This is a genomic window from Erwinia sp. MYb416 (assembly GCF_037479575.1).
Classification (GTDB): Bacteria; Pseudomonadota; Gammaproteobacteria; order Enterobacterales; family Enterobacteriaceae; genus Erwinia; species Erwinia rhapontici.
The window spans coordinates 115,343-168,440 of the sequence record NZ_JBBGYT010000442.1 but is presented as its reverse complement, the minus strand read 5'-3'; the positions used below and the strand labels follow the sequence as shown (position 1 = coordinate 168,440).

At 52.2% G+C, this 53,098-nt stretch carries 48 protein-coding genes and 2 tRNA genes (1 of these 50 only partly in view); 26 read left to right on the top strand and 24 right to left on the bottom strand.

Annotation, left to right across the window (positions count from 1 at the left end):
• Nucleotides 1–21: 21 nt before the first annotated feature.
• On the top strand, nucleotides 22–741 hold the full coding sequence (gene fadR, locus WH277_RS26960) for a fatty acid metabolism transcriptional regulator FadR (RefSeq protein WP_133841847.1): 720 nt from the start codon (nucleotides 22–24) through the stop codon (nucleotides 739–741).
• Nucleotides 742–845: 104 nt separating this feature from the next.
• Here fadR and WH277_RS26955 read toward each other — a convergent pair whose 3' ends face one another.
• A complete protein-coding gene (locus WH277_RS26955) occupies nucleotides 846–2,384 on the bottom strand; it encodes a SpoVR family protein (protein WP_133841848.1) in 1,539 nt (512 codons plus the stop codon).
• A 509-nt stretch (nucleotides 2,385–2,893) separates the two neighbouring features.
• Between WH277_RS26955 and WH277_RS26950 the strand changes: the two genes are divergently transcribed.
• Nucleotides 2,894–4,195, top strand: coding sequence for a D-amino acid dehydrogenase (locus WH277_RS26950; RefSeq protein ID WP_339507390.1), 1,302 nt, complete (start codon nucleotides 2,894–2,896; stop codon nucleotides 4,193–4,195).
• Nucleotides 4,196–4,224: 29 nt separating this feature from the next.
• Entirely contained in the window at nucleotides 4,225–5,295 is a 1,071-nt protein-coding gene (gene dadX, locus WH277_RS26945) for a catabolic alanine racemase DadX (protein WP_133841850.1), read from the top strand.
• A 2-nt stretch (nucleotides 5,296–5,297) separates the two neighbouring features.
• On the opposite strand, the gene WH277_RS26940 is transcribed toward dadX, so the two are convergent.
• The 5 genes from WH277_RS26940 to yeaG all read right to left on the bottom strand — a co-directional run bounded on the left by WH277_RS26940 (nucleotide 5,298) and on the right by yeaG (nucleotide 13,860).
• Nucleotides 5,298–6,488 carry a multidrug effflux MFS transporter gene (locus WH277_RS26940; RefSeq protein ID WP_159336545.1) on the bottom strand — a complete coding sequence of 397 codons (1,191 nt, stop codon included), beginning with the start codon at nucleotides 6,486–6,488 and terminating at the stop codon, nucleotides 5,298–5,300.
• A gap of 151 nt (nucleotides 6,489–6,639) precedes the next feature.
• Nucleotides 6,640–8,109, bottom strand: a complete 1,470-nt coding sequence (gene wbaP / locus WH277_RS26935; RefSeq protein WP_133841852.1) for an undecaprenyl-phosphate galactose phosphotransferase WbaP — start codon at nucleotides 8,107–8,109, stop codon at nucleotides 6,640–6,642.
• A 428-nt stretch (nucleotides 8,110–8,537) separates the two neighbouring features.
• Entirely contained in the window at nucleotides 8,538–10,265 is a 1,728-nt protein-coding gene (locus WH277_RS26930; RefSeq protein ID WP_339507389.1) for a potassium/proton antiporter, read from the bottom strand.
• 309 nt (nucleotides 10,266–10,574) lie between these two features.
• Nucleotides 10,575–11,855 (bottom strand): YeaH/YhbH family protein, encoded by a 1,281-nt coding sequence (locus WH277_RS26925; RefSeq protein WP_133841854.1) that lies wholly within the window; start codon nucleotides 11,853–11,855, stop codon nucleotides 10,575–10,577.
• A 70-nt stretch (nucleotides 11,856–11,925) separates the two neighbouring features.
• Nucleotides 11,926–13,860, bottom strand: a complete 1,935-nt coding sequence (gene yeaG, locus WH277_RS26920) for a protein kinase YeaG (protein WP_133841855.1) — start codon at nucleotides 13,858–13,860, stop codon at nucleotides 11,926–11,928.
• Nucleotides 13,861–14,292: 432 nt separating this feature from the next.
• On the opposite strand from yeaG, the gene WH277_RS26915 reads away from it, so the two are divergent.
• Both WH277_RS26915 and WH277_RS26910 read left to right on the top strand, forming a co-directional pair.
• Nucleotides 14,293–15,042, top strand: coding sequence for a MipA/OmpV family protein (locus WH277_RS26915; RefSeq protein WP_133841856.1), 750 nt, complete (start codon nucleotides 14,293–14,295; stop codon nucleotides 15,040–15,042).
• 82 nt (nucleotides 15,043–15,124) lie between these two features.
• Entirely contained in the window at nucleotides 15,125–15,976 is an 852-nt protein-coding gene (locus tag WH277_RS26910) for an aldo/keto reductase (protein ID WP_133841857.1), read from the top strand.
• Between the two features lie 53 nt (nucleotides 15,977–16,029).
• On the opposite strand, the gene WH277_RS26905 is transcribed toward WH277_RS26910, so the two are convergent.
• Both WH277_RS26905 and gapA read right to left on the bottom strand, forming a co-directional pair.
• The gene (locus tag WH277_RS26905; RefSeq protein WP_133841858.1) at nucleotides 16,030–16,908 is read right to left on the bottom strand and encodes a D-hexose-6-phosphate mutarotase; all 879 of its coding nucleotides are present in this window, start codon (nucleotides 16,906–16,908) and stop codon (nucleotides 16,030–16,032) included.
• Between the two features lie 70 nt (nucleotides 16,909–16,978).
• Complete coding sequence (gene gapA / locus WH277_RS26900) at nucleotides 16,979–17,974, bottom strand: glyceraldehyde-3-phosphate dehydrogenase (RefSeq protein ID WP_166653688.1); 996 nt, start codon at nucleotides 17,972–17,974, stop codon at nucleotides 16,979–16,981.
• A gap of 341 nt (nucleotides 17,975–18,315) precedes the next feature.
• Here gapA and msrB point away from each other — a divergent pair, with 341 nt between their 5' ends.
• Together msrB and WH277_RS26890 are read left to right on the top strand one after the other, a co-directional pair.
• Complete coding sequence (gene msrB / locus WH277_RS26895) at nucleotides 18,316–18,726, top strand: peptide-methionine (R)-S-oxide reductase MsrB (protein WP_159336546.1); 411 nt, start codon at nucleotides 18,316–18,318, stop codon at nucleotides 18,724–18,726.
• Between the two features lie 8 nt (nucleotides 18,727–18,734).
• Nucleotides 18,735–19,013: a YeaC family protein gene (locus tag WH277_RS26890; RefSeq protein WP_133841861.1), complete on the top strand. Its 279-nt coding sequence runs from the start codon at nucleotides 18,735–18,737 to the stop codon at nucleotides 19,011–19,013.
• A gap of 76 nt (nucleotides 19,014–19,089) precedes the next feature.
• Here the strand turns inward: WH277_RS26890 and pncA are convergent, their stop codons facing one another.
• From pncA to sppA, 3 genes are all read right to left on the bottom strand, one after another.
• On the bottom strand, nucleotides 19,090–19,704 hold the full coding sequence (pncA, locus tag WH277_RS26885; RefSeq protein ID WP_133841862.1) for a bifunctional nicotinamidase/pyrazinamidase: 615 nt from the start codon (nucleotides 19,702–19,704) through the stop codon (nucleotides 19,090–19,092).
• 16 nt (nucleotides 19,705–19,720) lie between these two features.
• Complete coding sequence (gene ansA, locus WH277_RS26880; RefSeq protein ID WP_133841863.1) at nucleotides 19,721–20,734, bottom strand: asparaginase; 1,014 nt, start codon at nucleotides 20,732–20,734, stop codon at nucleotides 19,721–19,723.
• A 102-nt stretch (nucleotides 20,735–20,836) separates the two neighbouring features.
• Nucleotides 20,837–22,693: a signal peptide peptidase SppA gene (gene sppA, locus WH277_RS26875; RefSeq protein ID WP_339507388.1), complete on the bottom strand. Its 1,857-nt coding sequence runs from the start codon at nucleotides 22,691–22,693 to the stop codon at nucleotides 20,837–20,839.
• A gap of 193 nt (nucleotides 22,694–22,886) precedes the next feature.
• On the opposite strand from sppA, the gene WH277_RS26870 reads away from it, so the two are divergent.
• The 4 genes from WH277_RS26870 to WH277_RS26855 are packed head-to-tail and all read left to right on the top strand — an operon-like array spanning nucleotide 22,887 to nucleotide 26,752.
• A complete protein-coding gene (locus tag WH277_RS26870) occupies nucleotides 22,887–23,438 on the top strand; it encodes an NAD(P)H nitroreductase (RefSeq protein WP_133841865.1) in 552 nt (183 codons plus the stop codon).
• Between the two features lie 9 nt (nucleotides 23,439–23,447).
• Nucleotides 23,448–24,494: a selenide, water dikinase SelD gene (gene selD / locus WH277_RS26865; protein WP_339507387.1), complete on the top strand. Its 1,047-nt coding sequence runs from the start codon at nucleotides 23,448–23,450 to the stop codon at nucleotides 24,492–24,494.
• Between the two features lie 18 nt (nucleotides 24,495–24,512).
• Nucleotides 24,513–26,435, top strand: a complete 1,923-nt coding sequence (locus WH277_RS26860) for a DNA topoisomerase III (protein ID WP_339507386.1) — start codon at nucleotides 24,513–24,515, stop codon at nucleotides 26,433–26,435.
• Nucleotides 26,435–26,752 carry a YnjH family protein gene (locus WH277_RS26855; protein ID WP_133842143.1) on the top strand — a complete coding sequence of 106 codons (318 nt, stop codon included), beginning with the start codon at nucleotides 26,435–26,437 and terminating at the stop codon, nucleotides 26,750–26,752. Before WH277_RS26860 ends, WH277_RS26855 begins: the two co-directional genes overlap by 1 nt.
• 67 nt (nucleotides 26,753–26,819) lie before the next feature.
• On the opposite strand, the gene xthA is transcribed toward WH277_RS26855, so the two are convergent.
• The 5 genes from xthA to WH277_RS26830 form a co-directional block, all read right to left on the bottom strand.
• Nucleotides 26,820–27,623 carry an exodeoxyribonuclease III gene (gene xthA, locus WH277_RS26850; RefSeq protein ID WP_339507385.1) on the bottom strand — a complete coding sequence of 268 codons (804 nt, stop codon included), beginning with the start codon at nucleotides 27,621–27,623 and terminating at the stop codon, nucleotides 26,820–26,822.
• Nucleotides 27,624–27,757: 134 nt separating this feature from the next.
• Nucleotides 27,758–27,842, bottom strand: a tRNA-Tyr gene (locus WH277_RS26845).
• A gap of 71 nt (nucleotides 27,843–27,913) precedes the next feature.
• Nucleotides 27,914–27,998 (bottom strand) — tRNA-Tyr (locus WH277_RS26840).
• A gap of 144 nt (nucleotides 27,999–28,142) precedes the next feature.
• Nucleotides 28,143–28,991: a formyltetrahydrofolate deformylase gene (gene purU / locus WH277_RS26835; protein ID WP_133841868.1), complete on the bottom strand. Its 849-nt coding sequence runs from the start codon at nucleotides 28,989–28,991 to the stop codon at nucleotides 28,143–28,145.
• A 39-nt stretch (nucleotides 28,992–29,030) separates the two neighbouring features.
• Nucleotides 29,031–29,492: a YchJ family protein gene (locus WH277_RS26830; protein WP_133841869.1), complete on the bottom strand. Its 462-nt coding sequence runs from the start codon at nucleotides 29,490–29,492 to the stop codon at nucleotides 29,031–29,033.
• Between the two features lie 106 nt (nucleotides 29,493–29,598).
• Between WH277_RS26830 and rssA the strand changes: the two genes are divergently transcribed.
• From rssA to WH277_RS26805, 5 genes are all read left to right on the top strand, one after another.
• Nucleotides 29,599–30,507 (top strand): patatin-like phospholipase RssA, encoded by a 909-nt coding sequence (gene rssA, locus WH277_RS26825; protein WP_159336549.1) that lies wholly within the window; start codon nucleotides 29,599–29,601, stop codon nucleotides 30,505–30,507.
• 95 nt (nucleotides 30,508–30,602) lie between these two features.
• Nucleotides 30,603–31,616, top strand: a complete 1,014-nt coding sequence (rssB, locus tag WH277_RS26820) for a two-component system response regulator RssB (RefSeq protein WP_339507384.1) — start codon at nucleotides 30,603–30,605, stop codon at nucleotides 31,614–31,616.
• A gap of 194 nt (nucleotides 31,617–31,810) precedes the next feature.
• Entirely contained in the window at nucleotides 31,811–32,719 is a 909-nt protein-coding gene (galU, locus tag WH277_RS26815; RefSeq protein ID WP_133841872.1) for a UTP--glucose-1-phosphate uridylyltransferase GalU, read from the top strand.
• Between the two features lie 26 nt (nucleotides 32,720–32,745).
• On the top strand, nucleotides 32,746–34,086 hold the full coding sequence (locus WH277_RS26810; RefSeq protein ID WP_133841873.1) for a UDP-glucose dehydrogenase family protein: 1,341 nt from the start codon (nucleotides 32,746–32,748) through the stop codon (nucleotides 34,084–34,086).
• Nucleotides 34,087–34,101: 15 nt separating this feature from the next.
• Nucleotides 34,102–35,109, top strand: coding sequence for an NAD-dependent epimerase (locus WH277_RS26805; protein WP_133841874.1), 1,008 nt, complete (start codon nucleotides 34,102–34,104; stop codon nucleotides 35,107–35,109).
• 135 nt (nucleotides 35,110–35,244) lie between these two features.
• Here the strand turns inward: WH277_RS26805 and hns are convergent, their stop codons facing one another.
• Nucleotides 35,245–35,652, bottom strand: a complete 408-nt coding sequence (gene hns, locus WH277_RS26800; RefSeq protein WP_133842144.1) for a histone-like nucleoid-structuring protein H-NS — start codon at nucleotides 35,650–35,652, stop codon at nucleotides 35,245–35,247.
• A gap of 361 nt (nucleotides 35,653–36,013) precedes the next feature.
• On the opposite strand from hns, the gene tdk reads away from it, so the two are divergent.
• On the top strand, nucleotides 36,014–36,640 hold the full coding sequence (tdk, locus tag WH277_RS26795) for a thymidine kinase (protein ID WP_133842145.1): 627 nt from the start codon (nucleotides 36,014–36,016) through the stop codon (nucleotides 36,638–36,640).
• A gap of 129 nt (nucleotides 36,641–36,769) precedes the next feature.
• On the opposite strand, the gene adhE is transcribed toward tdk, so the two are convergent.
• On the bottom strand, nucleotides 36,770–39,460 hold the full coding sequence (gene adhE, locus WH277_RS26790) for a bifunctional acetaldehyde-CoA/alcohol dehydrogenase (protein ID WP_339507383.1): 2,691 nt from the start codon (nucleotides 39,458–39,460) through the stop codon (nucleotides 36,770–36,772).
• A 474-nt stretch (nucleotides 39,461–39,934) separates the two neighbouring features.
• On the opposite strand from adhE, the gene WH277_RS26785 reads away from it, so the two are divergent.
• The 7 genes from WH277_RS26785 to WH277_RS26755 all read left to right on the top strand — a co-directional run bounded on the left by WH277_RS26785 (nucleotide 39,935) and on the right by WH277_RS26755 (nucleotide 47,958).
• Nucleotides 39,935–40,582 (top strand): YchE family NAAT transporter, encoded by a 648-nt coding sequence (locus WH277_RS26785; RefSeq protein ID WP_133841876.1) that lies wholly within the window; start codon nucleotides 39,935–39,937, stop codon nucleotides 40,580–40,582.
• A 786-nt stretch (nucleotides 40,583–41,368) separates the two neighbouring features.
• Nucleotides 41,369–43,006, top strand: coding sequence for an oligopeptide ABC transporter substrate-binding protein OppA (gene oppA, locus WH277_RS26780; RefSeq protein WP_133841877.1), 1,638 nt, complete (start codon nucleotides 41,369–41,371; stop codon nucleotides 43,004–43,006).
• 83 nt (nucleotides 43,007–43,089) lie between these two features.
• Entirely contained in the window at nucleotides 43,090–44,010 is a 921-nt protein-coding gene (gene oppB / locus WH277_RS26775; RefSeq protein ID WP_062743122.1) for an oligopeptide ABC transporter permease OppB, read from the top strand.
• A 14-nt stretch (nucleotides 44,011–44,024) separates the two neighbouring features.
• Nucleotides 44,025–44,933 (top strand): oligopeptide ABC transporter permease OppC, encoded by a 909-nt coding sequence (gene oppC, locus WH277_RS26770; protein WP_133841878.1) that lies wholly within the window; start codon nucleotides 44,025–44,027, stop codon nucleotides 44,931–44,933.
• A gap of 11 nt (nucleotides 44,934–44,944) precedes the next feature.
• A complete protein-coding gene (locus WH277_RS26765; protein ID WP_133841879.1) occupies nucleotides 44,945–45,961 on the top strand; it encodes an ABC transporter ATP-binding protein in 1,017 nt (338 codons plus the stop codon).
• Nucleotides 45,958–46,959, top strand: a complete 1,002-nt coding sequence (gene oppF, locus WH277_RS26760; protein WP_133841880.1) for a murein tripeptide/oligopeptide ABC transporter ATP binding protein OppF — start codon at nucleotides 45,958–45,960, stop codon at nucleotides 46,957–46,959. The genes WH277_RS26765 and oppF overlap by 4 nt, the downstream gene beginning before the upstream one ends.
• Nucleotides 46,960–47,100: 141 nt before the next feature.
• A complete protein-coding gene (locus tag WH277_RS26755; protein ID WP_339507382.1) occupies nucleotides 47,101–47,958 on the top strand; it encodes an ion transporter in 858 nt (285 codons plus the stop codon).
• A 25-nt stretch (nucleotides 47,959–47,983) separates the two neighbouring features.
• Here the strand turns inward: WH277_RS26755 and WH277_RS26750 are convergent, their stop codons facing one another.
• Together WH277_RS26750 and cls are read right to left on the bottom strand one after the other, a co-directional pair.
• Nucleotides 47,984–48,307 carry an HI1450 family dsDNA-mimic protein gene (locus WH277_RS26750; protein WP_048915935.1) on the bottom strand — a complete coding sequence of 108 codons (324 nt, stop codon included), beginning with the start codon at nucleotides 48,305–48,307 and terminating at the stop codon, nucleotides 47,984–47,986.
• 46 nt (nucleotides 48,308–48,353) lie between these two features.
• Nucleotides 48,354–49,814 (bottom strand): cardiolipin synthase, encoded by a 1,461-nt coding sequence (gene cls, locus WH277_RS26745; protein ID WP_339507381.1) that lies wholly within the window; start codon nucleotides 49,812–49,814, stop codon nucleotides 48,354–48,356.
• 171 nt (nucleotides 49,815–49,985) lie between these two features.
• Between cls and WH277_RS26740 the strand changes: the two genes are divergently transcribed.
• Nucleotides 49,986–50,159, top strand: a complete 174-nt coding sequence (locus WH277_RS26740; protein ID WP_133841883.1) for a YciY family protein — start codon at nucleotides 49,986–49,988, stop codon at nucleotides 50,157–50,159.
• 43 nt (nucleotides 50,160–50,202) lie between these two features.
• Here WH277_RS26740 and WH277_RS26735 read toward each other — a convergent pair whose 3' ends face one another.
• The gene (locus tag WH277_RS26735; protein ID WP_133841884.1) at nucleotides 50,203–50,499 is read right to left on the bottom strand and encodes a YciI family protein; all 297 of its coding nucleotides are present in this window, start codon (nucleotides 50,497–50,499) and stop codon (nucleotides 50,203–50,205) included.
• Nucleotides 50,500–50,701: 202 nt separating this feature from the next.
• Between WH277_RS26735 and tonB the strand changes: the two genes are divergently transcribed.
• A complete protein-coding gene (gene tonB / locus WH277_RS26730; RefSeq protein WP_202879929.1) occupies nucleotides 50,702–51,421 on the top strand; it encodes a TonB system transport protein TonB in 720 nt (239 codons plus the stop codon).
• Nucleotides 51,422–51,682: 261 nt separating this feature from the next.
• On the opposite strand, the gene yciA is transcribed toward tonB, so the two are convergent.
• The 3 genes from yciA to WH277_RS26715 form a co-directional block, all read right to left on the bottom strand.
• A complete protein-coding gene (gene yciA / locus WH277_RS26725) occupies nucleotides 51,683–52,111 on the bottom strand; it encodes an acyl-CoA thioester hydrolase YciA (protein ID WP_133841885.1) in 429 nt (142 codons plus the stop codon).
• A gap of 73 nt (nucleotides 52,112–52,184) precedes the next feature.
• Nucleotides 52,185–52,724, bottom strand: a complete 540-nt coding sequence (locus WH277_RS26720) for a septation protein A (RefSeq protein WP_159336551.1) — start codon at nucleotides 52,722–52,724, stop codon at nucleotides 52,185–52,187.
• A 74-nt stretch (nucleotides 52,725–52,798) separates the two neighbouring features.
• A protein-coding gene (locus WH277_RS26715) for a YciC family protein (RefSeq protein ID WP_133841887.1) crosses the window boundary here: on the bottom strand, nucleotides 52,799–53,098 show its final stretch. 438 nt of this gene lie beyond the right edge of the window; 300 of the gene's 738 nt are visible here — the last part of the coding sequence; its start codon lies off the right edge, out of view; its stop codon occupies nucleotides 52,799–52,801.

Here is a 53,098-nt window from a genome sequence, read left to right as displayed (position 1 = left end):
ACGCAACGGAAGAAGAACGCTATGGTTATTAAGGCGCAGAGCCCTGCGGGTTTCGCGGAAGAGTACATCATTGAAAGTATCTGGAATAACCGTTTCCCACCAGGTTCAATTCTGCCTGCTGAACGCGAACTCTCCGAACTGATAGGTGTCACCCGAACCACACTACGAGAAGTCTTACAGCGCCTGGCGCGCGATGGCTGGCTGACCATTCAGCACGGCAAACCGACCAAAGTGAATAATTTCTGGGAAACCTCCGGATTAAGTATTCTGGAAACACTGGCCCGTCTCGATCATGACAGCGTACCGCAGTTAGTGGATAACCTGCTGTCAGTTCGCACCAATATTTCGTCTATCTTTATTCGTCGTGCTATCCGTACTTACCCGGATAAAGCGCGTGAAGTGCTGGAAACCGCAAGTCACGTGGACGACCAGGCAGAAGCCTATACCAATCTCGATTACAGCATCTTCCGTGGGCTGGCGTTCGCCTCGGGTAACCCTATTTACGGTTTGATCATCAATGGATTGAAAGGGCTGTATACGCGCGTTGGGCGTCACTATTTCTCCAACCCGGAAGCGCGACGTCTGGCACAGGCTTTCTATCAGCAACTGCTGAATATCCTTCATACCCAGCAATATGACCTGATTGTAGACAGCGTGCGCGACTATGGTCGTCGCAGCGGGGAAATCTGGCATGCCATGCAGACCAGTATGCCAACCGATCTGCCGCCTGCTCGCCGTTAAGTCGATAAAAAGGGCTGACCTCTTTATGCGGTCAGCCCTAAGAAACAGAAAAAGAGGGCGACCCATTGGGGGGGCGCCCTCTTCACATTGAGGCTGACCTCAGATCAGATAGTGGTGCCCGGGCGGGGCGGGCAGCGTTCGAGGATCTCCACTGTGCCATCATCGTTCTGTTGTTCCAGATTGATGTCAAAGCCCCACAGACGATGTACATGCTTCAACACTTCCCGACGACTCTTATCCAGCGGTGCGCGGTTATGCGGAACATAGCGTAAGGTCAGCGATCGGTCCCCACGCAGATCCACGTCATAAACCTGTATATTCGGTTCGAGATTGCTCAAATTATATTGAGCGGAGAGCTGCTGACGGATCGCCCGGTAGCCCGCTTCATCATGAATGGCCGCAATTTCGAGGAAATTATTGCGATCGTCATCCATCACCGTGAACAGGCGGAAATCGCGCATGATCTTCGGTGAAAGGAACTGGCTGATAAAACTCTCGTCCTTAAACTCCTTCATCGCAAAGTGTAGAGTATCCAGCCAGTTAGAACCGGCAATATCCGGGAACCAGTGACGATCTTCTTCCGTTGGCTCCTCGCAGATGCGCTTAATATCCTGGAACATCGCAAAGCCAAGCGCATACGGGTTGATACCGTTATACCACTGGCTGTTGTAAGGGGGTTGGAAGACCACATTGGTGTGGCTATGCAGGAACTCCAGCATAAAGCGCTCAGAAACTTTCCCTTCGTCATACAGGTGATTAAGAATGGTGTAGTGCCAGAACGTAGCCCATCCCTCATTCATCACCTGAGTCTGTTTTTGCGGGTAGAAATACTGGCTGACCTTTCTGACAATGCGCAGACATTCACGCTGCCAGGGTTCCAGCAGCGGCGCATTCTTCTCCATAAAGTACAGCAGGTTTTCCTGTGGTTCGGATGGGTAGCGCGTGTTGGCGAATTGCGCTTCCTCGCGCTCACGCCGTGGCAAGGTGCGCCACAGCATGTTCACCTGGCTTTGCAGGTACTCTTCACGGCTCTGTTGCCGCGCTTTCTCTTCCTGCAAGGAGATTTTTTGCGGACGTTTGTAGCGGTCAACGCCATAATTCATCAGCGCATGGCAGGAGTCGAGCAGCCGTTCCACGTTTTCCACTCCGTAGCGCTCCTCACACTGCGTAATGTAGTTACGGGCGAAGATCAGGTAGTCGACGATGGAGCTGGCATCCGTCCAACTGCGGAACAGATAGTTATTCTTGAAGAAGGAGTTGTGACCATAACAGGCATGCGCCATCACCAGCGCCTGCATCGTCATGGTATTTTCTTCCATCAGATAGGCAATACACGGATTGGAGTTGATGACGATTTCATAGGCCAGACCTTGCTGGCCGTGCTTATAGCGCTGTTCTGTCTCGATAAATTTCTTACCGAATGACCAGTGTGCATAGTTGATTGGCATCCCGACACTGGAATAAGCATCCATCATCTGTTCGGAGGTGATGACCTCAATCTGATGCGGGTAGGTATCCAGTCGGTAGGATTTAGCGACGCGGTCGATCTCCTTGAGATACACATCAAGCAGGTCGAAGGTCCAGTCTGGTCCATCATCGAGTCGTTTGCTGTCCTTAATCGGATCGTCAAAGATCGTGGTCATAGCGCACCCCTTTTTATAAAACCGGATTACCTTACGGCAGAATGTCCGTTTTCATCTCGGCTCACCCGCACAAATGAGGCGCTGATAAGCCTGGAATTAAAGCCAATATCTCAATGATAGTTCACTGTCTCGTATCCCTCTCGTTAAAACAATTGAAATCTTCGATACAAAATCCAGTGCTGTTTAAAAAAAGATTTTTACGTAACAATAAATTCATAAAAACATGCATTTTGCAGGATAATATCCTGTTTATAGTATTAAGTTATGACAGGGTGGGATTGTTCTGGTGTTTGCGCATATATGCTGTGATTAAATTATTATCTGCTACTTAATTTATTAAACCAGAGGTTTTGACTGAATTAAGCTGGGCATCTTGTTTTTATTTACCTGGAGGGTAAAAAAGATGTGAAATATGTCAGCGTAATGTGAGTGTTATCACTGGTGTTTTCATCCATGTTGATGTCGAATGTCCAGTGCATAATTCTATAATGTGTCTCTATGAGGTGGGTATGCGAGTTGTCATTCTGGGTAGTGGCGTGGTGGGTGTGGCAAGTGCGTGGTATCTGGCGCAGGCCGGACATGAGGTGACGGTAATCGATCGTCAGCCCGCAGTAGCACTGGAAACCAGTGCGGCGAATGCAGGGCAGATATCACCCGGATATGCCGCCCCCTGGGCGGCACCGGGTGTGCCGTTTAAAGCCGTAAAATGGATGTTCCAGCGCCATGCTCCACTCGCGATCCGCCTTGATGGCAGCCGCTTCCAGTTGGAATGGATGTGGCAGATGTTGCGTAACTGCGATATGCGCCATTACCAGCAGAATAAAAGCCGCATGGTGCGAATTGCGGAATACAGCCGTGACTGCCTCAAAGCATTGCGCCAGGAAACGGGCATTGCCTATGAAGGGCGTCAGGGAGGAACATTGCAGTTATTCCGCACCGCGCAGCAGTTTGACAGTGCAGCGAAGGATATCGCGGTCCTGAAAGAAGCCGGAGTCCCCTACGAGCTGCTGGAGGCCACGCAGCTGTTGCAAGCAGAACCGGCACTGGCGGCAACCCAGCACAAGTTGACGGGCGGTTTACGCTTGCCCAATGATGAAACCGGTGATTGCCAGTTGTTTACCCAGCGTCTGGCGGCGATGGCGGCAGACCCGGGAGTCACCTTCCGTTTCAATACCTCTGTCGATGCTCTGGTACAGGATGGTAATCGCATCAGCGGCGTCAAATGTGGCGGCGAGATGGTGACTGCGGATGCTTATGTGGTGGCATTCGGGTCATTCTCGACGGCGCTGTTAGAGGATATTGTTAAGGTGCCTGTTTACCCCCTAAAAGGGTATTCACTGACGATACCGATCAAAGATGCGGCTGCGGCACCGATTTCAACGGTGCTGGATGAAACCTATAAAGTGGCGATCACCCGTTTTGACGATCGTATTCGTGTGGGGGGAATGGCAGAAATTGTCGGATTTAACACCAAACTGTTACCGGCACGCCGTCGCACGCTGGAAATGGTTGTCGGCGATCTCTTCCCGCAAGGTGGGTATATTGAGCAGTCGGTTTTCTGGAGTGGTTTACGCCCAATGACACCCGACGGCACGCCAATTGTAGGTCGTACCCCGTTGAAAAACCTGTTCCTTAATACCGGACATGGTACTCTTGGCTGGACAATGGCCTGTGGTTCAGGGCAGCTTCTTGCGGATATTATTAGCGGTGTGACACCCGCGATTTCCGCTGACGATCTGTCTGTCATGCGCTATCTGCCAGGTTTTATTCCGGCGCCGGCTCGCTCACTGCACAGTGCCAATGTTCGCTAACTCATCGTATTTTTTTACAAGGAGAGAGTATGTCTCGTCCTATTCTCGCAACGATTAATCTCGCTGCGCTGAGGCAAAATCTGGCAGTAGCGCGCCAGGCGGCGGGTGGTTCGCGCCTGTGGTCAGTCGTGAAGGCGAATGCCTACGGACACGGTATTGCGCGAGTCTGGCAGAGTCTGGTGGAAACGGATGGTTTCGCCTTGCTCAACCTGGAAGAGGCTATTCTGTTACGCGAACAGGGCTGGAAAAAACCGATCCTGCTGCTGGAGGGCTTCTTCCATCAGGATGAACTGGCGATTATTGACCAGTATCGCCTGACCACCAGCGTTCACAGTAACTGGCAAATTCAGGCGCTGGCAAAAGCCAGGCTTTCGGCGCCACTGGATATTTATCTCAAAATGAACAGCGGTATGAACCGACTGGGCTTCCAGCCCGATCAGGTGCATAACGCGTGGCAAAAATTACGTTCCCTGGATAACGTTGGTGAAATGACGCTGATGGCCCACTTTGCTGACGCTGAAACCAGTGAAGGTATTGCCGGACCCTTGCAGCGCATTGAGCAGGCGGCTGAAGGGCTGAATTGTGCGCGTTCGCTGGCGAACTCCGCGGCTACGTTGTGGCATCCGCAAACGCATCATGACTGGGTACGCCCCGGTATTATCCTGTATGGCGCATCCCCCAGCGGCCAGTGGCAGGACATTGCCAGCAGTGGTTTGCAACCCGTGATGACATTGACCAGCGAAGTGATCGGCATTCAGCAGCTGACGGCGGGTTCTGCTGTGGGATACGGCGGCCAGTACCGTGCATCAGGTGAACAGCGTATCGGAGTGGTCGCTTGCGGCTATGCTGATGGTTATCCCCGTCATGCGCCGACCGGAACGCCGATTTTGGTTGATGGTGTGATGACGCAGACGGTCGGGCGGGTTTCAATGGATATGATCACTGTCGATTTAACCCCGTGCCCTCAGGCGGGCATAGGCAGCCAGGTTGAGCTGTGGGGCAACAACGTCAAAATTGATGATGTGGCCGCCGCCGCCGGCACCGTTGGCTATGAGCTGATGTGCGCGCTCGCCCCCCGGGTGCCGGTGATCGTTGAATAATCTTAGAGCGAGGTCAGCGTACCGCGCACATTTTTACTGATACGCCAGGCGGTCAGTGCCAGCAGCGCACCGGCCGCCATCATCAGTGCCAGCGCGGATTTCTCCGCAATCGGTAGCGCCATCACTAACAGACCCGCCGACGATCCTCCCGCCATCTGAATAAAACCTGCCAGTGCAGAGGCGACACCGGCCTGCTGCTGATAAGGCTCCAGGGCGTAGCTGGTTGCAGGTCCCACGGTGAAGGCCAGTCCGGCAACGGAGATAGCAACGGGCAGCATATACAGCGCCCAGTGTGTCTGCATGGCCGCCGGGAACAGCATCACACCGCCCATTAACGTTATCGCACCAATTGTCATCGCCAGTGCGCCAATTGCCAGACAAATCGGGCGACCCAGTTTTCGGATCATCTTATTCACCAGCACGCTGACCAGCATAATCCAGAAGCCGTTAGCACCAAACGCGATGGAGAATTGCAGTGCGCTGAGTTTGCCTTCGGTCATCAAAACCTGCGGAGCCAGAGAAACATAGGTCAGCACCATACCCAGTGCGCCCGCGTTGGCAAAAGCAAAGGCGAGGAAACGCGGCTGACGCAGAATTTGCCAGTACTGACGCACGGGTAAACCTTTCACCTTTTGCGTATCAGCAGGGCGGGTTTCCGGCAGGAACAGCATCACCAGTACGGCAATAAACAGCGCATAACCGGTCAGGAACCAAAAGTTCGCCCGCCAGCCAAATGCATCGGCCAGGAAGCCACCCAGCATCGGTGCCAGGGCCGGGACGATATTTAACGCGCCGTTTAAGAATCCATAAGCACGCGCCGCTTCTTCACCATTAAGACGGTCGCGTACGCCGCTGAACGCCACGACGGCGGTACAGCACACGGCACAGCCCTGAATGACACGGGCGCTGAGGAACTGCGGCCAGCCGGTGGCGGTGGCGGCCAGGATGCTTCCGGTGACATACAGCAGAAGACCAATCAGCGCGATGGGTTTACGGCCCAGATTATCCACCAGCGGTCCGGCGATAATTTGCCCCAGGCCCATCACCAGTAAAAACAAAGGGATCGTTGTCTGGATGGCAGAAACGGGCGTATTCAGACCGAGAGCAATATCGGGCAGCGTGGGCAAATAGAGGTCAATGCCTAACGGTGCAAGCAGCACCAGGCTGAGTAACAGTAGCGTAAATTTTTGCATAGCAGGTGTGGCGTCCAGATTAAAGCAAGCCGGACAGGGTAGAGATAACAGAGGGAAAAGAAAAGGAGAAAGTGATAAAAGCGCTCGGGGATGTGGCCATCGTCATGGCCGGATGCAGGCAATGACGATGGCTGGCACTGTTCAGCTCAGGTTAGTACGCGCCGTCGCGGCGCAGTACCACACCGGCTGTTTTGAACAGAATGGCGATATCGGTCCACAACGCCCAGTTTTTGACATACCAGGAGTCGAAGTAAACACGGGTGTCATAGTCGATATCGTTACGACCGCTCACCTGCCACAGTCCTGTCATACCCGGTTTAGCCATCAGGTAGTAATCCACGTCACCGGCATAACGCTCCAGTTCTGCTTCAATCACCGGACGTGGGCCCACCAGACTCATCTCACCACGAATGACGTTCCACAGCTGCGGCAGTTCATCCAGGCTGGTCTTACGCAGAAATGAGCCAATTTTGGTGACACGGGGATCGTTCTTCAGTTTAAAGTCTTTGTCCCACTCGGCGCGTGCTTCTTCACTGGTGGCCAACAGGGTTTCCAACACTTCCTTCGAGTTCATCACCATCGAACGGAATTTCAGGCATTTAAACTTCTTCCCATCCTGACCAACACGCTCGTGACCGTAGATCGGGCTGCCGCCATCACGGCTGACCATCCAGCAGATCAAACCAAATGCCGGAGCAAGGAACAGCAACAGCAGTGAGGCCACCACAACGTCAAAGGTGCGCTTGAGGAAGCGTGAAGAGCGCTTCGCCAGATTATTGCTGACGCGCAGCAGCATCACTTCATGGCTAAAGATAAAGGACATATCCGTACCGTACAGCGGCACGCCACGTAGCGTTGGCACCACGGAGACTGAGCGGCACTTTTTCTTCGACAGCAGTTTCAGCCATTTATCGCGAATGGCGCGCTGGTCGTTCTCCATCGCTACAATAAACTGGGTGTTATCGAGGTCGACAGTCTCCCAGACAATATCTTTGTGTGTGATCACCGGGATGCCATTGAAACTATCAGCGCCGTTCTTTTCACCGCTCGGGGCAACGAAGGCTTTCACGTCGTAGCCCAGCAGCTCTTCGCTTTGCAGCGCGGCATAGGCTTCACGGGCATTTTTACCGGAACCAATGATGATGGTGTGTTTCTGCCACTGTCCCGCTTTCAGGATGGCATTCTTAACGCATGAGCGCAGGAGAGGCACCAGAATCAAGGCATACAGCCAGGTGAAACTCCAGAGCATGCGGGAGAAATCCCATTTGGAAAACGCAATCAGTGCCAGGTCTAACAGTGAAAAGATCACCAGCGTTTTAATAATGTCTTTTAATTCAAACCAGAAGGGTTTGCGGTAGGTATAGTGGCGCAGGCGCATCCAGAACCATGCGGTACATAATACTGACATAATGAATTGCGCGATAAAGCGGACTTCAACTTCTTGCGGCGGGATAAAAATATCCAGATTACCCCAAATACCCTGCAGCGTCGCTGCGGATAAAAACAGTGCCAGATTGATGGAGAGTAAATCTGAGAAACTTAACGCAACTTTCGCAATAATGTTTTTTCGTGTGCCGCTGAATGTCCGGCGACTTTCATTCAGTACCAGAGTACTTGCCATAATGCCTGCTCTCTTATCATGAGAAATCAATGACCTGACGAGGATAAAGCACGCGTCCAGGAGTCTCTTTAGTAAACCTTCTGGGTTTATCAGACTGACGTCGGTGTTGCCATTATCGTAACTGTGTTCAGGGCAGCGGAGCGGTGGGAGATGAGATAACCACGCTATATCCGTCACATAATGAAGTGATAAGTATGCAGGAGTTATTTGAGTTAGTTAATACGGGATAATCCTAAAAGAAGATGAAAAATCAAACAGGGGATTAATCTTAAGCTCTGGTGCTAAATGAAAGATATAAATAAAAAATATGACAATACGATAAACAAAAAATCACTATTTGATGAATCTGAAACCGCCAGGGTTAAATATGACGGTTTCAGACAAATCTTGTGGAGTGGGATTCCAGTTCTGAATGAAATCAGGAAAGATTATTCCCTTTCTTCCTGAACCCTGACGCCGATTTTGACGATCTCGTTAGCCTCTTTCTCAGCCACGGTCCAGACCATGTTTTTCCATTCCACCTGGTCACCGACCACGGGTGCGCCGCCAATCATCCCCAGCACCAGCTGTCCCAGCGTTTGCTGAGTATCAGAGTCCTCATCCAGTTCAATACCGTAAATCTCGGAGACATCGTGCAAGCGCGCATCGGCTTGCAAAATGAAGTCACCAAAGAAGCGTTGATCCAGCGACACCGGCGGGGACTGGCTGAACAGCTTGCCGAGTGCGGGCAGGTCACGCTCACGGCCAATGACGCACAGCACATCATTCTCTCTCAGGCGGGTGCTGCCGGACGGGTGTAACAGCAGGTTATCGCGGAACAACGCGGCAATACGTGTTTCTCGCGGCATTCTGAGGTCACGCAGCGCGGCACCTACACACCATTTGTCGGCACTGAGCTGATAAACAAACTGCTCCCAGGGATTCTCCGGGTGAATATCCAGACCGATGCGGGAAATAGGCGAAGCCATCGGCGGAACGACAACCCTGGCTTTGCGCGCTGCCCAACCCAGTGATGTGCCCTGAACCATCAGTGACACCAACACCACAAAGAAGGCAATGTTGAAGAACAGGGAGGCATGTGGCAGCCCGGCCATCATCGGGAAGACGGCAAGAATAATCGGCACGGCACCTCTGAGCCCGACCCAGCTAATAAAAATCCTTTCGCGAATATTGAAACCGCGAAACGGCAACAGCCCAATCATTATCGACAGCGGGCGTGCGACCAGAATCAGGCAGAGTGATAACAACGTGGCCGGAATAGCGATGTGCCAGAGATCGGTGGGATTGACCAGCAGGCCGAGCACAAGGAACATGCCGATCTGACTTAGCCACGCCATGCCGTCAAAGGTTTGCAAAATGCCATGACGGTTGCGAATAGGGCGGTTACCGAGCACAAAGCCGCACAGGTAGACGGCGAGGATGCCACTGCCTTCCAGAACGGTGGTGAGGGCGAAGACCAGAATGCCTCCGCTGACGGCAAGCAGTGGATAGAGACCGCTGGCCAGAGAGACACGGTTAATCAATTGCAGTAAGGCCCAGCCGCCGCCGAGCCCAAGCACAATGCCCAGTCCAAACTGCTGCACCAGGTGCACCACAAACATCCAGCTTAATCCGCTCTGGCCCTGCTGAATCATCTCAATCAGGGTGATGGTCAGGAATACGGCCATGGGGTCGTTACTGCCGGACTCAATTTCCAGCGTGGCGCTGACGCGCTCATTCAGGCCTTTACCGCCCAGCAGTGAAAACACCGCAGCGGCATCGGTGGAACCGATAATGGCCCCCACCAGAAAACCGTTCATCAGGTTGAGATCAAACAGCCAGGCTGCGGCAAGACCTGTCAGTCCCGCGGTGATCAGTACGCCCACCGTTGCCAGCGACAGCGCCGGACCGAGCGCCACTTTAAACGAACTGGCCTGGGTGCGCATACCGCCATCCAGCAGGATCACTGCCAGTGCCAGGTTACTGATCAGATAGGCCGCGGGGTAGTTGTCAAAGGCGATCCCCCCAATACCGTCCACACCCGCCAGCATACCGAGCGCCAGGAAGATAACCAGAATCGGGATACCCAGTTTCGATGAAAAAGAGCTGAGTAAAATGCTCGACGCAACCAGCACAGAACCAATAATGAACAAACTATAAATCGCGCTGGCTTCCAATGGGCATCTCTCCTGTGATGAGTAAAAAACCACTTCACGGTGTGAAGGGTACAAAATCTGTACGCAATTCATTTACGGACAGAAGAAAAGGTCAGTCAGAATAAAATATCGCAAAACAGCCAGAAGTAAATGCCGCTGAGTGCGACCAAAATGGGCTTTATTTGACGCATTAGCGATGCAGACTCGAAAAAAAGGCGTGAAAGCCAGATAAAAGCCTGGCAGGAGGGCAGTATGACACGGGTTAAAAGCGGGGAATGGACTATATACAAAATTTCTCAGCCGACGGCAGACGTCGGCTGAGGACAGACATCAGTAATTCTCTTCTGCCTGTTTGTGGAACAGAGCACGGAACACCGGATAGATATCTTCCGGTTCACGGATGTGCTGTATGGCAAAGTTATCGAAGGTCGATTGCAGATGTTCATATTCACGCCACAAGGTCTGGTGAGCGCGCCGGGTGATTTCGATATAGCTGTAGTAACGCACCACGGGCAGAATATTTTTTGCCAGGATTTCGTGACACAGCGGTGAGTCGTCGGCCCAGTTATCGCCATCGGAAGCCTGTGCGGCATAGATATTCCACTGGGTCGGGTCGTAACGTTCTTTCACGACTTCATCCATCAGTTTTAGTGCGCTGGACACGATCGTCCCACCTGTTTCCTGTGAGTAGAAAAATTCCTGCTCATCGACTTCTTTTGCCTGAGTGTGATGACGTATATACACCACATCGACGTTTTTATAGGTCCTGCTGAGGAACAGATACAGCAGAATATAAAAACGTTTAGCCATATCTTTAGTGGCCTGGTCCATTGAACCCGACACGTCCATCAGACAGAACATCACGGCCTGGCTGGATGGCTCCGGGCGTTTTTCGAAGTTTTTATAGCGCAGGTCAAAGGTATCAATAAAGGGCACGCGTTTGATGCGGGCACGCAGCTCTTCAATTTCTTTCCGCAGCCGGTCTTCTTCCAGCAACTGAGCCGGCTCACTGTTTTCAACCAGCAACAGCGATTCTTCCAGTTCGGCCAGCAGACGCCGTTTCCCCGCCGTCATGGCGGTACGCCGCGCCAGCGAATTTTGTAATGAGCGCACCACGCTGATATTGGCCGGTACACCGTTAGCGGTATAGCCCGCACGGTGGGTTTTATACTCATTGAGCTGACGATGCTGATTCTTTTTCAGATTCGGCAATGCGAGATCTTCAAACAGCAAATCGAGATATTCATCTTTCGAGATATTGAAGACAAACTCATCCTGGCCTTCACCATCCTTTCCGGCATTACCCTGACCACTGCCGCTCCCTCCGCCACCGCCCTGTGGGCGCTCCACGCGGTCATTCTGGACGAAGTGGTCATTACCTGGATGAACGCGATGGCGCTGGCCGCCGCGTCCCTGATGAAAACTCGGTTCGTTAATATCTTCAATTGGAATAGAGACGGATTCACCGCTCTCAACGTCGGTAACCGAACGCTTATTAATGGCCTCGGAGATCGACTGTTTGATTTGCGATTTATAGCGGCGCAAAAAGCGCTGACGATTGACCGCGCTTTTGTTTTTACCGTTAAGACGCCGATCGATAAAATAGGCCATAGCTCCCCCAAACAGTGTTGCCATTCGGGTCAGGGCATCAGCCCTGACCCGAATGGATGCGACTTCCGAATCAGGACGATTTTCTTACGCGCAAATACCATTCGCACAGCAGGCGAACCTGTTTGCGGGTATAGCCTTTTTCCATCATACGGTCGACAAAATCGTCGTGTTTTTTCTGTTCGTCGGTGGATGTTTTAGCGTTAAACGAAATGACCGGGAGCAGCTCTTCGGTGTTCGAGAACATTTTCTTCTCGATCACGGTGCGCAGCTTCTCATAGCTGGTCCAGTTCGGATTACGGCCATTATTATGAGCACGGGCGCGCAGAACAAAGTTGACGATCTCATTACGGAAGTCTTTCGGGTTACTGATCCCGGCCGGCTTCTCAATTTTTTCCAGCTCTGCGTTCAGGGACTCACGGTCAAACAACTGCCCGGTATCCGGATCACGATACTCCTGATCCTGAATCCAGAAGTCAGCGTAGGTCACATAGCGGTCGAAGATGTTCTGACCATATTCAGAGTAAGATTCCAGGTACGCCGTCTGAATTTCTTTACCAATAAACTCGGCATATTTCGGGATCAGGTAGCCTTTCAGGTGTTCAAGGTATTTCTCAGCCTGTTCCTGCGGGAACTGCTCACGATCGATCTGCTGTTCCAGTACATAGAACAGGTGCACCGGGTTAGCTGCGACCTCAGCATGGTCGAAGTTGAACACACGGGAGAGAATTTTGAAGGCGAAGCGGGTAGATAACCCGTTCATCCCTTCGTCCACACCTGCGTAATCGCGGTATTCCTGGTAGGATTTCGACTTAGGATCGGTATCCTTCAGGCTTTCACCGTCGTAGACGCGCATTTTCGAATAGGTACTGGAGTTTTCCGGCTCTTTCAGGCGCGACAGAATCGAGAAGCGAGCCAGTGTTTCCAGCGTACCCGGCGCGCAAGGTGCGTGGGTCAGTTCACTGTTAACCAGCAGCTTGTCGTAGATTTTGATCTCTTCCGACACGCGCAGGCAGTAAGGCACTTTGACAATGTAAACACGGTCAAGGAACGCCTCGTTATTCTTGTTGTTACGGAATGTCACCCACTCAGATTCGTTGGAGTGCGCGAGGATTATCCCGTTAAACGGCAGGGCAGAGATCCCTTCAGTCCCGTTATAGTTCCCTTCCTGGGTGGCCGTCAGCAGCGGATGCAGCACCTTGATAGGCGCTTTAAACATTTCAACGAACTCCATAATCCCCTGGTTCGCCCGGCATAACGCTCCGGAATAACCATAAGCATCAGGATCGTTTTGCGCGTGGTTTTCCAGTTTACGGATATCCACTTTACCCACCAGCGCCGAAATATCCTGGTTGTTTTCATCGCCAGGTTCGGTTTTGGCAATCGCGACCTGTTCAAGAATCGACGGCCAGACCTTCACGACCTTGAAGCGGGTGATATCACCACCGAAATCGTGCAGGCGTTTGGCGGCCCACGGCGACATGATGGTGCCAAGGTAACGACGTGGAACGCCGTATTCTTTTTCAAGAATGTTGGCATCTTCCTGCGGATTAAACAGGCACAGCGGATGGTCATTCACCGGGCTGCGTTCGCCATCTGCCGTGAGCACATAGATGGGCACACGCTGCATCAGTGATTTCAGACGTTCGGCCAGAGAGGATTTCCCGCCACCGACCGGGCCCAGCAGATACAGGATCTGTTTTTTCTCTTCCAGGCCCTGTGCCGCATGTTTCAGGTAGGAAACGATTTGCTCAATCGCATCCTCCATACCATAAAACTCTTCGAATGCAGGATAGCGCGCAACAACACGATTAGAGAACAGGCGGGAAAGGCGTGGCTCCAGCGCGGTATCCACCATTACTGGCTCACCAATAGCCATTAACAGTCGTTCCGCCGCATTGGCGTATGCACTGCGATCTTGCCGGCAAACCGTAAGAAATTCCTGCAGTGTGAACTCTTCGTCCTTGGCAGCTTCATAGCGCTGACGGTAGTGATCGAATATATTCATGGCGATGCCCGTCCTTTCGTTTTTAGCACAGGTACCAGGAGCCTAAGTTTGGTCAGCCCCTGAAGGAACTTACAGTGAGTACAGCAACCCTTATGCCAACCTGACTTTTTTTATCGGGAAACACAAAAATGCTGGTCACTCTGCTCGTTGGAATTTAGCGTCTTATAAATAAGCGTAGATCGCATTTAGGAAATTTCCTGATTCGCTTGGCATTTTCAATGAAATTTCAATAACAAAGTTATAAACCAGCTATACCATCCCCTTAGTGGATGCGGGCTGACGGGTTTTTGTAAACCTCAACAACTGGCATCTGCAACCGCATTCTTTCGGGTTATTGATTATATGTGCTACTAATAATGTAAATGTATGACTCAAAACGACCATAATGTTTAGACTGATGACCGATTGTTATATTAATGGACTGAATAAATTGTGAACCAATTCAAACTTACAGCGCTTACTGCACTTTTACCTGTCTGTTTTGCTGCGCCTCTCGCACAAGCCAATCCGTTAACGTTGGGCGCGTCGCTGCTCTATAGCCAGAGCCCTTATAAAAGCGGTCAGGACCGTTACTATCCGGTTCCCATCATCAATTATGAGGGCGACAGCTTCTATATCCGTAGCCTTCAGGCCGGGTATTTCCTGTGGAAAGACCAGCAGGACCAGCTGTCTCTGACCGTCCTGGGTTCGCCGCAGAACTATGATCCGGATGATGTCGATGACGGGGATATGAAATCGCTGAATAAGCGCCATATGACCCTGATGGGTGGCCTGGCGTATCGTCACTCAGCCGACTGGGGCATCGTGCGCACCACGCTGGTGGGTGACATGCTGGACAACAGTAACGGCATTATCTGGGACCTGACCTACCTGTATCGCTTTGAATTCGGCCAGTTTAACCTGACACCGGGTATCGGCGCGTTATGGAACAGCTCAAACCAGAACGGGTATTATTATGGTATCTCGTCAGCGGAATCCCGCCGCAGCGGGCTGGATCGTTACGATCCGGACAGCAGCTGGAGCCCGTACGTTGAGTTGACCGCAGGCTGGGCCATCAGTCAGAACTGGAATGCCACCCTTTCAGGTCGTTACAGCCGTCTTGCTGATGAAATTAAAGACAGCCCGATGGTGGATAGAGATTCACAGATGTTGTTGTGGACCGGGGTAAGCTATACCTTCTGATGCCATCACTCTGCACTAAAAAAGGGCGCTCTGCGCCCTTTTTTATCATGGTGGCGCCCTAAAAAAGTGCATGGAGAGAAAGATGAACCGAGTCGTCACGTTTGCCGATGGCACCGAGCTGCCTGCGATAGGTCAGGGTACATGGTTTATGGGGGAAGACGCTGCTCAACATCATCAGGAGGTCGCTGCTTTGCAAGCCGGGCTGGAGCGGGGTCTGAAGCTGATCGATACCGCCGAGATGTATGCCGATGGCGGCGCTGAAAGGGTGGTGGGTGAGGCCTTGCGCGGGCGTCGTGACCAGGCGTATCTGGTCTCCAAAGTTTATCCGTGGAATGCCAGTGAGGTGGATGCTGTTGATGCCTGTGAGCGCAGCCTGACACGCTTGAACACCGATTATCTCGATCTCTATCTTCTGCACTGGCGGGGAAATATTCCGCTGGAAGAGACGCTACGTGCGATGCAAACACTGCAACAACAGGGAAAAATTCGCCGCTGGGGGGTGTCTAATTTTGACAGCGATGATCTCCACGAGTTACTTGCTGAAGAAGGCGGCGCGCAGTGCGCTACTAACCAGGTGCTTTACCATCTGGCATCCCGTGGAATTGAGTATGATTTGCTGCCTGACTGTCAGCAGCTGGCGATGCCGCTGATGGCTTATTGCCCCCTGGCGCAGGCGGGTCGATTACGCACAGAGCTGATGAGTCACCCGACGCTGACCCGAATTGCACAACAAAAGGGCATCAGCATGGCGCAGCTGCTGCTGGCGTGGGTGATCCGTAAAGAAGGAGTGATGGCGATCCCGAAAGCGAGCAGCATTGCGCATGTTGATGACAATGCTGCGGCGCTCGGGGTGGTACTGACCAGCGAGGAACTGGCACTGATCAATCAGGCATTCCCACCGCCAGAAACAAAGCAACCGCTGGATGTGGTCTGAGTCCGGGGCAGGCAGAGCAGGGGCGGCCCGAAAAGGGTCACTCCGGTCTATTCTTAACGCTTACTGCGCACCCGGAAGGTGGTCGCCAGGCGGGCAGGTTGTTCACCCGCGCTTTTCATCGGCTGACTGACATGGGCCGTTTCCACGCACACCATGGTCTTAAAACCTTCGTTAGCCATATCACTCATACTGCATGACAGCTCCGCGCCGGGATTCCATGTGACAACGTCACTTTGATGATGGTGGTAAACCTCAATTACACGCTGACCCGTCTTATCGTCAATCACGCTGCAATCTGCCGGTTGGGTATAGATGCGGTCAATGCGTTGCGGGTAGGTTTGCTTACCTTCCGCTGAGGTGCCGGTGACTCCGTTGTTGACCTTGTCGATATAACTCGGACCTAGGCCGCTGACTTCAACACCGGCGATGTCAGCCACTTCAAAGTAGCTGTGCAGTGCGGCGGTGGCATCGAAGTCACCGTGGGCTTCCAGTTCAATCTCACAGCGATCGCTGAAGCGGAAACGGGCAAACAGCGTAAAATCGTGCGGCCAGAATTTCTTCGTTTGTTCACTGCTTTTTAATTCGAAGGTCAGCATCACGCTGTTTTCATTTTCATCGTGAGCGGTCAGCGTCCACGGCAGGATACGGGCAAAGCCATGCGCAGGTTCGCCAGCCGGGCCAAACCACGGCCAGCAGATCGGCACACCACCGCGGATAGCTTTACCCACATTCCAGGCGGTTTTATCGCTTAACCAGATCACCGGTTTTTCACCGGCAGGTTGCCAGGCAATCAGCTGGGCACCCTGTAACGTCACGGCAGCACGCACTTTAGGATGCGCCACGACGACAACGGGTAATTCGCCAACCTGACGCTGAGAGAGGTAAGGGGTAATCTGGTTAATCACGGGCAGTGAAAAGAGTTTCTCGTTCATGAGTCAGCCTTCTGAAATTTAACCATAAAAAAAGGGCGACTTCCGTCGCCCTCAGTCTCATTCACGTCGCTTATTTAGCGATGTGAGCAACCAGGTCCAGGACCTTGTTGGAGTAACCAGTTTCGTTATCGTACCAGGAAACCAGTTTAACGAAAGTGTCGCTCAGTGCGATACCCGCTTTCGCATCGAAGATAGAAGTCAGTGTTTCACCGTTGAAATCGGTAGAAACCACTTCGTCTTCGGTGTAACCCAGAACGCCTTTCATCTCGCCTTCGGCAGCCGCTTTAATCACAGCACAAATTTCTTTGTAAGATGCTGGTTTAGCCAGACGTGCAGTCAGGTCAACAACAGAAACGTTAGGAGTAGGAACGCGGAACGCCATGCCGGTCAGTTTGCCGTTCAGCTCAGGAATCACTTTACCTACCGCTTTAGCAGCACCGGTAGAAGAAGGGATGATGTTCTGAGATGCGCCGCGGCCGCCGCGCCAGTCTTTGTGAGACGGGCCATCAACGGTTTTCTGAGTCGCGGTAGTTGCGTGAACAGTGGTCATCAGTGCTTCAACGATACCGAAGTTGTCGTTGATCACTTTAGCCAGTGGTGCCAGGCAGTTGGTGGTACAGGACGCGTTAGAAACGATATCCTGGCCAGCATATGACTTGTGGTTTACACCCATAACGAACATTGGGGTGTCATCTTTAGATGGGCCAGTCAGTACAACTTTCTTCGCGCCAGCTTCGATGTGTTTACGTGCAGTTTCGTCAGTCAGGAAGATACCGGTCGCTTCTGCAACCACATCGACGCCTACTGCATCCCACTTCAGGTTAGCCGGGTCACGCTCAGCGGTAACACGGATGGTTTTGCCGTTAACAACCAGATGGCCGTCTTTGACTTCCACGGTGCCTTTGAAACGGCCGTGAGTTGAGTCGTATTTCAGCATGTAAGCCATGTACTCTGCGTCCAGCAGATCGTTGATTGCAACGATTTCTACATCAGAACGTTCCTGAGCAGCACGGAAAACGATGCGACCGATACGGCCAAAACCGTTGATACCTACTTTGATAGTCATATATTCCACCAGCTTGTTGATAGTGAATAAAAGGTTGGCTGTAAAATTACAAAAACCATACCAGGCGTCAAGCGGAATCGTGTCAATTGTTGCGACAAATCAAACTGTCGACCAGGAATTATTCAACACAAAACCTATTTCTTGACGCATGAACACCATTGATCTTGGGGCAAGTTGCCCGGATATAAAGGGGTGATGGATCCAAAGGGTGATCTGCGTCACAAATTCAACGCTGACTGGATCACCTTGTGCACCCGATACGAAAAATTCACCTGCTCTTGTTAAGTATTTGTTAGAATACTAGCCGATAATTTCAGAATAACACTGCCAGAGAGTCTAACATGGCTAAAGATGATACACCTTTCTCACCCGAAAATGTGTTAACCGAGATGCAGCGCTACGTGACACAGCAGCGCGGCACAGAACCGCCGTATTCCGGCAAATTGCTGCATAACAAGCACGAAGGCATTTATCACTGCCTGGTTTGCCAGGCACCGTTGTTTCTGTCCGGATCAAAATATGATTCAGGCTGCGGCTGGCCCAGCTTCTATGAGCCCTACAGTGATGATGCGATTCGCTATCTGGAAGATGACACTCATGGCATGCAACGCATTGAAATCCGGTGCGGAAGCTGTGATTCTCACCTTGGTCATGTGTTCCCGGATGGCCCACAGCCGACGGGTGAGCGCTTCTGCGTCAACTCCGCTTCGTTGAGTTTTACTGACGAAGACGGCAACAGTACTCAGGGCTAGGAGTCGCGATGGAACTGGATGAAATGATTGCCAGTATGACACCAGACGTGTATCAGCGACTGGTGACGGCGGTAGAGACTGGCAAGTGGGCTGATGGCGTGGCACTGACGCCGGAGCAGAAAGAGAACAGCTTACAATTAGTCTTGCTGTGGCAGGCGCGTCACAATGAAAACCCGCAACATATGAGTGTCGCGAAAGGCGGGGAAATCGTGATGAAAAGTAAGAAACAGCTCAAAGAAGAGTTCGGGATCAGCGACGATGCGATCACGCGAATAAAACTCCAGTAAATTATTCCTTCCGGAATAATTCGTCCTGGTGGTATGACCGGGTGGGCCTCAGTCCCGCCCGGTCATTTTGTAGCCTTTAGATAATTTTCGCGCCCGCCAGGGCCATTTCGGCCAGGGCTTTCTGGCTGTCATCAGCCTGCAAATTGACCCCACGGCATCCGGCGCTCACCAGAGTGACCTGATAGCCCAGCGCCAGTGCATCCAGCACGCTGTATTTAACACAGTAATCTGTTGCCAGCCCCATGACCGTCAGCGCCGTGATGCCGTTCGCCTGGAGCCAGGCATGTAACGGCGTCTGGTGACGCTGGCCGTTATCATAAAACGCACTGTAGCTGTCGATATCCGGATTCTCGCCTTTGCATACCTGCAGTGTCAGCAGCGCTTGGTTAAGCTGAGGGTGCAACTGCGCGCCGTGGCTGTGCTGCACGCAATGATCCGGCCACCACACTTGCGGCAGGCCGTGAAGCTCACCGAGGGTCCCAGGCTGCGTGCCAGCGCTGCTGGCAAAACTACCGTGCCCAGCCGGATGCCAGTCCAGCGTGGCAATCACCGGCTCACCGCGCTGGTGGAACTCGGCAGCGAGGCGGTTTCCCACCGCAATCGTCTGATCGCCGTCACTGACAGCCAGCGCGCCACCAGAACAAAAGTCATTTTGCAGATCAATCAACAACAACGCCTGGCGGTCACGCATCAGTTACTCCGTTGGATTAGTCCGGGGTGAGTTCACCACGCAGGTTTTGTTTCATCAGCTGACGAATTTCGTCGCTGGTCAGGTCCTGGCTCAGAAGGAAGTGCAGTTTGGTCAGTGTAGCCTCAACGGTCAGGTCGGCACCACTCACCACGCCAGCCAGGGCCAGAGCGTTTCCGGTGGCGTAACCCCCCATATTGACCTTACCGGACATGCACTGCGTGAGGTTAACGACCACAATGCCGCGATCGGAAGCCTCTTTCAGCTCCTGCAGGAACTCTTTGTTCTGCGGAGCATTCCCGACGCCATAAGAACGCAGGATCAGTGCTTTTACCGGCTGTTGCAGGAAGTTACGCACCACGGCAGCAGAAATGCCCGGATAGATTGTCACCACGCCAATCGGCTGCGGTGTAATCGGATGCACGATCAGCGCTCCCTGGCCTGCAGGTGCGGCAGGGGTATTCAGACGACGAATATGGATACCGGCTTCCAGCAGCGGGGCGAGGTTTGGCGAATCAAACGCATTGAAACCGTCAGCGTGCGCTTTGGTGGTGCGGTTACCGCGATAAAGCGTGTTATTGAAGAATAACGTCACTTCGTTAATCGGATAATTTGCGGCGACAAACAGTGAGTTCAGCAGATTTTGCTGGCCGTCGGAGCGCAGTTGCTCCAGTGGGATCTGTGAGCCTGTCACAATCACCGGCTTGGCCAGGTTTTCCAGCATGAACGACAGCGCAGAGGCCGTAAAGGCCATGGTGTCGGTGCCGTGCAAAATGACAAAGCCATCGTAATTGTCATAATTCTGACGAATGTCATCCGCAATCGATTGCCAGTCCTGCGGTGTCATATCAGAGGAGTCAATCAGCGGCTGGTATTCATGGATGGTGAAATCAGGCATCTCCGGGCGGTGAAACTCCGGCATATTGGCCAGCTGACGTTGCAGATGGCCGGAGACCGGAATAAAGCCGTGTTCAGAGCGCTGCATACCGATCGTACCGCCCGTATAGGCGACGTAAATGGATTTCTTTTGCATTAGTAAACTCAAGACTTGCCAAAAAAGCGCAGTATAAGGGGAAAGGAGAGGAAAAGCAGCCCGACCAGATGGCGTCGGGCTGAATAGTGATCGCGGTCACCGCTATTTGACGTTACCGCAGCTCAGACAGAATGCGTAACGGTTCTGAGGATCATTCAGATCGTTCATCAGTCCTGGCTGATCCTTCATGGCATTCATCACATCCATCATTGGAGCGGGCAGCCAGGCTTTCAGCGTTTCAGGTAACGCCGCATGTGCAGAGGCATCGACCTGGCTGAACAGCACCTCAATCAGGCTGGGGTCATTCTGATACCAGCTGAGCTGCGGCTGCGTGAGTTTAGCCAGCTCTGCAGCTTTGGCGACGGCATCGTCAAAGTCACCCAGGGCATCGACCAGTCCGTTCGCTTTCGCGTCACTGCCGGTCCAGACATGGCCCTGTGCAATCTGGTCAATCTGTTCCGGTGTTTTGTTGCGTGACGTTGCCACCAGGTTAAGGAAGTTTTTATAGCCGTTCTCGATGCTTAACTGCATCAACTGCTGCACTTCCGTCGGCAGCGCCTTGGTGCTGGCAATATCAGCCAGCGGTGAGGTCGCTACGCCGTCCGTGTGCACGCCAATAGCATCCAGCGAGTTCTCAACGGTGTTGATCACGCCGAAAATGCCGATGGAGCCGGTCAGCGTATTCGGACTGGCAATGATGTAGTTAGCCGGTGTAGAGACCCAGTAACCGCCTGAGGCTGCCATACCGCCCATCGAAACGACTACCTGCTTACCGGCTGCCTTCGCAGCTGCCAGCTCCTCACGGATAGTTTCAGAGGCCGTCACGCTGCCGCCCGGGCTGTTCACGCGGAAGACGATAGCTTTGATTTTCGGATCAAGGCGGGCATCACGGATTTCCATTGCAGTGGTGTCACCGCCCACGCTGCCTGGTGTCTCTTCGCCATCCATAATCGCGCCATTAGCCATGATCACCGCGATGTTGCCATCGGTGGTCGGGGCATTTTTCAGCGGATAGTCATAAATACTGGTGCCGTTATAGTCTTTCGCCTGTTTATCCCAGCCGAATGTTTTCACCAGTTGCTGATCCACGGTGGACGGAGAGGCCAGTTCATCCACCAGTTTGGCGTCTTTGGCATACTGAGCGGTATCGCCACCGACTTTCTGCAGGCCATCCAGCACGCCCTGTGCACCCGGGAAGACCTGATCTGCGGTGATCTGACGGTTGGCCGCCAGCGTATTCACATAGTTTTGCCACAGCTCACCGACCCAGCGGCTGTCGGCATCGCGTGCCGCAGGTGACATATCATCACGCAGGAAAGGCTCAACCGCTGATTTATAGGTCCCGACGCGGAAGACATGGGAACTGACTTTCAGTTTATCCAGCAGCGTTTTGTAGTAGAGACCATTGGTGGCAAAGCCATGCAGATCGACCGTACCCTGTGGGGAGAGGTAAATCTTATTCGCAAAACTGGCGAGATAATATTGTGCCTGGCTGTAGCTGTCGCCGGTAGCGTAGATCGGTTTGCCGCTGTCGCGGAACTCGCGCAGTGCCTTACCAATATATTGCAGTGACGGCTGGTCAGCGCCCGCAAAATTGCGCAGATCCAGTACCATGCCGGTAATTTTGGCATCGCCTTTGGCCTGGCGAATCGCATCCACCACGTCAAACAGTGAGTTTTCTTTCAGGCGATCGCTGCTGGCACCCAGCAGCTGGCGGCCCAGTTTACTCATGGTGTTGCTGACAGACGGTTTGTCGACCACCACACCGCTGAGGTCGACGGTCAGTGCGCCTTTCTGAACATCGGCAGGCGTACTGGCGCTGTTAAACTGGAACCAGAGACCCGCGCCCACCAGGATCAGTAGAATAAGGAAAAGGTTGAGAATAAATTCGCGTACGAAATTCAGCACCCGCCAAGTCCACTTAAAAAAATTAGCGATAATTCGCCACAAGACGCGCATAAACTCTCCATAATCGCAATGAAATACCCGATACGCGTGATGTCGATGACAGCGTAACCGCTAAACCGGGCCGTAATAGCTCACATCCTAATTAGCAGTGGCGTAATTGTCAGCAGGAAAAAGCGCAATGCTGTAACAAAACATCATCCTGTGCTAGTTTCTGCGGGATACAAATTATTATCAGGAGGAAGTTATGGACGCTCTGGAATTACTGGTTAACCGCCGCTCTGCATCCCGTCTGGCTGCGCCAGCTCCGACAGGTGAAGCGCTGGAAAACATTCTGCAGGCAGGTATGCGTGCTCCCGATCACGGCACCTTACAGCCGTGGCGTTTTATCATCATTGAAAATGAAGGGCGCGATCGCTTCAGTGCGCTGCTGGAAAACGTCTCGCGTGATGCACAGCTGGATGATAAAGCCATTGAAAAAGCGCAGCAGGCGCCGTTCCGTGCTCCGATGATTATTACCGTGGTGGCTCACTGTGAAGAGCACCCCAAAGTCCCGCACTGGGAGCAGGTGGTTTCTGCTGGCTGCGCCGTGATGGCAATGCAGATGGCCGCAGCGGCACAGGGTTTTAACGGCATCTGGCGCAGTGGTGCCTGGACAGAAGACGAAGCGGTACGCCAGGCATTTGGTTGCCGTGCACAGGATGCGATAGTCGGTTTCCTCTATCTGGGTACGCCGCAGTTGAAATCCTCTACCACTATTCAGTCGCCAGACAGCGCGCCATTCGTCAGCTATTTCTGAGTGATGCAGATGAACGAGAACACGATTCGTCTGACGCAGTACAGCCATGGAGCAGGCTGCGGATGTAAAATTTCCCCGGCGGTGCTGGATCGTATTCTGCACAGCGATCACCCGCTGCGCAAAGATCCCAATTTGCTGGTGGGAAATGAAACCCGCGATGATGCGGCCGTGTTCGACCTGGGTAACGGCACCTCAGTGGTCAGCACCACCGATTTTTTCATGCCAATCGTCGACGATCCCTACGATTTCGGACGTATTGCTGCGACTAACGCCATCAGTGATATCTGGGCGATGGGCGGCAAACCGATTATGGCGATTGCCATTCTGGGTTGGCCGGTTAACGTACTGGCACCGGAAATTGCGCGTAGAGTGATAGAAGGTGGGCGCAGCGTCTGTGAACAGGCGGGGATCAGCCTGGCGGGGGGGCACTCTATTGATGCGCCGGAGCCAATCTTCGGCCTGGCTGTCACGGGCATCGTCAATACCGACCAGGTAAAACGTAACAGCGAAGCCTTGCCGGGCTGCCGCCTTTATCTCACCAAACCCTTAGGGATTGGTATCCTGACCACCGCAGAGAAGAAATCGTTGCTGCGTCAGGAGCACCAGGGCCTTGCGACGGCCACCATGTGCCAGCTTAATCAGATCGGTGCGGCCTTCGCGTCTGAAGCGGGGGTCAGTGCCATGACGGATGTGACCGGCTTTGGTTTACTGGGACATCTGAGCGAGATGTGTCAGGGTGCCGGATTGCATGCCGATCTGTGGTTCCACGCGATCCCGCGTTTGCCGGGCGTTGAAGAGTATATTTCCCTGGGATGTGTGCCTGGCGGCACCGGGCGTAACTTTGCCAGCTACGGTCAGCTGGTGGGGCCCATGACCGACATGCAGCGTCATCTGTTGTGCGACCCGCAAACCTCGGGTGGCCTGTTACTCGCCGTTTTACCGGGCGCGGAAGCCGCCGTTGAGGCGATGGCGACCGCACATGCTATTTCGCTAACACCGATTGGCGAACTCCTGACGGCGCAGGCCGGAAGGGCCGTTATTGAAGTCAAACCCTGAGCAGGAATTCACCCCCGGATGCGTTTGTTTATTGCCGAAAAACCCAGCCTTGCCCGTGCTATTGCGGATGTCCTGCCGAAACCACATCGCCGTGGTGATGGTTATATTGCCTGTGGCCCCGACCAGGTGGTGACCTGGTGCGTGGGGCATCTGTTAGAACAGGCGCAACCTGACAGTTATAACAGCCGGTTCGCCCGCTGGTCGCTGGCGGATCTGCCTATTGTGCCGGAGAAGTGGCAGTTGAAGCCGCGACCATCCGTCGCCAAACAGCTCAATGTGATTAAAGGCTTGCTGGAGCAGGCCAGTGAAGTGGTTCATGCGGGGGACCCGGACCGTGAAGGTCAGCTCCTGGTCGATGAAGTGCTGGACTACCTCACCATGCCGGTAGAAAAGCGGGCAAAGGTACAACGCTGCCTGATTAACGATCTCAACCCGCAGGCGGTGGAAAGAGCCATTCCGCGACTACGCGAAAACCGCGAATTTATTCCTCTGTGCGTTTCTGCGCTGGCGCGTTCACGCGCCGACTGGCTGTACGGCATCAATATGACGCGCGCCTATACCCTGCTGGGGCGTAATGCAGGCTACGATGGCGTACTGTCCGTGGGGCGTGTTCAGACACCCGTGCTCGGGCTGGTGGTCCGCCGTGATGAAGAAATTGAAAACTTCGTGGCGAAAGATTTTTTTGAAGTGAAAGCGCATATCGTCACGCCAAAGGATGAACGATTTGTCGCGTTGTGGCAGCCCAGTGACTCCTGTGAACCTTATCAGGATGAAGAGGGGCGTTTGCTGCATCGCCCGTTGGCGGACCATGTAGTGGCGCGTATTGATGGCCAGCCCGCGCTGGTCACCAGCTATAACGACAAGCGTGAGAACGATACTGCACCGTTGCCGTTCTCATTGTCGGCATTACAGATTGAAGCGGGTAAACGTTTTGGGCTGAGTGCGCAGGTTGTTCTCGATACCTGTCAGCGTCTGTATGAAACCCATAAGCTGATCACTTACCCGCGTTCTGACAGCCGCTATCTGCCCGACGAGCACTTTGCCGGGCGTCAGGCGGTACTGAATGCCATCAATGCCCATCAGCCCGATCTGACACCACCCGCTGATTTCAACAGCGATCAAAAAAATCGCTGCTGGGATGATAAAAAGGTAGATGCTCACCACGCCATTGTCCCCACAGCACGCAGCAGCCGGGTCTCTTTGACGGAGAACGAACAGCAGATCTATCGGCTGATCGCCACCCAGTATCTGATGCAGTTCTGCCCGGATGCGGTCTATCGTAAGTGCGTGATCGAGCTGGATATCGCAGGCGGCAAGTTTGTGGCGAAGGCGCGTTTCCTTGCTGAAGCGGGCTGGCGTGCGCTGCTGGGCAGCAAAGAGCGTGATGAAGAGAACGATGGCACGCCGCTGCCCGTGGTGGCGAAGGGCGATGAGCTGCTGTGCGAGCGCGGGGAAGTGATCGATAAGCAAACCCAGCCGCCGCGCCCCTTTACCGATGCCACGTTACTGTCGGCGATGACGGGCATTGCACGCTTTGTTCAGGATAAAGATCTCAAGAAAGTGCTACGTGCGACCGATGGTTTAGGAACGGAAGCTACGCGCGCCGGCATTATCGAGCTGTTGTTTAAACGCACGTTCTTATTTAAGAAAGGGCGTTATATCCACTCCAGCCCGGCGGGACGCGCGTTAATCCATTCGCTGCCGGAGATGGCCGCGCGGCCGGATATGACCGCGCAGTGGGAGTCAACGCTGACTAAAATCAGTGAGAAGCAGTGCCGCTATCAGGACTTTATGTTCCCGCTGGTAGAGACATTGCACAGTCTTATCCATCAGGCGCGGCAGCAACCCGCTGCGCATGCCTTCCGGGGCTTACCAGCACCGTCGACGAACAAAGCGAAAAAACCGCGCCGTAAGGCGGCAAAAGAGAAGGAGAGCGAGTGATGAAATTGCGTCTGGCTATGTTACTGCTGCTTGCTATCAGCGCCCCAACGATGGCTGAACGTTACATCAGTAACGGTCATGGTAATAATAATGGCAATAACGGTGGCGGAAATGCTGACGTCGTGGTCGATATGCCACCGGAAGTCTGGACTCAGGGTAGCCGCAACAGTCAACCTCCGTGTCAACGCTGCTGTATCTATGAGAACCAGAGCTATACCGAGGGGGCAGTACTGAAAAGTGAAGGGGTGCTGTTGCAGTGTGTGCGTGATGAGCAATCGCTGGGAACAAACAATCTTATCTGGCGTATTGTGAAGTAACAGGCATCATTGTTGATGTTGCAGGGCGATGGACCGCCGCCCTGCAACATGACATCAGTACGATGAATTACAGTGAAAACTCTGCCCAAATCGGCGCATGGTCTGACGGTTTTTCCATCCCACGAATATCATAATCAATCCCGGTTGCGATGCAGCGCACCGCCAGTGGTTTGCTGGCCAGCACCAGATCAATACGCAATCCGCGGTTGTCATCAAAACCCTTAGAACGGTAGTCGAACCATGAGAAACGGTCGTTAGCGTCCGGATTCTGCGCACGCCATGTATCAACCAGCCCCCAGTTCATCAGACGATCCATCCATTCACGTTCTTCCGGAAGGAAAGAGCACTTGCCGGTGCGTAACCAGCGCTTACGATTCTCCTCACCGATACCGATATCGAGATCGGTGCTGCTGATATTCATATCGCCCATGATCAGAATCTGATTGTCGGTGCTTTGCTGCTCCAGATAGCTTTGCAGGTCGCGATAGAATTTCTCTTTTGCCGGGAATTTGGTCGCATGGTCACGGCTTTCGCCCTGAGGGAAATAACCATTCAGCACGGTCACAATGCCGGATGCGGTCGGGATATCGGCCATGATCATACGACGCTGAGCATCTTCATCATCACCGTCAAAGCCACGGCGCACGGCCAGTGGCTCTGCTTTGGTCATCAGCGCTACGCCGTAGTGGCCTTTCTGCCCGTGGTAAAACACGTGGTAGCCGAGTTTAGCGACCTCTTCGAGGGGGAACATATCGTCGTGGACTTTAGTTTCTTGCAGGCCGATGACATCCGGCTGATGCTGCTCAACGATTGCTTGTAACTGATGAGGGCGTGCACGCAGCCCATTGATATTAAAAGAAAGAAATTTCATAGCACAGGCCATTTTGCGTGGAAAAAGTGGGCGGAATGGTAGCAGGTTTTGCCAGCAGAAAGAAATATTGCTGCGATTGATAAAGGGGATATGAAAGTGTGGAACAAGTTTGGAGGTGTTTAGGTATCTGAAGATGGTGGTGGGGGAAGGATTCGAACCTTCGAAGTCGATGACGGCAGATTTACAGTCTGCTCCCTTTGGCCGCTCGGGAACCCCACCAGGGGAAGCGTGTTAACAAGTTCAGTATCTTTGCTGGGGAAGCGTAACAGCGTCGCTGCGCGCTCCAGAAATGGTGGTGGGGGAAGGATTCGAACCTTCGAAGTCGATGACGGCAGATTTACAGTCTGCTCCCTTTGGCCGCTCGGGAACCCCACCACTGGCCTGATTACTGTGCTTGTTAAGCGGGGCGCATCATATCAAATGAAGTGATGCTGTAAAGCCCCGTTTTGCATAAAACAGCGTGTTTGCCGTTTTTTTGCCCGGGATGCTGTTTTGTCAGACAAAACAGCATCATCCGGCTCACAAAATGATGGTGCGATTGCCGTAAACAAACACGCGCTGAGCCAGTACCTGATAGAGGGCACGGCTCAGGGCATTTTTCTCAACGTCACGACCCGCACGCATCATATCTTCAGCAGTGTAGGTGTGATCAACATGGATCACGTCCTGCATAATGATCGGGCCTTCATCCAGATTGTCATTCACGTAGTGCGCCGTTGCACCAATGATCTTCACACCGCGCTCATAGGCCTGATGATAAGGACGCGCACCGATAAAGGCGGGCAAGAATGAGTGGTGGATATTGATAATCTGATTTGGATAACGCTGCACAAAGCCCGGCGTCAGCACGCGCATATATTTTGCCAGCACAACATAATCAGGCTGATAGCGGTCAATTTCCGCAGCCATATTATTATCATGCTCTTCGCGGGTTAAGCCTTCATGGCTGACCAGAACGAAGGGAATGTCAAAACGCTCAACCAGCGTGCGCAGCGTGTCATGGTTACCAATCACGGCGGCAATTTCGACATCCAGACCACCGTAGGCGCTTTTCATCAGCAGGTCGCCCAGGCAGTGCGCTTCTTTCGTCACCAGAATGACAATTCGGCGACGGCCGGCGGGTTGCAGCTCACGCACGGATCCAACGGGCAGGGCGCTGTCGAGATCGGCCAGCAGCGTACTGTCGTTAAAGATGCCTTCCAGCTCAGTGCGCATAAAGAAGCGCCCGGTGCGATGATCAACAAACTCATTGTTTTGCACAATGTTCAGTTCGTGTTTGTAGCAAATATTGGTGATTTTCGCGATCAACCCTTTAGCATCAGGGCAGATAGTGCGTAGAACTTTACGTTGCAGTGTTTGCGCTTGCATTGCGATGGTAATCCTGTCGATACAAAAGGGAAATCCGGGTCACGACTGACCGCAGCATTTCTTGTATTTTTTGCCAGAACCACAAGGGCACTGGTCATTACGCCCGATTGGCGGGAAAGTTCCGTCAATATAGTACCAGCGTTGTTCCTCACGAAGAAAGCGCGAACGTTCATGAATAAAACTTTCACGCCCATTTTCCGTAAATCGGGCAAAAAATGTCACATAACCCTGGGGTTTATCCGGCAATATTTCACTGCTAAGAATGGTTAATCCCCGCCAGTGAGTGTGAGCATAGCTCTCTTCAATACTGGCTGAGAATCGTTCTGCGTGGCACGACGGATGCCAGGTTGCCACCAGATAAGCCGTATCATGCTTCACATAAGCACTATAGCGCGAGCGCATCAGGCTTTCTGGTGTGTCAGGGAGAGCGTTCCCGTTTAGATACGATTCGCAACATAGGCTATACTGCAATCCGCTACCGCACGGACAATGTTCAGACACGTTGACTCCGGAAGTTTTATAACAGGTAAGAAGATTTTCAGGCGTCATGATAACCGGGCAGACGCGGTGATGCCATTTTGTTCGTTGAGCACTGGCCAGAGGTGGAATGAGACAGGTAAAAATCGGGCTTGCGCTGGGATCGGGAGCAGCCAAAGGATGGGCGCACATTGGTGTAATTAATGCCCTTGAACGTGCCGGAATTCGAATTGACGTGGTAGCAGGATGCTCCGTTGGCGCGCTGGTGGGCGCTGCCTATGCCACTCAGCGCCTGCCGCTGATGGAACGCTGGGTGCGTTCTTTCAGCTACTGGCAGGTCATTCGCCTGATGGATTTCTCCTGGCAGCGTGGCGGGTTAATCCGTGGCGAACGCGTCTTCAGTCATGTCCGTAGTTTGATCAACTGCGACACTATCCAGCAGTGCGACCTGCCTTTTGGTGCCGTAGCGACGAACCTCAGCACCGGGCGCGAGCTGTGGCTGACGGAAGGCGATCTGCATCAGGCCGTACGTGCTTCCTGTAGTATGCCAGGCTTACTGGCGCCGGTGAGCTGGAATGGCTACTGGCTGGTGGATGGTGCGGTCGTCAATCCTGTTCCTATCTCTCTGACGCGCGCGTTGGGAGCAGATATCGTTATTGCGGTCGACCTTCAGCATGATGCACATCTTATGCAGCAGGAACTTTTCTCCGTAACGCCAGAGTCGGATGGCGATACTCACTTACCTGCACCAAACAGTTGGAGCGGTAGACTGCGCCAGCGTATCGGGCGCATCACGTCGCGTAAAATGCAGTATACGCCCGGCGCGATGGAGATCATGTCCACCTCTATTCAGGTTCTGGAAAACCGGCTTAAGCGTAATCGCATGGCTGGGGATCCTCCTGATGTACTGATACAACCACTCTGTCCGCAAATCTCCACTCTGGATTTTCACCGGGCAGAGGAAGCGATTGAAGCGGGGAGATTATCCGTTGAGAAAAAAATGGACGAACTGTTACCGCTGGTGCGTGACAGACAATAGCGTGGTCGATTAAGCATGCTACTTCAGGCAATTCTGAGAGGCGCAAAAGGCGTTTATAGACCACTATTGAGGTATCTGTCATGCAGGGGGACACAATGGAAAAGCCATTAAGCGGAAAACATATTCTCATCGTCGAGGACGAAGTCGTTTTCCGGTCCCTGCTGGATAATTTCCTCACTGCATTGGGCGCTATTGTCACTCTGGCGGATGACGGCGTCCATGCTCTTGAAACCATGACGCATTCGCTTCCCGACCTGATGATTTGTGACCTCGCCATGCCGCGCATGGGCGGCATTCAACTGGTTGAGCATGTGCGTAGCAAGGGCGGAACACTGCCTATCCTCGTTATCTCAGCCACGGAGAACATGTCGGACATTGCGCATGTTCTGCGTCTGGGCGTGCAGGATGTCCTGCTTAAGCCTGTAAAAGACCTTGGGCGCCTGCGCGAAGCTGTTTTTGAATGCCTCTATCCCTCAATGTTTACCTCTAAAGTGGAAGAGGATGAGCAATTGTTTCAGGACTGGGACGCGCTGGTCAGCGATCCTAAGGCTGCCGCAAAACTGTTGAAAGAACTGCAACCCCCCGTGCAACAGACGATTGCCCACTGCCGGGTGAACTATCGTCAGCTCACCATGGCCGAACAGCCAGGACTGGTGCTGGATGTCGCAGCGTTGTCAGAGAAAGATCTGGCTTTCTACTGTCTGGATGTCACCCGGGCAGGCGACAACGGGGTGCTGGCTGCCTTGTTATTGCGGGCACTGTTTAATGGCCTGTTGCAGGAACAGTTGTCAGGGCAGGGACCGCGTTTACCCGAACTGGGTGCATTACTTAATCAGGTCAATCTTTTATTGCGTCAGGCCAACCTGAAAGGGCAATTTCCGTTGCTGGTTGGCTATTACCACCAGGGTTTAAAGAACCTGATTCTGGTTTCTGCTGGTTTAAACGCCACTCTCAATGTTCATCCTCATCAAATTCAGTTGAGCAACGGTGTCCCTCTTGGCACGCTCGGCGGTACACATCTTAATCAAATTAGCCAGCGTTGTGATGTCTGGCAATGTCAGGTATGGGGCGCCGGAGGGCGGCTGCGCCTGATGTTGTCTACAGAATGACCACCCCGTGACTATTTTCATCTGGCCCTGGCAGACAGGGCCAGAGATAAGCTTTACACTTGGGTAATAGTCTTAATTTGCGCTGAAATGGTCTAACCAGGATAAATCCGCGTGGGTTCAACTGGTATACTCACTTCGTTTTTTAACTCGACATATCAAGTAATAACTTGAACGGCCTAAAGAGAGGTACTTTGATGTCTGCCTATAAGTCCAAAGTAAAAAAAGCGGTTATCCCGGTTGCTGGTTTGGGAACGCGTATGTTACCTGCCACAAAAGCGATTCCAAAAGAGATGCTGCCGCTGGTTGATAAGCCGCTGATTCAGTATGTCGTAAACGAATGTATCGCCGCAGGAATTAATGAAATTGTGCTGGTTACGCACTCTTCCAAAAACTCCATCGAAAACCACTTCGACACCAGTTTTGAGCTGGAAGCGATGCTGGAAAAACGTGTTAAGCGTCAGCTGTTGGAAGAGATCCAGTCCATCTGCCCTCCGCACGTCACCATCATGCAGGTCCGTCAGGGTCTGGCAAAAGGCCTGGGCCACGCTGTCATGTGTGCCTGGCCGGTGATTGGTAATGAGCCTGTTGCGGTGATCCTGCCCGATGTGATTATCGACGAATACGAATCTGACCTGTCTAAAGAAAACCTGGCAGAGATGATGAAGCGCTTCGACGAAACCGGTCATAGCCAGATTATGGTTGAGCCGGTAGCGGACGTAACGGCCTATGGCGTTGTTGATTGCCAGGGCGCAGAGCTGAAGCCAGGCGACAGCGCCCCGATGGTCGGTGTGGTCGAGAAGCCAAAAGCGGACAAAGCACCTTCCAACCTCGCGGTTGTAGGTCGCTACATTCTGTCTGCGGATATCTGGCCACTGCTGGCGAAAACCCCTCCAGGTGCGGGTGATGAAATCCAGTTGACGGATTCTATCGCTATGCTGATGGAGAAAGAGACCGTAGAAGCTTACCACCTGAAAGGTGTGAGCCACGACTGTGGTAACAAACTGGGCTACATGCAGGCTTTCGTTGAGTACGGTGTGCGTCACAACACACTGGGCAGCGATTTTAAAGCCTGGCTGGAAACCACCGTCGGTAATAAAAAGTAAGTTTAATTTCTAACCGGGACAATTCAATGAAAGTCACCGTATTTGGTATCGGCTATGTTGGTCTGGTTCAGGCTGCAGTTCTGGCCGAAGTCGGACATGACGTTCTTTGCATCGATGTCGACGAGAACAAAGTCGAGAATCTGAAGAAAGGGATCATTCCTATATTTGAACCGGGCCTGACGCCGCTGGTTATGCAGAACTATGAGGCGGGTCGCCTGAAGTTCTCCACGAACGCCGAAGATGGCGTCAACCATGGTGTTATGCAGTTTATCGCTGTTGGTACGCCTCCGGATGAAGATGGTTCGGCTGACCTGAAATATGTTACAGCGGTTGCGCGTACTATCGCGCAGCACATGAAAGACCACAAAGTGGTGCTGGACAAGTCAACCGTTCCAGTCGGTACGGCTGACCGTGTGCGTCAGGTCATGGAAGAAACCCTGAAAGGGCGCGGCGTTTCGCTGACCTTTGATGTGGTCTCTAACCCTGAATTCCTGAAAGAAGGTGCGGCAGTCAGCGACTGTATGCGCCCGGAACGTATCGTTATCGGTACGGACAATGATGACGTTGTCGAGCTGCTGCGTGAGCTGTACGAGCCGTTCAATCGTAATCACGATCGTATGATCTTGATGGATATTCGTAGTGCTGAACTGACCAAGTATGCAGCAAACTGCATGCTGGCGACTAAAATCAGCTTTATGAACGAAATCTCCAACCTCGCCGAGCGCCTGGGTGCAGATGTTGAAAAAGTCCGTCAGGGAATTGGTTCTGATTCGCGCATTGGCTACTCGTTCATCTATCCGGGCTGCGGTTACGGTGGTTCCTGCTTCCCGAAAGATGTGCAGGCACTGATTCGCACCGCTGAGCAGATTGGCTACACGCCACGTCTGTTGAAAGCCGTGGAAGACGTTAACGATTCGCAGAAAAATAAGCTGCCAACCTTTATCAAGCGTCATTTTGGTGAAAATTTGCAGGGCAAAACCTTTGCCGTGTGGGGGCTGTCATTTAAGCCAAACACCGATGACATGCGTGAAGCCTCCAGTCGTGTTCTGATGGAAGCATTATGGCAGGCAGGGGCAACGGTTCAGGCCTTTGATCCAGAAGCCATGGACGAAGCACAGCGCATCTATGGTCACCGCAGCGATCTGAAGCTGATGGGAACCAAAGAAGCGGCACTTCAGGGAGCAGATGGCCTGGTTATCTGTACTGAATGGCAAAACTTCCGTGCGCCTGATTTTGATGTGATTAAAAATGCTCTGAAAGAACCCGTGATTTTTGATGGTCGTAACCTGTATGATCCAGAAAGAATCAGCAAACGCGGTTTTGTTTATTATGCAATCGGCCGCGGAGCATCTCTACAAATTGCATAATTAAACGAGGGTAGTATGAAATATCTGGTCACCGGCGCAGCAGGCTTCATTGGCTTTCATGTCACGCAACGTCTGCTTGCCGCCGGTCACCAGGTTGTCGGCCTCGACAACCTGAATGATTATTATGATGTTAATCTCAAGATGGCACGTCTTGATTTGATTAATACTCACCCCGAATTCACCTTTGTGAAAGGCGATCTTGCCGACCGTGAAGGGATAGCCGAACTGTTCCGCAACCAGCGCTTCCAACGCGTTATCCACCTTGCCGCACAGGCAGGTGTCCGTTACTCACTGGAAAACCCACTGGCCTACGCAGACGCTAACCTGATTGGCCATCTTAATATTCTGGAAGGGTGCCGTCACAATAAAGTGGAACATCTGCTGTATGCTTCTTCCAGTTCAGTCTATGGCCTCAATCGTAAAATGCCATTCTCGACGGATGACTCCGTTGACCATCCTGTATCGCTGTATGCGGCGACCAAGAAGGCGAATGAGCTGATGTCGCATACCTATTCTCATCTCTACGGTATTCCCACCACGGGCCTGCGCTTCTTTACAGTATATGGTCCCTGGGGACGTCCGGATATGGCGCTGTTTAAGTTTACCCGCGCTATTCTTGCGGGTGAAAAAATCGACGTTTATAACCACGGACAGATGCGCCGCGACTTTACCTATATTGATGATATTGCCGAGGCGGTTGTACGCCTGCAGGACGTCATTCCGCACGCAGATAAAGACTGGACGGTGGAAACCGGCAGCCCGGCAACCAGCTCTGCACCTTACCGGGTATATAATATCGGCAACAGCCAGCCTGTGACGCTGATGGCGTATATTGAAGCGCTGGAAAAAGCACTGGGGCAGGTGGCTGAGAAAAATATGTTACCGATGCAGCCCGGTGATGTGATGGAAACCAGTGCCGATACCACGGCTTTATATCAGGTTATCGGCTTTAAGCCGAAAACGTCGGTAGAAGAGGGTGTGGCGAGCTTTGTCGACTGGTACAAAGGCTTTTACCCGGTTTAATTTGGGTTTGCGTAACTAAAGAAAAAGGAAGCCATCGGCTTCCTTTTTTTATCCGTGCCCGGTGATAACGACTAAAAATAGGACCAAAAAAACCCCATTTAATTATGGGGTAGTAGAAAAGGACCCTGAGCAGAATTACAGAAGAAAGTCTTCCAGCTTTTTGCCTTGCTCTTCAATGGCTTTTTTGATAACTGCTGGAGTACGACCCTGACCTGTCCAGGTTTTGCTTTCGCCATTCTCATCGATGTAAGAATATTTAGCAGGACGTGCAGCGCGTTTAGCTTTACCTGGTGCTTTAGCCGCGGCCAGAGTAGACAGTAATTCATTTGGATCAATACCGTCAGCGATCAGCATATCGCGGTATTGCTGAAGTTTACGTGTACGTTCTTCAACTTCTGCCTGCGCCTGGTTATCTTCATCGCGACGTTCATTCACGACAACTTCCAGTTTTTCGAGCATTTCTTCCAGAGTTTCCAGGCTACATTCTCTTGCCTGAGCACGCAGTGTACGGATGTTGTTCAGAATTTTAAGTGCTTCGCTCATTGTCCAATTCTCTAAATTATATTGATAGGGATGTTTCTGCCTGATAATAATAGTGTTCGCCATTCGGAACTGCAATAGTTAATTTTGTAAGAAAGCTGAATGAGCTAATAAAGCATAATGTTGAGTTAAAAAATGAGAGCCAAAATATGATGTGCTAGCTAAATAATGCGCTTTTTAGTCGATGATTGCACAGATGGAACACTCTCTCGTTAACATTTGTTAATTGTTAAACCCTGCACGGACTGTGCGATACATACCACTTTGCTACTATTTACCCCCTGGTTATTACATGTGGCAGGGCGTGAACAACCGTGTTTATGTTACACTCCGGCCATCTTAAGTGACATTCGGAGCGGAGCTCATGGCTCAACTTTATTTCTATTACTCGGCCATGAACGCCGGTAAGTCAACGGCATTGCTGCAGTCCTCATATAACTATCATGAGCGCGGCATGCGCACGCTGGTGTATACCGCAGAGATTGATAATCGCTTTGGTGCAGCCCGGGTGAGTTCACGTATTGGGCTTTCTTCTCCGGCTAAATTGTATAATAACAGCACGTCGCTGTTTAGTGAGATAAACGCAGAGCATCAGATCGAACCGATTCACTGTGTGCTTGTGGATGAAAGTCAGTTTTTGACACGCGATCAGGTGAAAGCATTATCTGATGTTGTTGATAATTTAGATATACCTGTACTTTGTTATGGTTTGCGTACAGATTTTCGCGGCGAGTTATTTATCGGCAGTCAGTATCTGCTGGCCTGGTCAGATAAACTGGTTGAATTAAAAACCATCTGCCACTGTGGCAGGAAAGCCAGCATGGTATTGCGTCTTAATGAAACAGGAAAACCCTTTAAAGAAGGGGCTCAGGTAGAGATTGGCGGCAATGAGCGTTACGTTTCAGTTTGTCGTAAACACTACTATGAAGCGCTGGACAGTGGCTCTTTGGTGGCTATCTATGGACATCGTCATTCTGAAGACAGTGTCTGACAGTATTCTTTTACGTTAAAGGTTTAGGTAGTACGCGTTATTCCGTTTATAAGTATTGCTTACTATTTTATGCCCCTTTATGTATAAAAAAACCCGCCAGATGGCGGGTTTTTTTGTGTCACGATGGATTTAACGTTTCACTTTACGTTCTGTTTTCTTAACGTCGGCGGCAGAATCAGTCGCTGTTACCGCTTCGGCCAAATTGGCGATGGGCTCAACAAAGTCACGGCCGTAGAAGCTATCCAGCATAATCTGTTTCAACTCAGCAATGAGCGGATAACGTGGGTTAGCGCCGGTACACTGGTCATCGAAAGCATCATCGGCCAGTTTGTCGACTTTTGCCAGGAAGTCTGCTTCCTGGACGCCCGCGTCGCGGATGGATTTATGAATGCCCAGTTCCGCTTTCATGCCATCCAGCCAGACCAGCAGTTTTTCGATTTTCTGCGCAGTACGGTCGCCCGGTGCGCTGAGACGCAGGTGATCGGCGATTTCGGCGTAACGACGACGCGCCTGAGGACGGTCATACTGACTGAACGCGGTCTGTTTAGTCGGGTTGTCGTTAGCGTTATAGCGGATGACGTTGCAAATCAACAGCGAGTTCGCCAGACCGTGTGGGATGTGGAATTCAGAACCCAGTTTATGAGCCATTGAGTGACAAACCCCAAGGAAGGCGTTGGCAAAGGCGATACCTGCAATGGTCGCGGCGTTGTGAACGCGCTCACGTGCTACCGGATTTTTCGCCCCTTCGTTGTAACTGGCTGGCAGGTTTTCCTGCAGCAGTTTTAACGCCTGAAGCGCCTGGCCGTCAGAGTATTCGTTAGCCAGCACAGAAACGTAGGCTTCCAGTGCGTGGGTCACGGCATCCAGTCCACCGAAGGCGCACAGGGATTTCGGCATATCCATCACCAGATTGGCATCGACAATCGCCATGTCCGGGGTCAGCGCATAGTCTGCCAGTGGGTATTTCTGGCCTGTAGCATCGTCGGTAACAACCGCAAACGGTGTCACTTCTGAGCCGGTCCCTGAGGTGGTGGTCACCGCGATCATTTTCGCTTTCACGCCCATTTTCGGGAACTTGTAGATACGTTTACGGATATCCATAAAGCGCAGTGCCAGTTCTTCGAAAGAGGTTTCAGGGTGTTCGTACATGACCCACATGATTTTCGCTGCATCCATCGGTGAACCACCGCCCAGGGCGATAATGACGTCAGGTTTGAACGAAAGCATCTGCTCAGCACCTTTGCGTACGATACTCAGCGTCGGGTCGGCTTCCACTTCGAAGAACACTTCGGTTTCAACGCCACGTGCTTTCAACACGTTAACGACCTGGTCTGCATAGCCGTTGTTAAACAGGAAGCGGTCGGTCACGATAAAGGCGCGTTTCGCCCCATCGGTGGCCACTTCGTCCAGAGCAATAGGCAGTGAACCGCGGCGGAAGTAAATAGACTTAGGAAGCTTGTGCCACAACATATTCTCTGCTCGCTTGGCCACGGTTTTCTTGTTGATCAGATGTTTTGGTCCGACGTTTTCAGAAATCGAGTTACCACCCCATGAGCCGCAGCCCAGTGTCAGTGATGGGGCGAGTTTGAAGTTGTACAGGTCACCGATGCCCCCCTGAGAAGCAGGGGTGTTAATCAGAATACGCGCGGTCTTCATTTTATCGCCGAAGTAGTTCACGCGTTCACGTTCATTATCCTGGTCGGTGTACAGGCAAGAGGTATGACCGATACCGCCCATTGCCACCAGTTTTTCTGCTTTGCTTACCGCGTCATTGAAATCTTTGGCACGGTACATGGCCAGTGTCGGAGACAGTTTTTCGTGGGCAAAAGGCTCTGACTCATCGACCAGTTTCACTTCACCAATCAGAATCTTGGTGGTGCCCGGAACGGTGATGCCGGCCATTTCCGCAATTTTCACCGCAGGCTGTCCAACGATGGCAGCATTCAGTGCGCCATTTTTCAGAATGATGTCCTGAACGGCTTTCAGCTCTTTGCCCTGCAACATATAACCGCCGTGGCTGGCGAAGCGTTCACGAACGGCTTCATAAGCACTGTCGACAACAATAACAGATTGCTCAGAGGCGCAGATAACGCCGTTATCGAAGGTTTTTGACATCAGAATAGAGGCTACGGCACGTTTGATATCCGCAGTTTCATCGATCACGACAGGGGTGTTACCTGCACCAACGCCGATGGCAGGTTTACCCGAGCTGTAGGCCGCTTTCACCATACCCGGACCGCCGGTTGCCAGAATCAGGTTGATATCCGGGTGATGCATCAACTGATTGGACAGCTCAACAGAAGGGACATCAATCCAGCCGATAATATCTTTTGGAGCACCCGCAGCAATGGCGGCCTGCAGAACAATATCTGCGGCTTTATTCGTGGCGTTTTTAGCACGTGGGTGCGGCGAGAAAATGATCCCATTACGGGTCTTCAGGCTGATCAGTGCTTTAAAGATAGCGGTCGAGGTTGGGTTAGTCGTTGGGACGATACCGCAGATTATGCCGGTGGGCTCTGCGATAGTGATCGTACCGAAGGTGTCATCGGTGGCGAGAATACCGCAGGTTTTTTCGTCTTTGTAGGCGTTATAGATGTATTCGGAAGCGAAGTGGTTTTTGATCACTTTATCTTCAACGATACCCATGCCAGATTCGGCAACGGCCATTTTAGCCAGTGGGATACGGGCATCTGCTGCGGCAAGCGCGGCGGCGCGGAAGATTTTGTCTACTTGTTCTTGGGTGAAGTTGGCATATTCACGCTGTGCTTGTTTAACACGTTCAACCAGTGCATTAAGTTCAGCGATATTAGTAACGGCCATGTGGCTCTCCTGAAAGTTAAACTCTATTAGTAAACAAGTCAGAATTAGCAATTATAGTCATGTCGGAGAACACTGCCCGTCTGGGCTTGCCGAATGGCTAAAAACGTTCTAATAGGTTTACTAAAAGAGTCTGTGGTACAGGTCATTACAGACCCCTTTCGGTACGTTATCACTTCCTTTTGATGTCCTTGAGCATAGCGGTTGTGCAGGGGCGAAAACATGATTTAGATCATTAATTATGTAAGCTGATACCATTCAGCTGTAGGAATAATCTGTTCTGAAGCAAAGTGCTTTGTTACGCAAAAAAGCTGCGCATTTTTGTTTTTTATTGTGCTGGAATGTGATTCTCAGGCAGTCAGAATCGCTGGGTTTATGCCGATAATTTGGTGTGATATTCCAGCCTTCAGGGGATAGTCATTATCGGAAATTTCCATTACATTAGCCGCCATCAACCGTCCCCCTACAGGAGCGCATGTGAATCCTGCACTTTTAGATCTCTCTGGCTATATCAAATTTTTCGTTGGTCTGTTTGCACTGGTCAACCCCATTGGGATCATTCCGGTGTTTATCAGTATGACCAGCTACCAGATTCCGGCAGCGAGGAATAAAACCAATCTGACGGCCAATCTGTCAGTGGCGATCATTCTGTGGACGGCGCTGTTTCTCGGAGACGGCATCCTGCATATTTTTGGCATTTCTATTGATTCTTTTCGTATCGCGGGCGGCATTCTGGTGGTCACTATCGCGATGTCGATGATCAGTGGGAAGCTGGGCGAGGACAAACAGAACAAGCAGGAGAAGTCAGAAAGCGCTAACCGTGAAAGTATTGGCGTCGTGCCGCTGGCGCTGCCGCTGATGGCCGGGCCAGGCGCTATCAGTTCAACCATTGTCTGGAGCACCCGCTACCATAGCTGGCAAAACTTACTGGGCTTTACTCTGGCGATTGCGTTGTTTGCTTTTTGCTGTTGGCTGTTATTCCGCGCAGCCCCTTTGATGGTCAGAGTGCTGGGGCAAACGGGTATAAATGTCGTCACACGTATTATGGGCTTACTATTGATGGCGCTGGGGATTGAATTCGTCGTCACAGGCATTCGCGCACTGTTTCCGGGGCTCACAAATTAACCCGGTTAAAATTCTGAATTGGTGAATATAAAGCGCATTTAATGCGCTTTTTTTAAACATCCCTACATTGCAATGCACTATAAAAGTGCAATACACCATTCTGGTGTATTATTTTGGTGCATTTATTCATTTCTCTTACATTGGTGCGTCGATTATTAATGTAATTACTGAAAACAATATGATTATCCATGCAATTGTAGGGGATGTGATTTTTTTAACATTACAACATAGTGCGATTTTGTATCTTTATGGTTGTTAATGCTGGTTTTTCGTTGGTTGGTAGTTTTAATGTAATTATTGCTCATATTTTTACGATATTTGTTTAAAAATCACTCAAAAAAAGTTCTTTTTTTGAAAACTCTCACGGTGTAACTCGTCTTTATTCCTATTTATCATCAAGTTATCTGTTATTTTTCAATAATAAATAACGCTTTGCCCCTGCTTTTGATCATGATAAAAGAGAAATGGTTAACATTTTTGCTATTTAGCTTTAGCGGAAATGGAGTCCTTCTGATAATTTTTTAGTGGCTTTGATAAAAAGTGGCACTGGAAATGCAATCCGAAGGGGAGCGTTCTGAAGCGTTTAAGATCCCATGATTGAACGAACACAACAACGTGCGGCAACGCCGGGCGTTGAAAGGTGATAGCAGCAGTTCTCAGCAGTACAAAGTATAAAAAAACAAGCCGGGCGGCCTCGTTCCGCTGCCCGGTTAAGTTTTCCCGAAAATAGGGTAACCGCGGTGCCTGTCACTCGTTGGTATTAATAAAAACTGGAGTAGGTAAAAAATGATCAACATCACGAAGAAGAGTCTGATCGCCGCTGGCGTGATGGCGGCTCTGGGATCAATGACAGCACAGCAGGCGTTTGCAGCCTCCGTGCCAGCAGGAGTCGAACTGGCTGCTAAGCAGGAGTTGGTTAAAGGTAACGGTGCTGAATTACAGTCGCTGGACCCGCATAAAATAGAAGGCGTGCCTGAATCTAACGTCAACCGCGACCTGCTTGAAGGTCTGGTTATCAGTGACCCGCAGGGGCACCCGATTCCAGGCGTGGCCGAGAGCTGGGACAATAAAGATGGCAAGGTGTGGACATTCCACCTGCGCAATAATGCTAAATGGTCCAATGGTGAGCCGGTAACGGCACAGGACTTCGTTTACAGCTGGCAGCGCCTCTCCGATCCGAAAACAGCTTCTCCTTACGCCAGTTACCTGCAGTACGGCCATCTTGAGAACATCGACGATATCATTACGGGTAAAAAAAGCCCGGACACGCTGGGCGTGAAGGCGATCGATGCGCATACGCTGGAAGTTACATTGAGCGAACCCGTACCTTATTTCTATAAGCTGCTGATCCATCCTTCCATGTCTCCGGTGAATAAAGCGGCAGTAGACAAATTTGGTGATAAGTGGACTCAGCCCGCTAACTGGGTGGGCAACGGCGCCTTCAAACTCTCCGAGTGGGTAGTGAACGAACGTATTGTTCTGGTACGTAATACCGATTACTGGGACAACGCAGAAACCAAACTGGATAAAGTCACCTTCTTGCCGATCTCTTCTGAAGTGACCGATGTTAACCGCTACCGCAGCGGCGGCAGCGATATGACCTACAACAACATGCCGATTGAGTTATTCCAGAAGCTGAAAAAAGATATCCCGACCGAAGTGCATGTTGACCCTTATCTCTGTACTTACTACTACGAAATCAATAACCAGAAAGCTCCGTTCAACGATCCTCGCGTTCGTGCTGCTCTGAAACTGGGTATTGATCGCGACATTATCGTTAACAAAGTGAAAGGACAGGGCGATCTGCCTGCCTACAGCTACACTCCGCCTTACACCGAAGGTATTAAGCTGACGCCACCAGAGTGGTTTGGCTGGTCGCAGGAAAAACGTAACGAAGAAGCGAAAAAATTACTGGCTGAAGCCGGTTACACAGCGGATAAACCACTGACCTTCAACCTGCTGTATAACACCTCCGATCTGCATAAGAAGCTGGCTATTGCTGCTGCGTCGATCTGGAAGAAAAACCTGGGTGTGAACGTTAAACTGGAGAATCAGGAGTGGAAAACCTTCCTCGACACCCGTCACCAGGGCAACTTTGATGTAGCTCGTGCAGGCTGGTGCGCTGACTACAACGAACCGACCACCTTCTTAGGCACCATGCAGTCAAACAGCAGCAACAACACCTCCCACTATAAGAGTGAGGCCTTCGATAAGGCGATGGATGACGCGCTGGCATCACCGGACGAAGCGACCCGCGCGACCCGTTATGCCGATGCTGAGAAAATCCTCGATAAGGATTCCGTCATCGTGCCGGTCTATTACTACGTCAATGCCCGTCTGGTGAAACCTTACGTCGGCGGCTATACCGGTAAAGATCCGCTGGATAACGTCTACGATAAAAACTTGTACATCATTAAACATTAATGGTCGTTCCCGGGGAGGGGGAACTCTCCCCGGCAGATCTTTTATAGAGCAGTGCTGAGGCAGTAAGCCGGGCAGGTAGGGCAATGTTAAAATTTATTTTTCGTCGTTTTCTTGAAGCGATCCCGACGTTATTTATTCTGATCACCATCTCCTTTTTTATGATGCGTCTGGCTCCCGGAAGTCCGTTTACCGGCGAGCGCACGCTGTCACCTGAAGTCATGGCAAATATTGAAGCCAAATATCATTTAAACGATCCGATCCTGACGCAGTACTTCAGTTATCTGAAGCAGCTTGCACACGGGGATTTTGGTCCATCGTTTAAATACAAAGATTATACGGTCAACGATCTGGTGGCCGGGTCATTCCCTGTGTCGGCCAAACTGGGGGCGGCTGCGTTTCTGTTTGCCCTGGTACTGGGCGTCAGTGCTGGCGTGATTGCCGCGCTGAAACAAAACACCAAATGGGATTATGCCGTTATGGGCGTGGCAATGACCGGGATCGTCATCCCCAGTTTCGTGGTCGCGCCGCTCCTGGTGTTGCTGTTCTCCATTACCTTGAAGTGGTTGCCCGGAGGAGGCTGGAATGGCGGGGCGCTGAAATTTATGATCCTGCCGATGGTGGCGCTGTCGCTGGCCTATATTGCCAGCATCGCGCGTATTACTCGTGGTTCGATGATCGAAGTGCTGCACTCCAACTTTATTCGCACCGCACGCGCCAAAGGGCTGCCGATGCACCGCATCGTTTTGCGCCACGCGCTGAAGCCCGCGCTGTTGCCTGTCTTGTCTTACCTTGGTCCGGCCTTTGTCGGCATCATTACCGGTTCAATGGTGATTGAAACCATTTATGGTCTGCCAGGTATTGGTCAGCTGTTTGTTAATGGCGCGCTGAACCGAGATTATTCGCTGGTATTAAGCCTGACGATCCTGGTCGGGGCGCTGACCATTCTGTTCAATGCGATTGTTGACGTGCTGTATGCGGTCATCGATCCAAAAATTCGTTACTGATCCAGGAGCTGGAGATGATTTTTGTTAAGAAAAACAGCGAAGCTCTGGATAACTTCAGTGAAAAGCTAGAGATCGAAGGACGCAGCCTGTGGCAGGACGCGCGCCGCCGTTTTATCCATAACCGTGCGGCGGTCGCCAGCCTGTTTGTGCTGCTGCTGGTCGCCCTGTTTGTCATTTTCGCTCCGATGTTGTCTGCGTTTACTTATGACGACACCGACTGGGCAATGATGTCAGCGGCACCAGACATGAGTTCGGGCCACTATATGGGCACCGACTCGTCAGGGCGTGATCTGCTGGTGCGTGTCGCCATTGGCGGGCGTATCTCCTTAATGGTGGGGATTGCTGCGGCGCTGGTGGCGGTGGTGCTGGGAACACTTTACGGCACACTGGCGGGCTACCTGGGCGGTAAAATCGACTCCGTGATGATGCGTGTTCTGGAGATCCTCAACTCCTTCCCGTTTATGTTCTTCGTTATCCTGCTGGTCACCTTCTTTGGTCAAAATATTCTGCTGATTTTCGTCGCCATCGGTATGGTGTCGTGGTTGGATATGGCACGTATTGTGCGTGGACAGACCCTGAGCCTGAAACGTAAAGAGTTTATTGAAGCGGCGGAAGTGGGCGGCGTGTCGACGCTGAATATCGTGCTGCGCCATATCGTTCCCAATGTACTGGGCGTGGTCGTGGTGTATGCCTCACTGCTGGTGCCGAGCATGATCCTGTTTGAATCCTTCCTGAGCTTCCTCGGCCTCGGCACGCAGGAACCGCTGAGCAGCTGGGGTGCGTTGCTCAGCGACGGTGCTAACTCGATGGAGGTTTCACCCTGGCTGCTGCTTTATCCGGCCGGTTTCCTGGTGATTACCCTGTTTTGTTTCAACTTTATTGGCGATGGCCTGCGTGATGCCCTCGACCCGAAAGACCGTTAAGGAGTTTCCCTATGAGCGTAATTGAACTTCAGCCAGCAATGGCAAAGACCCAGGGAAGCGAACGGCTGCTGGATGTGAAAGATCTGCGTGTGACGTTCAGCACTCCCGATGGCGATGTCACGGCAGTGAACGATTTGAATTTCAGCCTGAGTGCGGGTGAAACCCTTGGCATTGTCGGCGAGTCCGGATCGGGAAAATCGCAGACCGCATTTGCCCTGATGGGGCTGCTGGCCAGCAACGGCCGCATCGGTGGTTCAGCACGTTTCAACGGTAGTGAGATCCTTAATCTGCCGGAAAAACAGCTCAACAAGCTGCGTGCCGAACAAATTGCGATGATCTTCCAGGACCCGATGACCTCGCTGAACCCGTATATGCGTGTCGGTGAGCAACTGATGGAAGTGCTGCAACTGCATAAAGGCATGAGCGGGGCACAGGCGTTTGAAGAGTCAGTCCGTATGCTCGATGCGGTAAAAATGCCGGAAGCCCGCAAACGCATGAAAATGTTTCCCCACGAATTCTCAGGGGGAATGCGTCAGCGTGTGATGATCGCCATGGCGCTGCTGTGTCGGCCAAAGCTGCTGATTGCGGATGAGCCGACGACCGCGCTTGATGTGACGGTGCAGGCGCAGATTATGACCCTGCTGAACGAACTGAAGCGCGAATTTAACACCGCGATTATTATGATCACCCACGATCTGGGTGTGGTTGCAGGGATCTGTGACCAGGTGATGGTGATGTACGCAGGGCGTACGATGGAGTATGGAAAAGCGCGTGACGTCTTCTATCATCCGTCACACCCTTACTCCATTGGCCTGTTGAATGCAGTCCCGCGTCTGGATGCTGATGAGGGCGACACACTGATGACCATTCCTGGTAATCCGCCAAATCTGTCACGCCTACCGAAAGGCTGCCCGTTCCAGCCACGCTGCCCGCATGCGATGGATATCTGTGCCAGCGCGCCGCCTCTTGAGGCGTTCGGTGACGGACGGCTGCGTGCCTGCTTTAAGCCCGTGGAGGCGTTGGTATGACAACGGTTGCTGAGAAAAAAGTGTTGCTCGAAATCGCCGATTTGAAGGTGCATTTTGATATCAAAGACGGACGTCAGTGGTTCTGGCAACCGCCAAAAACGCTGAAAGCCGTTGATGGCGTCAGCCTGCGTTTGTACGAGGGAGAAACCCTGGGCGTGGTGGGAGAGTCCGGTTGCGGTAAATCCACGCTGGCGCGCGCGATTATCGGGTTGGTGAAAGCGACAGACGGCAGGGTGGCCTGGCTGGGGCGCGATCTGTTAGGGCAGAGTGCAGACGAATGGCGTGCCGCGCGCAGCGATATCCAGATGATCTTCCAGGACCCGCTGGCATCGCTGAATCCGCGTATGAATATCGGAGAGATTATTGCGGAGCCGCTGCGCACCTATCACCCGCGTATGCCGCGCCAGGAAGTGAAAGACCGCGTGAAGGAGATGATGCTGAAGGTGGGGCTGCTGCCTAACCTGATCAACCGTTATCCTCATGAGTTTTCGGGTGGACAGTGTCAGCGTATCGGTATTGCACGCGCGTTGATCCTCGAACCCAAACTGATTATCTGTGATGAACCGGTATCGGCACTGGATGTTTCTATTCAGGCGCAGGTGGTGAATTTGCTGCAAAAGTTGCAGCGTGAGATGGGGCTGTCGCTGATCTTTATCGCGCACGATCTGGCTGTCGTAAAACATATTTCTGACCGCGTGCTGGTGATGTATCTCGGGCATGCCGTGGAGCTGGGCACCTATGATGAGGTGTATCAGAATCCGCAGCATCCTTATACGCGGGCGCTGATGTCAGCGGTACCCATTCCCGACCCCGATCTGGAAAAGCAGAAGGTGATTCAACTGCTGGAAGGGGAACTGCCATCACCGATCAACCCGCCATCCGGGTGCGTGTTCCGCACACGTTGCCCGATTGCCGGGCCGGAGTGCGCGAAAACACGGCCATTGCTGGAGGGCAGTTTCCGTCACGCTGTCTCCTGCCTGAAAGTAGATCCGCTCTGACCGTTCGTCACAACCCTCTCGTTATCTTCCCGCATTGAGCTTTCAATGCGGGTTTTTTTTGTTTATCCGCATATTGCTTGATCTTCCGTCTGGCCCCTTCTAGTAATACAGATTCGCAAAGGATGGCCGGAGGGCATGCAGATGGCTAAACAGGATCGGAGCTGGCGTCAGCGCCTCTATATTTTTTTGTTTGATGTGAGCAGCCCGGCGGGTCGCCGGTTTGAAATTTTCTGGGTTATTACGACACTGGTCAGTGTGATGACGCTGTTTATTGAGTCGGCGGAACCACACAAAATAACCCTGCAGTTGAAAGAAGCCTCGGTGTTTCTCCTGCTTGAGTATGCTTTTACCCTGCTTTTCAGTCTGGAATATGTGCTGCGGTTACTGACCACGGAACGCCCCATGCGGTATGTTTTCAGTTTTTTTGGCATTGTCGATCTGATCACCACGCTGCCGTTGTATATCTTCTGGCTCTGGCCGGATATCGCCCTACGTTACATGATGGCGATAAGGCTGCTGCGTGTGTTGCGCCTGCTTCGGCTGATAAAGCTACTGCGCTATATGGGCTCTGCCAATGTGCTGTGGGACAGTCTGGTCAGTGCGCGGAAAAAGCTCTCGCTGTTCTTCGGCGGGGTAATGATATTGCTCTGCGTTTTTGGCGGATTGATGTATGTCATTGAAGGGCCGGAGAACGGCTTTACCAGCCTGCCGGTTGCCGTCTACTGGGCGGTGGTGACCATGACCACGGTCGGTTATGGAGACATTACGCCACATACACCGTTGGGCCGGATGATCTCATCAATACTGATCTTGCTCGGTTATTCACTGATCGCTATACCGACTGGGGTGATGAGCTCGTATATGACGGAGGTAATGCAGCGTAATCGTCACCGGCGTCACTGCACCGTGTGTAAGCAGACGGGCCATGAGGATGATGCGCATTTCTGCAAAGGGTGCGGGGGGAGACTGGGCTATAAAAATAAAGAAGGCCCGGATTAACCGGGCCTGATAGCCGTAAGAGGGCTTACTCTTTCCACAAAATATGGCAGAGTTTATGGTCTTTCTCGCGGCAGAGAAGCACGCGGGCAAACACGTCGGTAATCGGTTCGCCGTCTTCTTCGCCCAGTCCAATCACGACTTCAGCGAAAAAGTCAGGGTTCAGGTCGAAATCGACATGTTCTGCCCAGTCTTCAGCAGGATCATACAGCTCTGCGCCGCCGCGTTCTTCAAACTGGAGGTTGAACAGAATGACGTCGGCAGGATCGAGATTATCGACCGCCAGCTCAAGGAAAATATCGTAAGCCTGTTCCAGCGTCTCGTCTTCGGTAAGGCGGTTGTTCAAATCCATAATATGTCCTGTCGTGCCCTGGGGGGGTTGTGCATTTTCGCTCGTTTTACAGCAATGGACTGAAGAAGTAAAACAGTCGTTCAACGATGCGCTGCCAGTAAGCACGGCGTGACCAGCGTTTTCCGTCAACCAGACGTGAACGGGCGATATAATCATCCTGCACGCGTGCCAGATCGCTGCCAAAGCCGTCATCATCGATCACCAGAGTAATCTCGAAATTCAGCCACAGACTGCGCATATCCAGGTTTACCGTCCCCACCAGGCTAAGTTGCCCATCCACCAGAATACTTTTGGTATGCAGCAGACCGCCTTCGAACTGATAGATTTTCACACCGGCGTCCAGCAGTTCGCCAAAGAAGGCTCGGCTGGCCCAGCCGACCAGTACGGAGTCATTGTGCCGTGGCACAATAATGCTGACTTCAACGCCCCGGTACGCGGCCGTACAGATCGCATGCAGCAAATCGTCACTGGGTACGAAATAGGGCGTGGTCATGATCAGCTGTTCGCGCGCAGAGTAGACCGCAGTGAGCAGCGCCTGATGGATCATATCTTCCGGGAAGCCGGGGCCTGAGGCGATCACCTGAATGGTGTGGCCGCTCTCGGCTTCAAACGGCATCACATTATCATCGGGCGGTGGCGGTAAAATACGCTTACCGGTTTCAATTTCCCAGTCGCAGGAGTAGATAATTCCCATTGTGGTGGCGACCGGGCCTTCCATCCGCGCCATCAAATCCACCCACTGGCCGACGCCCGCATCCTGTTTAAAGTAACGCGGATCGACCAGGTTCATGCTGCCGGTGTAGGCAATATAGTTATCGATTAACACGACTTTCCGGTGCTGGCGCAGGTCCATACGGCGCAGGAAAACACGCAGCAGGCTGACTTTCAGCGCTTCCACCACATCGACCCCGGCGTTGCGCATCATGGCCGCCCACGGACTGCGTAAAAAGTCGACGCTGCCTGCGGAATCGAGCATTAAACGACAGTGAACACCCCGGCGTGCCGCTGCCATCAGTGCTTCCGCCACTTCATCGGCCTGTCCGCCGGGCTGCCAGATATAGAACACCATTTCAATGTTATGGCGTGCCAGCTGGATATCACGCACCAGCGTGCGCAGGGTATCGTCAGTGCTGGTCAGCAGTTGCAGCTGATTGCCTTTTACCCCGGCGATCCCCTGACGGTTCTCACACAGCTGAAACAGTGAACGGGCAACGTCACTGTTGGTTTCAGCAAAAATATGATGACTGGATTTCAATTCGGCGAGCCAACGGGCCGTGGAAGGCCACATGGTGCGCGCGCGCTCTGCACGGCGTTTCCCCAGATGAAGTTCACCGAATGAGAGATAAGCGATAATACCCACCAGCGGCAGGATATAGATAATCAGCAGCCATGCCATGGCAGAGGGCACCGCGCGGCGCTTCATCAGAATGCGCAAGGTCACACTGGCAATCAGTAACCAGTAACCAAATACCAGCAGCCAGCTCATCACGGTGTAAAAAGTGGTCATTAAGTGAAAGTCCTGTTCACGCGAAAGTCTTTGGAGTTTACGTGCAGATGACAACGCTGGGAACCTTTAAACCATCATCAGCCTAAAGACATCGGACCTTGTGAGGGAAAAGAAAGGTCTATAATGCGTCGCGAGTTTTTACCGTACACAGAGCAACAGACTGAGGGTGTAATGAGACGAAGCAGAAATGAAGTTGCGCGCTGGCGCATGAGTCGCCAGGTTCAGCGTCGCCGGGCACGTTGGTTAGAAGGGCAGTCACGTCGTTATGGCCGCATGCACTCTTTCCGACATCTGGTCAGCCAACTGCAGCGTCGTTCAATTCTGTTTATTACTCAGCATCACTGATGCTCGCCGTGCTTCCGGCGGTTCACCGAACCGCCGGCCGAGATTAAAACGCGCGTTTGAAAGGCTTAACATCCACCTTTTTGTACACGCCAGCAGCGATATAAGGGTCATCCTGAGCCCAGGATTGTGCTGCTTCCAATGAAGGAAACTCGGCGATAATCGTCGACCCGGTAAAACCCGCCACGCCAGGTTCATTACTGTCCACCGCAGGCATTGGGCCAGCAATAATCAGACGACCTTCATCACGCAGTAACTGCAGGCGTGCAAGGTGAGCAGGGCGCACAGCGGTGCGTTTATCCAGTGAGTCAGCATTATCTTTAGCGTAAATTACGTAGAGCACCTTCAGAACTCCTGTCGGGGATGAGATTCGGCATCACGTTAAGTGATCGTTAACATTTGTGCAAATGAAAGATAATTTGCCCTTGATAAAGGTCAGGTTGTTGCCCTTAAAAGCGTAAATCCGCGATTGATCGTGAGAGGTTATTGAAATTGATTGCTATTTGCATTTAAAATCACCCCTTCACATTTTGACCAGAAAGATTATGACGACGCTAACAACTGATCTACCTCGCCGCTCACCTTTGCCATTGCTGATCTCGATCGTACTGCATGGTTCGGTGATCGGGGCACTGCTGTACGCCTCATTTCATCAGGTGGTCGAAATGCCCAAAGCGTCTCAGCCGATTAGCGTGTCGATGGTGGCACCTGAGGTGCAGCCGGAACCGCAACCCGCCCCCCCTGTTGTTGAACCTGAACCAGAGCCGGTAGTGGAACCTGAACCTGCCCCGGAGCCACCCAAGCCTGAACCCGTGCCGATCCCGAAACCGGAACCGAAACCGAAACCTAAACCGAAGCCGGTGAAGAAAGAAGTGGTGAAGCCGAAGCAGGAAGTGAAACCGCGTCCTGCTGCCCCGGTGGAAACCCGGCCGACCGAGCAGACAAAGCCATCCACGGCACCGAAGACCTCTCAGGCGCCGTCTACGGCCGTTTCAACAGGCCCACGGGCGCTGACCGTCGGTAAGCCGTCCTATCCGTCACGCGCCTTTGCGCTGCGTGTGGAAGGGCGTGTACGCGTGCAGTTTGACGTCGATAGCTCAGGACAGGTCGATAACATTCGTATCCTGTCTGCCGAACCTCGTAACATGTTTGAGCGGGAGGTGAAGCTGGCGATGCGCAAATGGCGCTATGAAGCAGGCAAGCCCGGCAAGGACATTACGATGAATATTGTCTTCAAGATTAACGGCGGCACCAGCATCGAATAAAATTAGCCAGCATCTTTTGTACCATAGCGGCGTTGGCTGCTCTCGCTAACCCCGGTCACTTACTGATGTAAGCTCCCGGGGATTAGCTCGTTTGCCGCCAACGCACCTGCCGCTTGAAGTATGAAGGGTATGGCTGCTCTCGCTAACCCCGGTCACTTACTGATGCAAGCTCCCGGGGATTAGCTCAATTGCCGCCTTGCTTTAATGCAAAATCTACTCGCTAATTAAAGTGTTCTGCCAAAAATCAATTTTTAAAGTGAGTTACTGCTGGATATCTAGCGTGAAATTGATTTTATCATCCGGCAGGGAGCGCGGTTTTCCGTCCGGGTCGACGGCGACGTAAATAAACACGGCTTCGGTGGTGCAGTAGCGTTGCCCGATGGGTTCTGACGACACTTTCTTTATCCACACTTCAATATTAATGGTGATGGAGCTGGTGCCGGTGCGAATGCAGCGTGCATGGCAGGTGACGACATCACCCACCGCGACCGGCTTCAGAAAGGTCATCCCGTCAGCGCGCACGGTGACCACACGTCCCCCGGCAATCTCTTTGGCCAGAATAGCGCCGCCCATATCCATCTGCGACATCAGCCAGCCACCGAATATATCACCGTTGGCATTGGTGTCTGCTGGCATGGCGAGGGTGCGCAGCACCATCTCACCCTGCGGTGTTCTTAGTTCTTCGCTCATTGTTATGTTCCTGACATTGCTGATTTCAAATAACCCACTTGCCCGATCGGGGGTTCCGTCGGGCATTTAACGCTTATTTTTCTTCTTGTTGTGGCATCAGACGGTAAATATAGACACCGCTTAATAATGTGAACAGCAGCGTTAACGCACTCAGACCGAAGACTTTAAAGTTCATCCAGATGTCCTGGGAAAGCCAGAACGCCACGTAGATATTGGCCAGTCCGCAGGCAAGGAAAAAGAGCGCCCAGGCGATATTCAGACGTCGCCAGGCAAATTCTGGCAGTTGAATCTCCTTGCCCAGCATTTTCTGGATAAGAGGTTGTTTCATAAACCACTGGCTGAACAGCAGTGCGACAGCAAACAGACCGTAAATAATGGTGACTTTCCATTTGATAAAGTCCGGGTTATGCAACGCAATCGTCAGGGTGCCAAAAATAGCCACCAGTGCGAAGGTGATCAGCGACATTTTTTCCAGCTTGCGATACAGCAGCCAGCTGGCGACCAGCGCCAGACCTGAGGCAACGATCAGTGCACCAGAGGCAACAAAAATGTCGTACAACTTGTAGAAAACAAAAAACACTACAAGCGGAAGAAAGTCGAGTAACTGCTTCATAGCGGCTTCCAAATAACAGACTAAACCGGAATATTATGAATCGGGAATGACTCTGTCGAGGCATTCCCGATGAATTAACGTAACAGCATATACAGGCGTGACAAATAGATAATCAGTATGGCTGAAATCAGATTGCTAATGGCGTTCAACAGGACGGAGGCGACGTCAGGTGGCAACCACAGCAATGAAGATGCCAGCAGCAGCACAACCAGTTTCGCCACAATCCACAGAACAACAGCCGGTGCCACCAGTTTCATCTGGCTCCATCCGAGGCGAACGCTGGTGCGCATGGCCGCAAAAACGCCGATTTTCTCTGTGTTCATGATGATTGGTGACAACGCCAGCGTCACGGCCAGCAATACACCCGGCACCAC

Bases quoted from the DNA above. Each gene is read 5' to 3' on its own strand.
- fadR (WP_133841847.1), top strand. From the start codon at position 22: ATGGTTATTAAGGCGCAGAGCCCTGCGGGTTTCGCGGAAGAGTACATC.
- WH277_RS26955 (WP_133841848.1), bottom strand. From the start codon at position 2,384: ATGACCACGATCTTTGACGATCCGATTAAGGACAGCAAACGACTCGAT.
- WH277_RS26950 (WP_339507390.1), top strand. From the start codon at position 2,894: ATGCGAGTTGTCATTCTGGGTAGTGGCGTGGTGGGTGTGGCAAGTGCG.
- dadX (WP_133841850.1), top strand. From the start codon at position 4,225: ATGTCTCGTCCTATTCTCGCAACGATTAATCTCGCTGCGCTGAGGCAA.
- WH277_RS26940 (WP_159336545.1), bottom strand. From the start codon at position 6,488: ATGCAAAAATTTACGCTACTGTTACTCAGCCTGGTGCTGCTTGCACCG.
- wbaP (WP_133841852.1), bottom strand. From the start codon at position 8,109: ATGGCAAGTACTCTGGTACTGAATGAAAGTCGCCGGACATTCAGCGGC.
- WH277_RS26925 (WP_133841854.1), bottom strand. From the start codon at position 11,855: ATGGCCTATTTTATCGATCGGCGTCTTAACGGTAAAAACAAAAGCGCG.
- yeaG (WP_133841855.1), bottom strand. From the start codon at position 13,860: ATGAATATATTCGATCACTACCGTCAGCGCTATGAAGCTGCCAAGGAC.
- WH277_RS26910 (WP_133841857.1), top strand. From the start codon at position 15,125: ATGAACCGAGTCGTCACGTTTGCCGATGGCACCGAGCTGCCTGCGATA.
- WH277_RS26905 (WP_133841858.1), bottom strand. From the start codon at position 16,908: ATGAACGAGAAACTCTTTTCACTGCCCGTGATTAACCAGATTACCCCT.
- gapA (WP_166653688.1), bottom strand. From the start codon at position 17,974: ATGACTATCAAAGTAGGTATCAACGGTTTTGGCCGTATCGGTCGCATC.
- msrB (WP_159336546.1), top strand. From the start codon at position 18,316: ATGGCTAAAGATGATACACCTTTCTCACCCGAAAATGTGTTAACCGAG.
- WH277_RS26890 (WP_133841861.1), top strand. From the start codon at position 18,735: ATGGAACTGGATGAAATGATTGCCAGTATGACACCAGACGTGTATCAG.
- pncA (WP_133841862.1), bottom strand. From the start codon at position 19,704: ATGCGTGACCGCCAGGCGTTGTTGTTGATTGATCTGCAAAATGACTTT.
- ansA (WP_133841863.1), bottom strand. From the start codon at position 20,734: ATGCAAAAGAAATCCATTTACGTCGCCTATACGGGCGGTACGATCGGT.
- sppA (WP_339507388.1), bottom strand. From the start codon at position 22,693: ATGCGCGTCTTGTGGCGAATTATCGCTAATTTTTTTAAGTGGACTTGG.
- WH277_RS26870 (WP_133841865.1), top strand. From the start codon at position 22,887: ATGGACGCTCTGGAATTACTGGTTAACCGCCGCTCTGCATCCCGTCTG.
- selD (WP_339507387.1), top strand. From the start codon at position 23,448: ATGAACGAGAACACGATTCGTCTGACGCAGTACAGCCATGGAGCAGGC.
- WH277_RS26860 (WP_339507386.1), top strand. From the start codon at position 24,513: ATGCGTTTGTTTATTGCCGAAAAACCCAGCCTTGCCCGTGCTATTGCG.
- WH277_RS26855 (WP_133842143.1), top strand. From the start codon at position 26,435: ATGAAATTGCGTCTGGCTATGTTACTGCTGCTTGCTATCAGCGCCCCA.
- xthA (WP_339507385.1), bottom strand. From the start codon at position 27,623: ATGAAATTTCTTTCTTTTAATATCAATGGGCTGCGTGCACGCCCTCAT.
- purU (WP_133841868.1), bottom strand. From the start codon at position 28,991: ATGCAAGCGCAAACACTGCAACGTAAAGTTCTACGCACTATCTGCCCT.
- rssA (WP_159336549.1), top strand. From the start codon at position 29,599: ATGAGACAGGTAAAAATCGGGCTTGCGCTGGGATCGGGAGCAGCCAAA.
- rssB (WP_339507384.1), top strand. From the start codon at position 30,603: ATGGAAAAGCCATTAAGCGGAAAACATATTCTCATCGTCGAGGACGAA.
- galU (WP_133841872.1), top strand. From the start codon at position 31,811: ATGTCTGCCTATAAGTCCAAAGTAAAAAAAGCGGTTATCCCGGTTGCT.
- WH277_RS26810 (WP_133841873.1), top strand. From the start codon at position 32,746: ATGAAAGTCACCGTATTTGGTATCGGCTATGTTGGTCTGGTTCAGGCT.
- WH277_RS26805 (WP_133841874.1), top strand. From the start codon at position 34,102: ATGAAATATCTGGTCACCGGCGCAGCAGGCTTCATTGGCTTTCATGTC.
- hns (WP_133842144.1), bottom strand. From the start codon at position 35,652: ATGAGCGAAGCACTTAAAATTCTGAACAACATCCGTACACTGCGTGCT.
- tdk (WP_133842145.1), top strand. From the start codon at position 36,014: ATGGCTCAACTTTATTTCTATTACTCGGCCATGAACGCCGGTAAGTCA.
- adhE (WP_339507383.1), bottom strand. From the start codon at position 39,460: ATGGCCGTTACTAATATCGCTGAACTTAATGCACTGGTTGAACGTGTT.
- oppA (WP_133841877.1), top strand. From the start codon at position 41,369: ATGATCAACATCACGAAGAAGAGTCTGATCGCCGCTGGCGTGATGGCG.
- oppB (WP_062743122.1), top strand. From the start codon at position 43,090: ATGTTAAAATTTATTTTTCGTCGTTTTCTTGAAGCGATCCCGACGTTA.
- oppC (WP_133841878.1), top strand. From the start codon at position 44,025: ATGATTTTTGTTAAGAAAAACAGCGAAGCTCTGGATAACTTCAGTGAA.
- WH277_RS26765 (WP_133841879.1), top strand. From the start codon at position 44,945: ATGAGCGTAATTGAACTTCAGCCAGCAATGGCAAAGACCCAGGGAAGC.
- oppF (WP_133841880.1), top strand. From the start codon at position 45,958: ATGACAACGGTTGCTGAGAAAAAAGTGTTGCTCGAAATCGCCGATTTG.
- WH277_RS26755 (WP_339507382.1), top strand. From the start codon at position 47,101: ATGGCTAAACAGGATCGGAGCTGGCGTCAGCGCCTCTATATTTTTTTG.
- WH277_RS26750 (WP_048915935.1), bottom strand. From the start codon at position 48,307: ATGGATTTGAACAACCGCCTTACCGAAGACGAGACGCTGGAACAGGCT.
- cls (WP_339507381.1), bottom strand. From the start codon at position 49,814: ATGACCACTTTTTACACCGTGATGAGCTGGCTGCTGGTATTTGGTTAC.
- WH277_RS26740 (WP_133841883.1), top strand. From the start codon at position 49,986: ATGAGACGAAGCAGAAATGAAGTTGCGCGCTGGCGCATGAGTCGCCAG.
- tonB (WP_202879929.1), top strand. From the start codon at position 50,702: ATGACGACGCTAACAACTGATCTACCTCGCCGCTCACCTTTGCCATTG.
- yciA (WP_133841885.1), bottom strand. From the start codon at position 52,111: ATGAGCGAAGAACTAAGAACACCGCAGGGTGAGATGGTGCTGCGCACC.
- WH277_RS26720 (WP_159336551.1), bottom strand. From the start codon at position 52,724: ATGAAGCAGTTACTCGACTTTCTTCCGCTTGTAGTGTTTTTTGTTTTC.